This is a genomic window from Streptomyces sp. NBC_00287, from assembly GCF_036173105.1.
GTDB lineage: Bacteria > Actinomycetota > Actinomycetes > Streptomycetales > Streptomycetaceae > Streptomyces.
On sequence record NZ_CP108053.1, the window covers coordinates 3,188,408 to 3,244,620 of the forward strand.

The window sequence follows — 56,213 nt, forward strand, 5'->3', positions numbered from 1 at the left end:
ACTCCCCCGGCGCGATCTGCTGGTCCGACGGCACGCGGGCGAGCGGCTCGGTGATGGCGGCGGGCGCACAGGGGTACGCGTACGACGCACTGCGCCGCACGGCGGGGCTGTCCCGCACGGTATGGCAGGACGAGACCTACGCGGCGCTGCTGGAACAAGCGGCCGGGGACCTGCGGGACCGCTTCCAACGGGACTTCTGGATGCCGGAGCACTCCTTCCCCGCGCTGGCTCTCGACGGCGAGGGCCGCCAGGTGGACGCGCTGGCCTCGGACGCCGGGCATCTGCTCTGGTCGGGCCTGCTGGACAAGGAGTACGGCGAGCTGGTGGGCCGCCGCCTGCTGGAACAGGACTTCTTCTCGGGCTGGGGCGTCCGTACCCTCGCCGCGGGCCAACCGGCCTACCACCCCCTCTCCTACCACCGAGGCTCGGTCTGGCCGCACGACAACGCCCTCATCACCCTGGGCCTCTCCCGCTACGGCCTCCACGACGAGGCCCGAACGGTGGCCCATGCCCTGGTGGACGCGGCAACGGCAACAGGCCACCGCCTCCCGGAGGTGCTGGCGGGCTACGGCCGGGACACCCACCCGGAACCGGTCCCGTACCCCCACGCCTGCGTACGCGAGTCCCGCTCGGCTACGGCACCGCTGGCGCTGCTGACGGCGGTGGGCGGGGCGTGAAGGGGTAGTTGGGCGGGCGTTTGCCGGGTGTTTGCAGAGCGGTGGGCGGATTGGCTGAACAGTGGCGGGAACGGGCCCGTACGAACCTACGGCGGGCCCAACGCCCCGCCACCAGGGACCGCACGGAAGGACCACCGGGTGCCTGTCTTCACGCGCCTACGCCAGCTACAGGGCACACGGACAATTGAGCGGACTCCATCTGAACCGATAGACGGCGAGGGCACGGAGGACGACAGCGCAGCCGCAGCCACCCATGGCGAACCCGCAGCCGCCGACGGCGAACCCGCCCCACAGGGGCCACCCGCACCCGACAACGAAGGCGGTACGGGTGGTGCGGGTGGGAACCAAAAAGAGGCCGAAGGCGAAGCCGAGGCCGAGAAACCGCGCCCCATCCTCCGCTGGACACTCACCACCCTCTCCGCCGCCCTCGTCCTCACCACCCTCCTCCTCCCCAACAGCCTCCACGCCCTCCAACTCAACCGCTTCACCCGCATCCCCGCGGAAGCGATAGTCGGCGCCGCAGTCCTCCTCGCCCTCCCCCGCCGCCCCCGCATCATCACCGCAGCCATCACCGGCACAGCCCTCGGCGCCCTCACCATCCTCAACTTCCTGGACATGGGCTTCCGCGAATACCTGGGCCGAGGCTTCAACCTGGTCCTCGACTGGTCCCTCCTGGACGACGCCCAGGGATACATGAAGGACTCGATGGGCGCCGCCACCACCCTCACCGCGACCATCGGCGCCGTACTGCTCGCCGTACTCCTCCTCGTACTCACCGCCCTGGCCACAGTCAGAATCGGCAACATCCTGGCCGCCCACAAACAACAGGCCACCAAGGCCACCCTCATAGCCGGCACGGTCTGGATCACCTGCTCCACCCTCGGCCTCCAACTCGCAGGCCTGCCTATAGCCTCAGACCGAGCGGCCTCCGCACTGGCGATCCAGGCAAAGCGAGTCCAGAGCACCCTCAGAGACGAAGCGGCCTTCGCGAAGGAAGCAAAGGCGGACACCTTCGGCGCGACACCGGCCGACCAACTGCTCCCCGACCTCCGCGGCAAGGACGTCATCTTCACGTTCATAGAGAGCTACGGCAGAAGCGCAATCGAGGACCCGATCATCGCCCCGGGCGTGACGAGCACCCTCGACGCAAGCACCAAGTCCCTGGAAGCAGCGGGCTACAAGGCGAAAAGCGGCTGGCTGACCTCGGCTACCTACGGCGGCAGCAGCTGGCTCGGCCACTCCACCTTCCTCTCCGGCCTGTGGATCGACAACCAGCAGCGCTATCGCACGGTCACCTCCGGCGACCACCTGACCCTCACCAAGGCGTTCCAGAAGACGGGCGCCTGGGACACGGTGGGCATCATGCCGGGCATCCAGAAGGGCTGGCCGGAGGCCGGCTTCTACGGGCTCGACAAGGTCTACGACGCCTTCCATCTCGGCTACCAGGGCCCGAAGTTCAGCTGGTCGACGATGCCGGACCAGTACACGCTGGAAGCCTTCCAACGCATGGTCCACGGCAAGAAGCGCGACAAGCCCTTGATGTCGGAGATCATCCTGACCTCCAGCCACCAACCCTGGGCCCCCATCCCGAAGATGGTCGACTGGGACGACCTGGGCGACGGCTCACTCTTCGACGCCATCCAGAAGGAGGGTAAGAAGCCGCAGGACATCCTCGCGGACTCCACCAAGTCCCGTGAGGAGTACGGCAAGTCGATCGAGTACTCGGTGACGTCCCTGACCGAGTGGCTGGAACGCTACGGCACCAAGGACACGGTCCTGGTCTTCCTCGGCGACCACCAGCCGATCGCCCGAGTCAGCGGCAACAAGGCCGGCCGGGACGTCCCGATCTCCATCGTGGCCAAGGACCCGAAGGTCCTGGACAAGATCACCACCTGGAACTGGACGAACGGCCTCCAGCCGTCCCCCGAGGCCCCCGTCTGGAAAATGGACACCTTCCGAGACCGCTTCCTGAAGGCGTACGGCTCAACACCGCACCCCACAAAGGACTAACCGCCAGAGGTGTCCAGCTCCGCGTCCTCACTGATGCCCGCACAGTCGTACGGATCCTTCAGCCAACCGTCCGGAAGAACAACCCGGTTGTTCCCCGACGTACGCCCACGAGGCCCGTCCGCCCCGACCGGCCAGGCCTGATCCAGGTCCAACTCGTCGAGACCGGAGCGGAGTTCGGCCAGCGAAGACGTAATGGCAAGCCGCTTGCGCATCTCGGAGCCGACGGCGAAGCCCTTCAGATACCAGGCGACATGCTTACGGAAGTCGATGACCCCACGCGCCTCGTCACCAATCCACTCACCGAGGAGGGTGGCGTGCAGGACCATGACGTCGGCGACCTCGCGCAGAGCGGGCCGTGCGATGTCCTGATCGCGCCCCTCGAAGGCCGCCACCAGATCCGCGAAGAGCCACGGCCGACCGAGGCACCCCCGCCCGACCACAACCCCGTCGCACCCGGTCTCCCGCACCATCCGCACCGCGTCCTCGGCCGACCAGATGTCACCGTTGCCGAGCACGGGAATCTCCGGCACATGCTCCTTGAGCCGCGCGATGGCGTCCCAGTCGGCGGTGCCGCCGTAGTGCTGGGCGGCGGTACGGCCGTGCAGCGCAATCGCCGTGACGCCCTCCTCGACGGCGATCCGCCCGGCATCGAGGAAGGTGATGTGATCGTCGTCGATGCCCTTGCGCATTTTCATGGTCACCGGCAGATCACCGGCGCCCGAGACCGCCTCGCGCAGGATCGCCCGCAGCAGGTGTCGCTTGTACGGCAGCGCGGACCCGCCACCCTTCCGCGTCACCTTCGGCACCGGGCACCCGAAGTTCAGGTCGATGTGATCGGCGAGGTCCTCTTCCGCGATCATGCGGACGGCCTTGCCGACGGTCGCGGGGTCGACGCCGTACAGCTGGATGGACCGGGGCTTCTCACTCTCGTCGAAGTGAATGAGCTGCATGGTCTTGTCATTGCGCTCGACCAGCGCCCGAGTGGTGATCATCTCGCTGACGAACAGCCCCTTGCCACCACTGAACTCCCGGCACAGGGTGCGGAAGGGCGCGTTGGTGATCCCGGCCATGGGGGCCAGGACGACGGGCGGCTGAACGGTGTGCGGGCCGATCTGCAGGGGCGAGGCGGTCATGGACATCCCTCCATTGTGCCGTGCGGCGAGCGGACCCACATCATTAGTTAGACGCACTATCGATATCGGTGTACGGTGAAACGCATGCCCGAGCTCAGCCACCGCCGACGCATGCTGGTCCTCGCGATCTGCTGTATGAGCCTGCTGATCGTGAGCCTCGACAACACCGTCCTCAACGTGGCCCTGCCCGCCATGCAGCAGGACCTGCACGCGAGCACGGCGGGCCTGCAGTGGACGATCGACGCGTACACGCTGGTCCTCGCCTCGCTCCTGATGCTCGCGGGCTCCACGGCCGACCGCATCGGCCGCAAACGCGTCTTCATGGTCGGCCTGGTCGTCTTCACGATCGGCTCGGCGCTGTGCTCCATGGCGCCGAACCTGGACGCGCTGATCGCCTTCCGCATGGTGCAGGCGGTGGGCGGTTCGATGCTCAACCCGGTCGCCATGTCGATCATCACGAACACCTTCACGGACTCCAGGGAACGGGCCCGGGCGATCGGGGTGTGGGGTGCGGTGGTCGGTATCTCGATGGCGGCCGGCCCCCTGGTGGGCGGCCTGCTGGTGGACTCGATCGGCTGGCGCTCGATCTTCTGGGTAAACCTGCCGGTGGGCGTGGCGGCGCTGCTCCTGACCCTGCGGTACGTGCCGGAGTCCCGGGCACCCAAGGCCCGCCGTACGGACCCGGTCGGACAGGTACTGGTGATCGTGCTGTTCGGATCACTGACGTACGCGATCATCGAGGCACCGAATTCACTGCCCGAGATCGTGCCGTACGCGCTACTGGCGGTGCTGGCCCTGGCAGGCCTGCTCCGCTACGAACCCCGCCGCACCGAACCCCTGATCGACCTGCGCTTCTTCCGCTCGGCCCCCTTCAGCGGCGCCACGGTGATCGCGATCAGCGCCTTCGCGGCGCTGGGCGGCTTCCTGTTCCTGTCGACGCTGTACCTACAGAACGTCCGGGGCCTCAGCGCCCTCCACGCCGGCCTGTGGATGCTCCCGATGGCCGTACCGACGTTCCTGTGCGCCCCGCTGTCCGGCCGCCTGGTGGGCAACAGGGGCCCACGCATCCCCCTCCTGATCGCAGGCGTGGCCATGACGACCAGCGCCGCACTGTTCGCCCTCTTCGACGCCGAGACCTCGAACACCACCCTCTTCCTCGGCTACGCCCTCTTCGGCATCGGCTTCGGCTTCGTCAACGCCCCCATCACGAATACGGCGGTGTCCGGGATGCCGAGGGCGCAGGCCGGGGTGGCAGCGGCCGTGGCCTCGACCAGCCGCCAACTCGGCCAGACGCTGGGCGTAGCGGTGGTCGGGGCGGTGCTGGCGGCGGGCGTGGGAACGTCGTCGTACCGGAATGCGTTCGTGTCGGCCGCGGTTCCGGGTTGGTGGATCCTCACGGGATGCGGCCTCACGGTCCTACTCCTCGGCGCGCTGACGACCGGCCCTTGGGCAAGGCGTACGGCGGAACGCACGGCGGAGCGCCTGGAGACGGCGGAGGTACGCCAGAACACGACCCTGACCTCTGGATCGCGGAGTTGAGAGGAAGAGAACGCCGAGATCGACGCCCTGTGCGACGAGGGCCGCTTCTACGGCTGATCGTCATCTCCGGAACAGCCCGAACTTGCGCCGCTGAGAACCTGCCTCGGGCTCCTCGGGGGGCGCCTCGGGCTCGCGTACCTCTACGAGTTCCGCCACCGAGACGCGAAAGTCGGCGGAGACATATTCGTGACTGCTATGCAATCTGAAGAGGACGCGGAGAGCCCCGTCCGGCACACGGTAGATCTCCCGTATATGACTGCTCGCGTATCCGAAGCGGTCGTGCGTCCGGGCCACTTCCAGAGCCACGGCCCATGCCTCGTCGGCGTCATCACCTGCGGGGATGGTCTTCGCGACACGGTACTCGGTGCCGCCGCTGCCCAAGTCCGACTGCTCGACGAGCACGAACCATCCTGTGGCCGTCATCAACACCCCTCCCACGTCATCACCGTTGGCGCCCGGAGCCTACTGGCTCCCTGCCTCCCGACCTTCACCTGCGGTGGCACCAGAATTAGGTCAAGACCACCGCTGGCAGCTCGTCGCGACGCATGCTGTCCCGGAAGGCTCTGTGCCGGATCACCACTGCCGAGCTGGTGCGTGAGTGGAATTGCCTGCGTGCCGGGGGGACCCCGGCTGAGCGCAGACGCCCAGGAGGCGTTGGTCGGGGTGAAGCGCGTCGATCGGGCCCACGAAACGACGGGGCGGTGCGGCGCCGTCTCTTGCCGAGAAGGCACCACGGTCGGTATGCGCCGCCGCTCCTCCGTCCACGGCCAGCTCGTCGAGCTGGAGACGAAGGGCGCCATCGTCCGCGAGCCGGGTCAGCCCGCGGCATACGGCTCGCGCGCTGATGATGGCGCCCAGGCTCGCGTGCTATCCGAGCGGCACCCTTGCGAAGGACTCCCACTCGTACATGTAGTGGTCGCGGTGGATGACGATCAGCTCCGCACTGGCGATGCGGGCGTGCGCGGGTGTGAAGTCGCTCCCGGCAAGTGTCTGCGCGATGGGCTCCGAAGGGCCGTCGCTGGAGCTGTAGGCCACGGAGACGTGAGGGGTAAACCCCTCCGCCTTCTCCGGCACGTCACCCAGGACGTCACCGATGGAGGCACAGATGGCGTCCCGCACGGCCCGAACCGGAGCGTCTGGCTGAACGTGCAGAAGCACAGCCTCAGGGTCCAGGACCTCAGGCCCGATCTTGAGATCGAAGGCCGGGACGGCGGCAAGCCGCGTAGTGGCAACGTCGACGATGGCCTGAACGTCTTGCTCCTTCACCTCGCCCACGAAACCGATGCCCTGCATGGTCAGGTGCAGCCACTGGTCAGGGATCGGGGTGAGGATGTCGCCCTGCGGTGCCAGCGCGGCCCGGTACTCGGCAGCGAGCCGGTGCACATCACCCTGGCCCTCGAAGGTCAAATGCCAGGTGTAGAAGCGCCGTCCCACGCTCCAGCCGGGGCGCCACCACCAGTGGTTCCGCATGATCTCGGTGTGAGTCGTCATATCCCGAGATCAAATCAGGCAGAACCTTCCCCTGGCGAGAGTGCGAGGTGCCGTGGAGCGGAGTCCACGCAGAACCCTTCGATCGCGGCTCGCAGCCCTACGGCCGCAGTTCCCTGGGCGCTCGGTCGGCCAATCCGGCCGGACAACTCATTCAGCCGACTGGTGACGGGCGCCAGGCGATGGTCCGGCGGGAGCGCGAGGACCGGTGCGAGGGCTTCCAGGGCGCCTTCAGCTTCGCCGTCGGCGAGGTGCGCCGCAGCCTGACTGATGTGAATCTGTGCCTCGGTGCCGTACGCCCTGACCCGCTGCACGGACATCAGACAGAGGGCCTGGTCGGCTGACCGCAGTGCGTCCGCCGGGTGGCCGATACGCAGTTGCACTGCGGCGGCGTAGTTCTGCTGCCGAGCTGGCTGGCAGGCGAAGATGCCGCCGACTTCGTCTTCGCCGCTCACACCGTCGCGCGCATCCTCGGAGCGGGCGAGCGCAGCCAGGGCCTCGTCGTGCGCGCCCAGTTCCGACCAGGCGTCGGCTTCCTGGCACGCGAGCAGCACACCGACTGTGCCCGACGTTCGGAACGTGGCACCGCGCCGGGCAAAGCTGATGGCGTCCCTCAGACGTCCGTCCCAGAACGCCACCTTCGAGCGGGTGGACAGCACCCACGCACGCAGGTCGCTATGGCCCGCGAGCTCAGCGCACAGCCACGCCGTTCGCCCTTGGGTGTCCGCATCCCGCAGCTGACCCAAGTCCGAGGACATCCACGCGAGCAGTCCGCACAGATAGCCGGCGGCAACGTAGAGATCGGCGGCTTGGCGCGGGTATTGGTGCCCTTCGAGCAGCGCGAAGACACGGTCGCGGAGTGCTCGCGTACGAACGAAGAGGGCGACAGGGTCAGAGGTGAGGTAGTCCGAAGCCAGGCCTCGCATCTCCGCCATCAGCTGTTCCAGCGCGATGTCGCCGACGTTCGAGGCCTCCGCCCACTGCGCCCACGACGCCGACTCGTCGGCGGCGAGGCGTACGAGCTCGGTGCCCGACGGTTCGGCCGCCAGGGGAGGCGGCTGCGGTGTGGGCGCCGGTGAGGCCGGTTCGATGCGCGCTGACTGGCTGTTGATGATGCGGATATCGGCGTCCGACAGGGAACGGCGGTCGTCAAGGTCCAGGAGGTCGCGCATACGGCACGCGAATGCCTCGGCCATCGCATGCAGCACGGCGATGCTGGGTCGCCGCGAGGAAGGGCCCGGCCACTTCTCCCACTTGCCCACGAGGGAGGCGTCAGCGGCGACAGCTTCGCCGGGGTGCTGGATGCTGGCCTGAGTGATGCGGTCCGCCGTTTCCTGGAGAGTCCAGCCGTAGGCGTGACGCCAGGCTTCGCGCGGACGCATGCGGTACCGCGTACGCATCTCGATGGCGATGTCCGCGACCGAACAACCGGCGGCAGTCATGTCCTGGCGGAGGAGGTCTCGGTCGGCCTTCGAACCAGGCTTGTTGGGAGCGTTCATCGGCAAGTTCTCCCTGCACGGCGTCGTGGACTCACGGTAGTGGCCGTGTACCTCTCCTGAGTGAGCGTCAGCCTCAGCGGGACGGCAATGCTGCCCAACCGTGTGTCCAAGAAGCCGAGTTATGCCAGGTCACCGGCGCGCCTGCGGTCCAGAAAAGTTGGTCACCGGTGCCCGTGACGGCAACGGCCCGCCTTGGAACCGTAGGAGTCCTACAGATCAGACCCGGCGACCGCGACGAACGGCCCCGGGAGTGGTCAACGCTCAAACCAGCGAGGGAGCGTCGACATGACGAACCATAGGGCCCTCGGAGAGGCCTGCACAGCAGCAAGTCCCCCACCCAACGAGACGGTCCAGGAGTGGCTCGCCTACGCACACCCCAAGGTGCACCAGGAGTGGAGCAGCACCGCCGGGCTCGCCCTGATCCCGCTGGGACGCCTCTTCGACGCGGTACGCCTCTCCGAGCACCTCGTCCGCAGCGTTGCCGGTGTCAGCGGCCCCGCCACCGTGAACGACTGGCTCGGCCGGAGCCTCAACAGCGGCCCAGTCATCCATGACCCCTCGGGCCACCGCTACTACGCCCTCGTACCGTCCGGCACCGCCCCGGACTGGCGCGTGCCTGCCGCAGCTTGCCTCGGTGAGGGCACCTACCTGGGCGTGCCGCGCACCGATCTGACGGAGTGGGAGGAGCACGCCTGGTGCTCGTACTGGGCGGTGCCTTTGACCCGGCCGGGCCGGCTGTGCAGGACGACCGATGTGCTGGCGCTCGTGATGGCTGGTCACGACCCGGCGGACGACGACGGGGACAAGCCGTGACCGCGCCCGCCACGCAGGCCGCTCCCTTGTCGGCGGAGTGCTCGCTGGCTCAGCGCCCGGCGTACAGGGGCCTGCACAGCCAGTGCCACCAGACCAAGGACATCCCCCTCCCCCACGGGGGCGGCATCCTCCTGCAACGCCGCTGCGGCTGCTCCTGCCACCGGTGGAACGGACGCGCAGTGTGAACGCGATCTCCGGCCTCCTGCTGTACGTGGCCGCCGTGACCACTCCCGTCCTCGCCCTGGTGCTGGCGCGGACGCCGTCCTGACGCACCCCCATGGCGACCGCAGGGTCAGGGTCGCACCTGCACCCGCCCGTCATGCGGAAGCCCTAAAGCCTGCGCGGGGTGGGTCTCCCGTCCGCGTTCCAGTCACCCAGGAGGCAGCACCACATGACCGCTTCAGTGGAAACACCGGGCCGCACCGAGCCCGGCCGTGTGACGTTTCTTGAGCTGGAGATCACCAGCCGGTGCCAGCTCACGTGCGCGTCGCACTGTTACGCGGAAGCCGGCCCGACGCAAGGCCATGGCGCCATGAGTGGCGAGGACTGGCGGCGGATCATCGACGAGGCCGCGGCGATGGGTGTCGAGGCCGTGCAGTTCATTGGCGGCGAGCCCACCCTGCACCCGGAGTTCACTCAGCTACTCGGCCACGCCCTGAATGCGGGCCTGCGTGTTCAGGTGTTCAGCAACCTCTACCGGGTCCGCGCCGAGCACTGGGAGCTGTTCGCGCATCCCCGCGTGAGCCTGGGCACGTCGTACTACTCCAGCGACCCCGACGAGCACGACGAGATCACCGGCCGTAAGGGGTCCCACGACTCGACTCGGGCGAACATCGTCGAGGCCGTTCGCCGCGGGATCCCCCTCAAGGTCGGCATCATCCACATGCGGGACGGGCAGCGCACCGAAGAGGCCCGCTCGGAGATCGCCGCGCTCGGAGTGCAACGGGTGCACATCGACCGGGTGCGCGCCGTCGGCAACGCCGCAAAGGGGATGATCCCGTCCACGTCGGCGCTGTGCGGCCGGTGCGCGGACGGCAAGGCAGCCGTCCTGCCCGATGGACAGGTGGCCCCATGCGTGCTGGGCAGGTTCCTGCCCGCCGGGGACGTCAAGACGGGATCGTTGGCGGAGGTGTTCGCCGGACAGGAGTGGGCACGGGTCGCCGCGAGCATTCCGCGCGGACACCGGGGCGGATGTACGCCGGACGAGGACTCGTGCATGCCCTCGCCGGGTCAGGCGCCGTCCGTCGACCGGACGGTGACCGCCTGCAATCCTGATCTGGACGGGGACGACTGCTCGCCCGCCGAAACTCCCGCCTGCGCCCCTTCGGTCGAGGAATAGTGAAGGCCATGGACTGGCAACGTCACGCCGAAGCCCTCGCCGCCACAACAGTGCATCCGTCCTCGCGGTGGCGCGGACCGCTCGCCAGTACGCCCAGGCATCTGTTCGTGCCCCGCTGGTGGGGCCGTGCCCGCGACAGCAGCGACACTTGGACCCTGAGGGACGGCCCGGCCGACACCGGCGCATGGCTGAAGTCGGCGTACGCGAACACCACTCTGGTCACCAGGGTCGGCACCCTGCACGCCGACGAGGCCACCGGGCGCACTGCACAGGGGCGGCCCACCTCGTCGTCGACGCTGCCCGGGCTGGTGGTGACGCTGTACCGGCACGCCATGCTCGAAGAGCGCTCCCGCACGCTGGTGGTCACCGGTTCCGGCTACGGCACCGCGCTGGCCTGCGCCCGGCTCGGTGCCGCATACGTGACCAGCGTGGACGTCGAGCCGTATGTGGTGAAGGCCGCCGGTGAGCGCCTGGACGCGATCGGGCTTCATCCAACCCTCGCCGTCTGCGACATCACCGGGGAACTTCCCGGCGAGTTCGACCGGATCGTCTCCACCGTGGCGGTCGAGTCCGTTCCCACGTCCTGGCTGCGCGCCCTACGAGCCGGTGGACGCCTGGTGACCACGCTCGCCGGTACGGGGCTCCTCATCACCGCCAACAAGACCGACGACGGCGGGGCAGCGGGCCGCGTCGAGTGGGACCGCGCCGCGTTCATGGTCACCCGGCACGGCACGGACTACCCACCACAACGCGAAGAGCTGTTCGGGGCGATCAGGGACCGCGAGGGAGAGACGGTCAGCCACAGCCCCTATCCGGTCGTGGACGTCCGCAACGCCTGGGAACTGTGGAGCACCTTCACCGTGCACAATCCGCGCGTCGAGCACTGGTACGAGGAGAAGGAAGGGCGCCGTACGGCGTGGATGGCGCACCCCGACGGCTCGTGGGCGCGTGCCACTGCCACCGGCACGGAACCCGCCGAAGTCCACCAGGCCGGCGCCCAGCGCCTGTGGGACGAACTCGACCGCATCCGCCACTGGTGGCTGGCGGACGGCTACCTCAACACCTACGGAGCCAACCTCACGGTCACTCCCCACGGGGTGACCACGCTCTCCCGCGGCGGATGGACAGCATCCCTGGGCCGGCCACCCAGGACCCCAGGCCACAGCTTGGACAACTCACCGTGAAGGACCCCCTGTTGATGTTGCCCATGCTGCACACTCCTCCTTGTTTCCCGGGACTCTGGAGGCGTCATGCCGCAGATCAATACGAGCAAGGTCACCCGCTGGGACCAGCACGGGCGTGAGCACGTCGTGCAGGTCCGGCGTACGGGAGTGCAGCGGACCGTCAGATGTGACACCTGCGGGTGGCGTATCTCGGCGCAGTTCCTGCCGTGGCTGAAGGCGGAGGAGCATCTGGCCGAGGCGCATCAGGCGACGGTGGACCCGTCCGTCGCCTGACGAGGCCCAACCCTTGTGGGAGCGCTCCCAGGCGCGGCAGGATGCAGCAGTGACCCCACTGCCCGCCGTACGCCCCTATCGCCCCGCAGATCGCCCCGCCGTCGACAACATCTGCGTCCGCACCGCCCACCAGGGCGGTGACAGCCGTCCCCACTACGCGGACCCCGGCATCTTCCCGGCCACCTTCGCCGCCCCGTACGTCGAGTTGGAGCCGGAGCTCGCCTTCGTGCTGGACGACGGTCAGGGGCAGGCCGTGGGATACATCCTCGGCACCGCCGACACCCCCCGCTTCGCCGCCGAATTCCGCAGGAAGTGGCTCCCGACGGTCGCCGACCGCTACCCGGCACCCGAGGGCCCGCCCACGACCCCCGACGAGACGATCGCCGAACTGCTCCACCACCCCGAGCGGATGGTCCTGCCCGAGCTGCTCGTCTACCCGGCCCATCTGCACATCGATCTGCTCCCCGAGTGGCAGGGCAAGGGTCATGGCCGGGCTCTGATGCGCACGTTCCTCCAGGCCCTGCACACCGGCGGGGTCCCGGCCGTCCACCTGGTCATGGCGACCGCCAACACCCGGGCCCGGACCTTCTACGACCGTATGGGCTTCCATGACATCGCGGTGCCGGAGCCCGGCTCGGCCACCTTCCTGGGCCGTACGACGAAGGTGAGCTGAGCCGTCAGGCCCGCAGTCCGCGTACCAGCAGATCCACGACCGCCTCGAACTCGCCCTGCACACCCGGCCGTTCCCACTCCTCGTGATAGCCCGGGTCGTGGAAGCAGGCCGTGGCCTGGAAGACGGCGCGGGCGGTGGTGAGCGGGTCGGCGGCGGTGAAGAGGCCGTCATCGACCCCGGCGCGGACGATCTCGGCGAGCTGGCCGGTGAGGTCGTCGAGGTGCTCGTCCACCGCCTCACTGTTCTCCGTGGTCAGCACGGTGTACGTGGCGAAGAGCTCGGGGTCGTCCCCGGCCTTGTGCCGCTTGGCGTCGAACAGGGCCAGCAGCCAGGCCCGCAGCCGGGCCTCCGGGTCCCGCTCGGTCCCGGCGACGATCCCGGCCAGCGCCTCGGACGTACGGTCCAGCCAGCGCTTGGTCACCGCCTCCCGCAGCGCCGCCTTGGTCCGGAAGTGCCGGTAGACGCTGCCGTGGCTGACGCCGAGCGCGCGGGCCACGTCCACCACCGTGGCTTTGGCCGGCCCGTGGCGGCGCAGCACCTCCTCGGTGGCTTCGAGGATGCGCTCGGCGGTCAGGGCTTCGGAGGTCGGTGCCATGGAGGAGACCGTACCTGGCGTTACTTCGTGCCGAGGTGGGACATCTGCGCTGCCGGGTAGCGGTCGCCCGCGGCGGCGTCGGCCGGCACCGCGCGCTCGATCGCGGCGAGGTCGGCCTCGTCGAGCGTGACGTCCAGGGCGCCGAGGGACTCCGCGAGCCGCTCCCGGGTCCGCGCGCCGATCAGCGGCACGATGTCCTCGCCCCGGGCCAGCACCCAGGCGATGGCGGTCTGCGCGACGGTCACGCCCTTCTGCTCGGCGATCTTGCGCAGGGCCTCGACGAGGTTCAGGTTGTGCTGGAGGTTCTCGCCCTGGAAGCGGGGTGACATGGCCCGGAAGTCGTTCGCGGCGAGCTGCCGGTCGCTGGTGAAGTGGCCGGAGATCAGGCCGCGGGACAGGACGCCGTACGCCGTGATGCCGATGCCCAGTTCGCGGGTGGTCGGCAGGATCTCGTCCTCGATGCCCCGGGAGATCAGCGAGTACTCGATCTGCAGGTCGGAGATCGGGGCGGTGGCGGCGGCGCGGCGGATGGTCTCGGCGCCGACCTCGCTCAGGCCGATGTGGCGGACGTACCCCTTCTCGACGAGTTCGGCGATGGCGCCGACGGTCTCCTCGATCGGTACGGACGGGTCCAGCCGGGCGATCCGGTAGACGTCGATGTGGTCGACGCCCAGGCGCTGGAGGGAGTACGCGGCGAAGTTCTTCACGGCCGCGGGCCGCCCGTCGTAGCCGCTCCAGCCGCCGTCCGGGTCGCGCAGCGCGCCGAACTTCACGCTGACCAGCGCCTGTTCGCGCCGCTCGGCGGGTGCGGCGCGCAGGGCCTCGCCGATCAGCATCTCGTTGTGCCCCATGGCGTAGAAGTCGCCGGTGTCGAGCAGGGTCACGCCGGCCTCCAGCGCGGCGTGGACGGTCGCGATGGACTCGGCCCGGTCGGCGTCGCCGTACAGCGCGGACATGCCCATGCAGCCGAGGCCGAGGGCGGAGACCTGGGGGCCGGTGGTTCCGAGGGTGCGTGTCTGTGTGGTCATGGATTCAGCATGGCATGACAGCTGACAGATTTCAATATCTGTCATCCGATATCTGTCAGCCGTCAGCCCACCACAGCCCCCCAGACTGGTCCAGACCTATTGACTAAAGGTCTGGACCGCGCAACTGTCATGTCTACGACACCTCACCGCACCCCCACCGGGAGGCCTCGCATGTTCCGCCGTACCCTCAGCCTGCTGGCCGCGGCACTCGCGACCGCTTGTTTCACCCAACTGCCGAGCGCCACGCCCGCCTCCGCCGCCGACACCTGCGCCGTGAAGTCGAAGCCCGCCGGAAAGGTCCTCCAGGGCTACTGGGAGAACTGGGACGGCGCCGCCAATGGCGTCCACCCGCCCTTCGGCTGGACCCCGATCACCGACTCCCGGATCGCCGCGCACGGCTACAACGTGATCAACGCGGCCTTCCCGGTCATCCGCTCCGACGGCACCGCGCTGTGGGAGGACGGCATGGACACGGGCGTGAAGGTGGCGACGCCCGCGGAGATGTGCGCGGCGAAGGCGTCGGGCCGGACGATCCTGCTCTCGATCGGCGGCGCGACGGCCGGCATCGATCTGAACTCCACCGCCGTGGCGGACCGTTTCGTGGCGACCATCGTGCCGATCCTGAAGAAGTACAACTTCGACGGCATCGACATAGACATCGAGACGGGCCTGATCGGCAGCGGGAACATCACCCAACTCTCCACGTCCCAGGCCAACTTGATCCGCATCATCGACGGGGTGCTGGCGCAGATGCCGTCGAACTTCGGCCTGACGATGGCCCCGGAGACGGCCTATGTCACCGGCGGCAGCGTGGTCTACGGCTCGATCTGGGGCGCGTATCTGCCGATCATCAAGAAGTACGCCGACAACGGCCGCCTGTGGTGGCTGAACATGCAGTACTACAACGGCAGCATGTACGGCTGCTCCGGCGACTCCTACTCCGCCGGCACCGTCGCCGGCTTCGTGGCCCAGACGGACTGCCTCAACAAGGGCCTGGTCATTCAAGGTACGACGATCAGGGTGCCGTACGACAAGCAAGTACCCGGCCTGCCCGCACAGTCGGGGGCGGGCGGCGGCTATATGTCACCGTCCCTGGTGGCCCAGGCCTGGCGTCACTACGGCAGCTCGCTCAAGGGCCTGATGACCTGGTCGATCAACTGGGACGGCTCCAAGAACTGGACGTTCGGCGACAACGTCAAGGCGCTCCAGGGCCGTTGACCGAGTTCACAGCCGGAACCCCGAGCACATCGAGCATCGCCCGTGTCGCCGGACTCGGATTGAACCGGCTCCACGCGAGCACCTCGATACGGCGCGGCCCGTCCACCACCGGGACCAGCGCCAGCTCGGGGTCGTCGGCGGCCAGCGGCCGAATGAAGGCCGAGGGCAGCAGGGCCACCCCCAGCCCGCGTGCGATCAGCCGGGTGATCAGCTCGATCACCCCGACCTCGTACGCCACGTCCCGTGCCGACCCGGCCGCGGTGAACGCCCGGTCGGACTGGGCCCGCGCGGGCGTGCCCGGCATGAAGTCCACGAACGTCTCCCCCGCGATCTCCGGCAGCGTGACCCGTGCGGCCCCCGCGAGCCGGTGCCCGGCAGGCACCACCAGCACATGCTCGTCGTGATCGAGGACCAGCGTCTCCACCTCGGTGGGCCGCTGATCCTCGGGCAGTCCGAGAAAGGCGATGTCCAGCTCACCGTCCCGGATCGCCGCCACCAGATCGTCGCTGCGCCCGGAGCGCAGCATGACCCGCACCTCCGGATGCAGCCCGCGATACCGCTGCAGCAGCTCCGGTACGTCGACCGCGGCGGCCGTCACGATCACACCGACGGCGAGCCGACCGCGTACGACCCCCGCCGCAGCGGCGGCATCCGCGGCCGCGCGCTCGGCCGCCGCCAGGCACTCGCGGGCCCGCGCGACGAACGCCTCCCCGGCGCTCGTCAACTCCACCCGCCGACTGGACCGGGCGAACAGTCTGACCCCCAACTCCCGTTCCAGACCGGCGATCCGGTGGCTCAGTGACGACTGCACCACCGAGCAGCGCTCGGCAGCGCGCGTGAAGTTACGGGTTTCGGCGACGGCCACGACGTAACGCATCTGCTGGAGATCCACTCATTCATCGTTTCGCTTCATGGCTGTCATGACAAGCATGCTTTGGAGTCATGGCCGCGGCCCGCCGAGACTGCACGGCATGCAGACCTCATCCGCGCAACGGGCGGCGACCGTCGCCCTGACCGCACTCGCTCCCGCGTCCTGGGGCACCACGTACGCCGTGACCACGGAGCTGCTGCCGCCCGGGCATCCGCTGTTCGCCGCGCTGCTGCGCGCCCTGCCCGCCGGGCTGCTCGCGCTGGCGTTCACCCGTGTGCTGCCGCGCGGCGACTGGTGGTGGAAGGCCGCCGTCCTCGGCACCCTCAACATCGGCGCGCTGTTCCCGCTGCTGTTCGTGGCCGCCGAACGGCTCCCCGGCGGTGTCGCCGGCACCCTCAGCGCGGTCCAGCCGCTGCTGGTCGCCGGGTTGGCCATCGCGGTGCTGCACGACCGGCCGACGGCCTGGATCTGGACGTGGGGTGTGCTCGGCGTGGTCGGTGTCGGGCTCGTGGTGCTCGGACCCGCGGCCCGGCTGGACGCGGTCGGTGTGCTCGCCGGTCTCGGCGGTACGGCGGGTATGGCGGCCGGGGTCGTCCTCACCAAGCGCTGGGGGCGGCCCTCGGGGGTCGGTCCGATGACGCTGGCCGGGTGGCAACTGACGGTCGGCGGGCTGGTATTGCTGCCGCTCACCGTCGCGTTCGAGGGTGCGCCGCCGTCGATCGACACGTCGGCCGTCGCCGGTTATCTGTGGCTCGGCAGCATGGGCGGGCTGATCTCGTTCACGCTGTGGTTCCGCGGCATCGGGAAGCTGCCGGTCGGCGCGTCCGCCCCGCTGGTGCTGCTGTCCCCGCTGGTCGCGACCGTCGTAGGCCTCGGGCTCGGCGAGACCCTGAACCCACTCCAGGCCCTCGGCTTCGCCCTGGCCCTTGCGGCTCTGCTCGCCGTGCAGTTCCCCGCCCCGAACCTGACCCGCAGAAGGAGAACGGCTTCCATGACATCAACGGATTCCAAGTCATCAGGCACGCCAGACCTGACCATCGCCGTCCTCGGCGCCACCGGCATGGTCGGCAGCCGGGTCATCACCGAGGCCACCGCACGCGGACACCAGGTGCGCGCGCTGTCCCGCAAGCCCGCCGACGAGGTCCCGAACGTGACGCCGTACGCGGTCGACGCGAGCGACACGGACGCCTTGCGCGAGGCCCTCGCGGGCGCCGACGCCGTCGTGATCGCCCTCCGGACGGAGCCGGTCGACCAGGACTTCCTCGTCGGTGCGACCCGTGCGGTGCTGACCACCGGGATACGCGCCGTCGTGGTCGGCGGCGCGGGCGTGCTGCGCAGCCCCGGGGACCCCGCGCTGCTGGTCGCGGACAACTCGGTGTACGTGCCGGAGGAGGTGAAGCCGGTAGCCGCGGCCGGGGTGGCGCAGTTGCGGGCCTGTGAGGAAGACGCGGGCCACTGGACCTATCTCGCGCCGCCCGCCCAACTGGCCCCCGGCGAGCGCACCGGCCGCTACCGGCGAGGCACCGACACCCTGCTCACCGCCCACGACGGCCGCTCCTGGATCAGCGCCGAGGACCTGGCGGTCGCCGTACTCGACGAACTGGAAGCCCCCGGCGCCGACCACCTGATCACCGTCGTCCACCACTAGCGGGCGGTGAACGCGAGCTTTGCGCCCAGCGCCACGAAGGACCCCGCGAAACTCCGTCGCAGCCAGGTCATCACGCGGGGCCGTGAGACGACCTGGCTGCGCACGGAGGCGGCGAGGACGCCGTAGAGCGCGAAGACGACAAAGGTCGCCAGCATGAACACCCCGCTGAGCGCCAGCATCCGCGGGACGGCACGCGGCCCGTCCGGGTCGACGAACTGGGGCAGGAAGGCGAAGAAGAACATCGTCAGTTTGGGGTTGAGCAGATTGATCAGCACCCCCCGCACGATCATCCGCCCCGCCGAGACGGGCGCCGCCGTGCGCTCCACGGTGATCGCCTCCTTGTCCCGCAGCGTGGCCCAGGCCATGTACAGGAGATAGGCGACACCGGCGTACTTCAGGATCTGGAAGGCCGTGGCGCTGGCGTGCAGCAGGGCGGCGACCCCGGTGATCGTGGCCACCATGTGCGGCACGATCCCGAGGGCGCAGGCGAAGGCGGCCACGACACTGGCCCGCCGCCCGTGCGAGAGCCCCGCCGCGAGGGTGTAGACGACGCCGGTACCGGGAGTGGCGACCACGACCAGGGTGGTCAGCAAGAACGCGATGCTCATGCCGCCACCCTGGCCCGGCCGCCGGACCGGTTACAGGACCAATCGAGCGGCCGGTTACCGGACCACTGCCGCCAGATCCACCACCTGGTACCGCTGCGGGAAGGAACCGGTGGAGGTCGCCGCGCCGGTGAGCAGGTCGATCCGGAAGGCGCGTGCACCCGTCACCGCGTAACCGGTGTTGGTGCCGCTGATGTCGAACCCGGAGTCGGACGGCAGATCGACACCCAGCTGCCCGGTCGGCGCGAGATTGCCCGCGTTGGCCGGGGACTGGACGGAGACGCGGTCCTGGGCGGTGTCGAGGTCGAAGAGGGTGGTGGCCGTCGCCGCGCTCAGGTCGTTGTTCGTGTACGCCGCTGCCGTCACGCCCGTCGCCGTCGTGCCGGTCGTCGCGGGCGGCACCGGCGGGTTGGTGAGCGTGCCGTCGACCGCAGTGCCGCCGGCGGCGGGCGCGCCCGCGGGGTCGTCGATGTTGTGCCGGAGGTTCTGGCCGGTGTCGCTGATCACGCGGAGCCGGTTGGCGGCCGGGTTGAAGTCGACGCCGAAGGAGCTGCCCTGAAGGGCGACGCCGAGCTGCGAGACCTTGGTCGCCCTGGCGCCGATCTCACGGATCGTGTAGATCCCGCCCCGGTCGCCGACGCCGTACAGCTTGCCGTTCTGGACGCGGTAGTCGATGCCGACGAGCTCGGTGTCGCCCTTGAGCCCGCCGACCTTGCCGAGCGGCAGGACGCTGCCGGGCCGGTCGAGACGGAAGCTGACGAGGCGCTGGTCGGCGGTGAGACCCACCGCGCGGAGCCGCTCGCCCGCGGCGCGGGAGACCCCGGCGGCGGAACCGGCCTGCGTGGAGAGACCCGACCCGGCCCGCTCCCCGCCGTCGCTCGCCGCGACATACCCGATGGAACCGACGGCCAGGGCCAGGACGGCCGAGCCGATGACTGCTTGCTTGCGCATGGTGCCCCCGTAAAGGACGCGTGGCCCCCTGTGGGCCGCGCACAACCTCCCCTTCGGAGCCGGATGCGCCCGGGATGGGCGAAACCCCGGTTCCGTTACGTCTGTTACGGAACCGGGGTTTTCGTATGCCCTTGGTGACTAGGCGCCGATCAGACGCGCGGCCAGGTAGCCCTCGATCTGGTCGAGAGACACCCGCTCCTGCTTCATCGAGTCGCGCTCGCGGACGGTGACCGCGTTGTCGTCCAGGGTGTCGAAGTCGACCGTCACGCAGTACGGCGTACCGATCTCGTCCTGGCGGCGGTAGCGGCGGCCGATGGCGCCGGCGTCGTCGAACTCGATGTTCCAGTTCTGCCGCAGCGCCTGGGCGAGGCCCTTGGCCTTCGGGGAGAGCTCGGCGTTGCGGGAGAGCGGGAGCACCGCGACCTTCACCGGCGCCAGGCGGTGGTCCAGGCGCAGCACCGTGCGCTTCTCCAGCTTACCCTTGGCGTTCGGAGCCTCGTCCTCGATGTACGCGTCCAGCAGGAACGCCAGCATCGCGCGGCCGACACCGGCGGCCGGCTCGATGACGTACGGCGTCCAGCGCTCGCCGGCCTCCTGGTCGAAGTAGGAGAGGTCCTGGCCGGAGGCCTTGGAGTGCGCGCCGAGGTCGTAGTCGGTGCGGTTGGCGACACCCTCCAGCTCGCCCCACTCATTGCCGCCGAACTGGAAGCGGTACTCGATGTCAGCGGTGCGCTTGGAGTAGTGGGAGAGCTTCTCCTTCGGGTGCTCGAACCACCGCATGTTCTCCTCGCGCAGGCCCAGGCCGGTGTACCAGTTCCAGCGCTGCTCCATCCAGTACTCCTGCCACTTCTCGTCCTCGCCCGGCTTGACGAAGAACTCCATCTCCATCTGCTCGAACTCACGGGTGCGGAAGATGAAGTTGCCGGGCGTGATCTCGTTGCGGAAGGACTTGCCCATCTGCGCGATGCCGAACGGCGGCTTCTTGCGCGAGGCGATGTGCACCTGGGCGAAGTTGGTGAAGATGCCCTGGGCGGTCTCCGGGCGGAGGTATGCGACCGAGCCGCTGTCCTGGGTCGGGCCGAGGTGGGTGGAGAGAAGCCCCGAGAACTGCTTCGGCTCGGTGAACTGGCCCTTGTTGCCGCAGTTGGGGCAGTTGATGTCCGCGAGGCCGTTCTCCGGGAGGCGCTTGTGCTTGGCCTCGTAGGCCTCCTCCAGGTGGTCGGCGCGGTACCGCTTGTGACAGGAGGTGCACTCCGTCAGCGGGTCCGTGAAGGTGGCGACATGGCCGGAGGCGACCCAGACCTCGGGGGCCAGGATCACGGACGAGTCGATACCGACGACGTCCTCGCGCGACGTCACCATGTAGCGCCACCACTGGCGCTTGAGGTTCTCCTTGAGCTCGACACCCAGCGGCCCGTAGTCCCAGGCGGCCTTCTGACCGCCGTAGATCTCACTACAAGGGAAAACGAAGCCACGGCGCTTGCTCAGGCTGACGATGGTGTCGATCTTGTCGGCGGCCACGGTGCTCTCTTCATTACGAATGGACGGCAGCGAATGCCTCAGCGTACCGGCGGGTGCTCCCCCTCAATCAAATCGGTTGCCCTCTGTGGACAGGTGCTCACGCTTGTTGACAATGGTTTCCATCTTTGGTGAAAATGAGAGTCATGAACGTACGACGACAGCACATATCCGGGATCGCGGTCGCGGCGGCCACCGCCCTCGCTCTCGGAACTCTCTCCGCCTGCTCCTCCGACAGCGCGGCCGCAGGCAATACGGAGAAGTTCGACGTCGTTGCGTCGTTCTACCCGATGGCCTTCCTCGCCGAGCAGATCGGCGGCGACCACGTCAGCGTCACCAGCCTCACCGAGCCCGGCCAGGAGCCGCACGACCTGGAGATCAGCGCCAAGCAGACCGCGCAGCTCCAGGAGTCCGACGCGGCCCTCTACCTCAAGGGCCTGCAGCCCTCCGTCGACGAGGCGATCTCCCAGTCCGACGTCAAGACGAAGATCGACGCCGCCACGCTGACCTCCCTCGAGGACCACGGCAGCCTGGAGGACAGCCACGGGCACGAGGGCGAGGAGGGCCACTCCGAGGAGCAGGAGCACGCCCTCGACCCGCACATCTGGCTCGACCCCGTGAAGTACGGCGAGGTCGCCGAGGGCGTCGCCAAGGCCTTCGAGAAGGCCGACCCGGACCACGCCGCGGACTACAAGAAGAACGCCGACGCGCTGGTCAAGAAGCTCGACGACCTCAACACACAGTTCGAGGACGGCCTGAAGAACACGGACACCAAGGTCTTCTTCACCAACCACGCGGCCTTCGGCTACCTCGCCGAGCGCTACGGCCTGACCATGGAGGCCATCTCCGGCCTCGACCCGGAGAGCGAGCCCAGCCCGGCCCGGATCAAGGAGCTCCAGGAGGAGGCCAAGGCCGACGGCGTCACCACCGTCTTCTACGAGACACTGGTCTCCGACGAGACCGCGCAGACCCTCGCCGACGACGCGGGCCTGAAGACGGACGTCCTCGACCCGCTCGAGGGCATCACCGACAAGTCCAAGGGCGACGACTACTTCGAGGTCATGGAGGCCAACCTGACGGCCCTCAAGACGGCCCTGGGAGCCAAGTGATCAACGTACGGAGGACGGCATGACCGAGCCCGTCATATCCCTGCGCGGCATCCGCGCCGAGCTGGGCTCGCGGCCCGTCCTGCGCGGAATCGACCTCACCGTGGCACGCGGTGAGGTCGTCGCGCTGCTCGGCGCCAACGGCTCCGGCAAGTCGACCGCCGTGCGCACGATCATCGGCCAGGTGCCGGTCAGCGCCGGCGAGATCGAGCTGTTCGGCACCCCGCGCCGCCGCTTCGGCGACTGGCACCGCCTCGGCTACGTCCCGCAGCGCACCACGGCCGCGGGCGGCGTCCCGGCCACGGTGACCGAGGTCGTCTCCTCCGGCCGCCTGTCCCGAGCCCGCTTCGGCCTGCTGCGCAAGGCGGACCGCGAGGCGGTGCGCCGGGCTCTGGAGCTGGTGGGCATGCAGGACCGTGCGAAGGACTCCGTGGACGCGCTGTCCGGGGGCCAGCACCATCGGGTGCTCATAGCCCGCGCCCTCGCCTCGGAGCCCGAGCTGCTGATCATGGACGAGCCGATGGCGGGCGTAGACCTGGCGAGCCAGGAGGTGCTCGCGCAGACGCTCACGGAGCAGGTCGCGGCCGGTACGACGGTCCTGCTCGTGCTGCACGAACTGGGCCCCCTGGAGCCCCTGATCGACCGCGCGATCGTCCTGCGCGACGGCTGTGTGCTGCACGACGGCCCGCCCCCGAAGGCCGTCGGCCAGCACGCGCTGCCCGGCCACGACCACGTACACCCGCACGCGGCCCACGACGCCGAACCGATCCGGACAGGCCTGCTGAGCTGATGGACTTCCTGAACTACGACTTCATGCAGCGGGCCCTGCTCGCCGCCGTCCTGGTCGGCATCACGGCCCCCGCGGTCGGCATCTACCTGGTCCAGCGCCGCCAGGCCCTGATGGGCGACGGCATCGGCCATGTCGCGATGACCGGCGTCGGCCTCGGCTTCCTGCTCTCCTGGTCCCCGGTGTGGATGGCGACCCTCGTCTCCGTACTCGGCGCGGTCCTCATGGAGCTGATCCGCTGGTACGGCAAGACCCGCGGCGACATCGCCCTCGCCATGCTCTTCTACGGCGGTATGGCCGGCGGCGTGATGTTCATCAACCTCGCGCCGACGGGCTCCAACGCGAACCTCACGTCGTACCTCTTCGGCTCCCTGTCCACGGTGAGCGAGTCGGACGTCACGGCGATCTGCATCCTGGCGGCCTTCGTGGTGCTGGTCACCGTCGGACTGCGCCGCCAGCTGTTCGCGGTGAGCCAGGACGAGGAGTTCGCGCGGGTCACGGGCCTGCCGGTGCGCGCCCTGAACCTGCTGACGGCGATCACCGCGGCCGTCACCGTCACCGTCGCGATGCGGGTCGTCGGCCTGCTGCTGGTGTCGGCGCTGATGGTGGTCCCGGTGGCCGCCGCCCAGCAGCTCAGCCGCAGCTTCGCCGCCACCTTCGCCATCGCGGTGGCCATCGGCGTGACCGTGACGATCAGCGGCACGGTCACCTCGTACTACCAGGACGTGCCGCCTGGCGCGACAATCGTGCTGCTGACCATCGGGGCGTTCATCCTGCTGACGGTGGTTGCCGCACCGCTCGCGCGGCACCGCGCGCGGGCACTCGCCGCCGCTCAGGATGCCGGGGACCCGGCGGAGTGTGTGATTCCGTCTACTCGGGGCAGCGGCGGAAAGGTCGGCGTCTGACCGCGCCGACCGTCCGGGCTGGCACAATGGCCCGGCAGGCAGACCTGAGGAGGCACCCCGTGACGACCGCTGGACCGCCCGTGAAGGGCCGTTCCACCCGGCAGCGGGCCGCCGTGGCGGCGGCCCTGGACGAGGTCGACGAGTTCCGCAGCGCGCAGGACTTGCACGACATGCTCAAGCACAAGGGCGACTCGGTCGGGCTGACCACGGTCTACCGCACGCTCCAGTCCCTCGCCGAGGCCGGCGAGGTCGACGTCCTGCGCACCTCCGACGGCGAGTCCGTCTACCGCCGCTGCTCGACCGGCGAACACCACCACCACCTGGTCTGCCGCGTCTGCGGCAAGGCGGTCGAGGTGGAGGGCCCCGCAGTGGAGAAGTGGGCCGACACCATCGCCGCGGAGCACGGCTATGTGAACGTGGCACACACGGTGGAGATCTTCGGCACCTGCGCGGAGTGCGCCGCGCGGTGAACCGGTGAGGTCTGGGGGCGGCAGCCCCCAGACCCCGTTGTTCAGTCCTGCTTGCCCTTCATGGCCAGCAGCTCCTCGTTCGGGATCGCCCCGCCGAACCGCCGGTCCCGGGACGCGAATTCCACGCACGCGCGCCACAGGTCACGTCGGTCGAAGTCCGGCCACAGGACGTCCTGGAAGACCATCTCGGCGTACGCGCTCTGCCAAAGAAGGTAGTTGGAGGTGCGCTGCTCACCGCTGGGGCGCAGGAACAGGTCCACGTCCGGCATGTCCGGGTAGTACAGGTACTTGGCGAAGGTCTTCTCGTTGACCTTCGACGGGTCGAGGCGCCCGGCCCGTACGTCCTCCGCCAGCGCCTGCGCCGCGTCCGCGATCTCGGCCCGGCCGCCGTAGTTCATGCAGAAGTACAGGGTCAGCTTGTCGTTGCCCTTGGTCTGCTCCTGGGAGATCTCCAGCTCCTTGGCGACCGACTTCCACAGCTTGGGCATCCGGCCGACCCAGCGCACCCGCACCCCCAGCTCGTCGAGCTGATCCCGGGTCTTGCGGATGAAGTCGCGGTTGAAGTTCATCAGGAAGCGCACCTCGTCGGGCGAGCGCTTCCAGTTCTCGGTGGAGAAGGCGTACAGCGAGATCGCCCCGACGCCCATCTCGATCGCGCCCTGGAGCACGTCCAGCACCCGCTCCGCGCCGACCTTGTGCCCTTCGGTCCGCGGCAGCCCGCGCTCCTTGGCCCAGCGCCCGTTCCCGTCCATGACGATCGCCACATGGCGGGGGACCAGCTCCCCGGGGAGCTTCGGCGCACGGGCCCCGGACGGATGCGGCTGTGGCGCCTTGTACTCCCGACGCTGCCGCCCCAGGATCCCGCGTACGACCATGTGCCCCTCGTCTCCCTTACTTTTCGACGTACCGAAGCGAACGCAGCCCGCGCTCCAGATGCCAGTGCAGGTACGCGGAGACCAGTCCGCTGCCCTCCCGGACGTGCCGTGGCTCGCAGGCGTCCGCAGTGTCCCAGTCTCCCGTAAGCAGCGCGGCGAGCAGCTCCAGGGTCTGCGGCGAGGGTACGACGCTACCGGCCACCCGGCAGTCGGCGCATACGGAGCCCCCCGAGGCCACCGAGAAGAAGCGATTCGGTCCCGGCATCCCGCACTTCGCACAGTCGCTGAAGCTCGGGGCGTAGCCGTTGACGGCGAGGGAGCGGAGCAGGAACGCGTCGAGAACAAGGTGCGGGGCGTGCTCACCACGGGCGAGCGTCCGCAGCGCCCCGACGAGCAGCAGATACTGCTGCACGGCCGGCTCGCCCTCGTGGTCGGTGAACCGCTCGGCGGTCTCCAGCATGGCCGTCCCGGCGGTGTACCGCGCATAGTCAGTCACGATGCCACCGCCGTACGGCGCGATGGTCTCGCTCTGCGTACACAGCGGCAGCCCACGCCCGATCAGCTCACTGCCCCGCGCGAAGAACTGCACGTCGACATGGGAGAACGGCTCGAGCCGGGCCCCGAACTTGGACTTGGTCCGCCGCACACCCCGGGCAACGGCCCGTACCCTTCCATGCCCTCGCGTGAGCAAGGTAATGATCCTGTCCGCCTCGCCCAGCTTCTGGGTGCGCAGGACGATGCCGTCGTCGCGGAACAGACTCATGCGGCCATTCTCGCGTACGCCAAGGGTCAGCGGGCGCGGTCGGCGTGGGCGGCTCTCTCGGCGGGGGTGGCCTTGCGTACCGCCTCCGGTGCGGCGTCCCACTCGCGGCCGCCGCCGCACGGTCTGAGCTGGACGTAGGGGCCCTCATGGCCCATCACGACGCCGATCCTTCCGGACCGGGTGTCCACGACAAATGAACCGACGGGTGGCTTCACCGCAGTCATTTCCTTCCCCGCTGCCCGCGCTGCTTCCGACCCGTTGGTTCCCCCGACCTCCCCGATTTCACTCTTCGCATCCTTCCGGCGACGCTCCGCGTCTACACTCCGGAAGGATCAGTCGGCGCTGCTGGCCTCCCACAGGTCCTCGAAGCGCTCGATGCGTTCCGAGACATGGTCCGGCGTCATCTTCAGCGTGGTCTTGGTGGGCGTGGCCCGGACATCGGGCTCGATCTCGTAGCAGAGCTCGCCGTCGAAGATGATGAAGTCGTTCACCGAGGTCACCGGCGCGCTGTCCAGCTCGGACTGGTCGACGATCCGCGCGTCGATGCCGTACCTGCGTTGTCTCTCGCAGAGTTTGCGCAGGGCTTCGGTGATCTCCTCCGGAGAGTCGACGAGGAAGAGCCGCCGTATCTCCACACCCCGCTTGCGGATGGCGTCGCCCTGCGCGACCAGATACCGCTTGCCGGGGCCACTGGACCAGAAGTCCCGGTCGACGGAGGTGCTGGTGGCGTAGAGCGTCTTCTTGGTGCACGCGGTCAGGTCGATCAGCCACTCGTGGTTCTCGCCGGGGCAGTCCGCGGTGCCGTTGCTGAGGTTCTCCATCAGCAGGGCGAGGCTCGCGATCTCCTCCTGCGCGAACCGCTTCACGATCTCCGAGCCGTGCTCGCCGACCTGGGTGTACTTGCGGGCCAGCCGGGTCACCCCGTCGGAGCGCAGCACGGACCGGTCGACCTGGCTGAACAGTTCGGTCGCCGCGTTGATCTTGGCGAAGCTCTCGTCGACCGCCGACCGCATCTCCCGGTGATGGTCGGCGAGAGAGTCCCGCATCCCGCGGATCCGGCGCTTCTGGGCCTCCTCCACGGCCTCGAGACGCTCACCGAAGTCCACCAGGTACTGCATGATCAGCACGGCGCTGCCGACCACCACGGGCATCGTCCACTGCCACTGCTCGCTCGCGTCCGGGCTCAGGACGTTGGTCAGGAAGAACGTTCCTGTCGCCAATAAGACAGTGACCAGCGTCTTGCGGAACAGTTTCGACCGGCGTTCTTCCTGTGGCGGCGGTGCTGTCCTTACTTCTCCTGTCGTCGCTCCGTTCATGTCTTTCCCCCGTCGGGTGTCTCGTTCGGGCCGCCCCTCAGCGCGTACTCAGCGCCTGGTGCAGCAACGGAATGGTCTGGAGGGCCAGTTGATCGCGGATCCGCTGGACGAGGCTCTGCCACTGGCGGGTGAACCCCGGATCTCGTTCCAGCTCGTCCCAGAGCGGACCCAGCACGCGGTCCACATGGGCGCGCGGCATCCACAGATGCAGCAGATGATCGACGGCGGGACGCAGCGCGAGCACCGCCGAGGGCCCGTCCGCCGCGCCGAGCCGGCTGTTGTCCAGCATGTGCACGACGGTCGTGAGCAGCCAGTCGTGCAGCGCGAGGTCCTCGCACAGTCCGGCCGCCGCGGCGGCCGGCGTGTCCTCGGGCAGCCGTAGCTCCATGGTCCGCAGCCCGTCCTCGGCGAGGGTGAACCGGGTCAGCGCCGGGCCTTCGCCGGCCGGGGCCCGGTGCGCGGTCCATCGCAGGTGCGTACGGCGGGACTTGAAGGGCGCCTTGTGGTCGAGGAGAGGGTGGCGCAGCAGCCCGGCGAGCAGCCCCTCCGCGATCATCCCGAGGTCCAGCTCCCCGCGTCCGGCGCCGCGCAGCACACCCTGGGCGGTGGCCTGCGTGGGCAGCTTGCCGAACGGTTCGACGAGGCCGGGCCGGACCAGGTACTGCCCCCAGGGGCGCCGCAGATCGGGACCGGTGGCCGGGACGCTGAAGTACGCGGTCGCCTGGAGGACGCGGCCCTCGGTGAGCGCGGCGCGGGCGGCCACCGTGCCGACGGCCCGGACGCGGGCGCCGTTGGCGGTGGGCAGCCGGCAGTCGACGCCGGTCAGCACCTCGGGCGAGAGGACGTAGAGGTTGGGCCGCTCGGAGACGCGGACGTCTTCGTCGGCGCGCAGCCTGAGCAGTTGGGCGGCGGCCCGGCCGTCCAGCGCCTGGAAGGACGGCAGCAGACAGGTGCGCACCTCGCCGCAGACGAGGACCGGACGCGCGGACTGTCCGGGGGCCGCCATCTCAGGCCCCTTCGATGGAGGACTCGGCGGGCTCCTCGTAGAAGACGTAGGAGGCGCGCTGGGCGACCGCGGCCGGTACCTCGGCCTGCTCGCCGCGGGAGCGCTTGTCGATCTGCTCCAGGGCCCGGGCGTCCACGTCTATCTGGTCCAGGATCACCCGGACCGCGTCCTCGACGGCGAGGAAGCGGTTGGGCATCAAGGTGCAGGTGCGGTAGGCGCTGAACGGGTCGGCGTCCGGGTTGAGTTGGAGCAGCGGCGGCAGCCGGTCCCAGTCGTGCGGGAAATCGCCGCCGTCCCAGGGTTTCGGGGTCAGCACCGGTTCGCCGAGGTGGCGCAGGAGGCCGAGGCGGGCGAGCTGCCATACGGCGGCCAGGAAGGGGCAGGACCACTGCCTGCGGCCGTCCTGGTCGGTCCACAACTCGACGTCCATGAAGACGGAGTGATTGCGGGCGGCCGTCTCCTGGGGCGGCTGCCAGGCGGTGACCTCGGCGAGGGCGGCGCCCCGGCCGGGGCTGCGCTGGCCGTTGGCGAGCCAGCCGGTGCGGCTGACGGGCGGGCGGGAGCCGTAGGAGCCGGGCGGCGGCGATTCGACGAGGCGGTGCATGACGGACTCGGCGAGTTCGACCCGGTCGGCGACCGCGCAGCCGGACTCGCGGGCCAGGTAGTCGATGGTGAGCCCGGCCTCCTCGGCCTCCTTGAGGATCAGCGGGACGAGTTCGGCCGGGGTGGAGAAGCGGCTGAAGTAGTCGTCGATGAGGAAGCAGGTGCTGATCCGCGGGCGGCCTGAACCGGCGCGGCGGGCCGCGGAGGCGCGGGCGGCCTCCACCCAGATCCGCACCTCGGCGAAGTGCTCGCCAAGACGCTTGGGCCCGGCCTCGAAGTCCTCCATGTAGAGGTGGCCGAGCTCCAGGGAGAGATGGGACAGCGGTACGGCCTGGGTGCGTGGCTCGGCGCTGGTCTCCTGGAAGACGACATCGGTCATGCCTGCTCCCAGTACTTGTCGTCGGTGAGCCGGCCGGCCAGGTCGCTGAGCGCCTTCCAGGTCTCCATGTTGGCGATCTGGCTGTCGAGCACGTCCTCGTCGGTGATCAGCTGCTCGCGCCACTGGAGCACGGGTTCGAGGGGTACGGCGCCCAGGACCTGGCTGTAGCCGATGCCGTGGGAGGAGGCGAGCTGCTTTAGGTCGCGGTCGCATTCGCGCATCCACGCCGACTGGGTGGCGGAAACCTGCGACCACAGGGCGGACTTGGGATCGGGTACGGCGGCCCGTACAAAGCGGATGGCGCCGCGCAGGGCGTCCTCGTCATGGCCGCGGGCGACCCCGCCGGCGACGATCCCGCGCTTGCCGAAGACCAGCCCCGCGGCGGCTGCCACATGCTGGCGGGTCCAGCGGTGGAAGATCAGCCAGCGCGCGTCGACCCCGCGCATCTCGGGCAGCGAGGTGGCCTCCAGGACCATGTCGACGGCGTACGAACGGCCCGCGCTGAGGTCGACGACGATCAGGTCGAACTCGGAGTTGAGCCGCAGCAGCAGATCCACGCAGCGGCGGAGGTTGTCGTCGTCGGTGGCGAACTCGCCGCCGCTGAGGTCGCCGGGCATCAGTACCAGTCGGCCCGAGCCGGGCGGCCGGTTGCGCAGGACACGGTGCTCGGTGTCCGCCCAGACGTCGACGCGGACGGGTTCGCCGACCTCGCCCACCAGATAGGAGTGCAGTCCGCGGTCCTCGGCGGCCTGGCGGGCGTCGGGCACGTCGAAGACGGCGGAGGCGGTGGGCGAACCGAAGTCGAAGTCCAGGTAGCAGACGTCGTCCCCGGCCAGCGCCCGGTGATAGGCCAGGTTGGCGCTGGTCACCGAGCGGCCGGTGCCTCCCTTGTCGGAGGCCGCGAAGATCAGCACCGGGTCACACTCCCTGGGCCGCGGCTTCGCGCGCCCGGCCGAGGGCGTCGAGCTGTCCGAGGACGTCGAGGACCAACGAGTAGGCGGTGCCAGGCTGTTCGTCGACGAGAATGCGGGCGCGGCGCAGCTTGACCTCGATATTGCGCAGCTGCATGCCGTGCCGGCCGTCGTCCTTGGGGGCGGGCTCCATCTGTTCGTTGCCGAGCAGATGGGCGGCCTCGGAGAGCAACGCCTTGGCCAGCTCGATCAGTTCGAGGCTGCGGATCGGGGGCTGTTGGTACATCTGGTGGGCCTGCACCATCACCTCGGCGACCCGCTCGGTGATGCTCCAGGACACCGGCACCCGCCGCTTCTGGATGTCGGCCTCGGGGTAGGCGGCGTGCACGTTGTCCCACAGGCCGACGCCCTCGCCCTCGCGGATCCGGCGGCGCCACATGTGGTCGAAGATGCTCTCGGCGAGTCCGAGCAGCCGGTCGTGCGAGGCCAGGTTCCGCGAGAGCGTGCACAGTTGGACGGTCCGCTTCAGCAGCTGCGCCGAGAAGTCGCTCATGGACCAGGTCATTTGCGGGCCGAGCCGCTCGCTGCCCTGCAGGGGCAGGGCGACGCCGACGTTGTGCAGGGCGTGGACCATGGGGTCGTCCATCGTCATACGGCTGGTGATACGGCCGCGTTCGGCGAGGCGCTCCATGATGGTGACGGTGCGGTTGAGGTCGTCGTCGGTGGCCCGGCGCCGCATCAGGTCGTGTACGAGGATGGCGGCGACGGAGAGGGAGAAGTACTCGGACTCCAGCTTCTGTCCCGTCGTACGCCAGGGAATGTCCTCCAGGGGCCAGCGGTCGGCGTCGAAGCGGGCGATGCGGGACCAGTACTGCTGGGTCAGTTCCCAGCGCAGTCGGAGCGCTTCGGCGAGCCTTTGCTGCTCGGTGTTGAGCAGGCCCAGGGTGAGGGTGCGGTCGGAGAACAGGTCCTGGATGCCGTCGAGGGCGACGACGGTGAAGTACAGATACGGCACCGCGTTGGCGGCGCCCTCGGGCTGCGGGCCGATGGGTTCGTCGGTCTCGACCTCGGGGGCGTCCTTCACCAGGCTCCAGGCCCAGCCACACTCGAAGAGCTGGCTCTCGTCCTTCAGACCCTCCTGGACATCGATACCGAGCTGGAGGCTCTCGACGATCGCGGCCCGCAGCGGGCGGAAGCGGTCCTGGAACTTCTTCAGCACCTGCCGCTTCGACAGCCGTCCCTGGCCGAGGAGTTCACACAGGGTCTCGCCCTGGGAGGTCTCGGTGTCGAAGACGTTGACGGTGAAGGAGCGCAGCAGGCTGACCATGGCCGCGGTGAGGCGGTTGCTGGTGGCGGAGCGCAGCTCGGCGATGGTCTCCTTGGTGTCGGTGCGCCGGGTCTTGTTCTCGTAGATCTTGAGGAAGCCGAGGGTGGCCAGGCACAGGGTGATGGACATCGAGAAGGAGTCGACCACGCCGAGTTGGCGCTGTTCGTCGGTGAGTTCCTTGGTCTTGTCGCGGGCGCCGAAGTAGTAACCCCCGGCGAAGGTGGGCCTCTTGTCCTCGCCGGTGTGGTTGCGCATGAACTCGGCCGCGGCCGTGACAAGGTTGGCCGGAATGTCCAGCCGCCCGCCGGCCTTCTTCAGCACCTGCTGGACATCGTCCTGGGTGGTGTCCGGATCGTCCAGCCGGAACGCGGGAATCTCGGTGGCCGGATAGAAGAGGCAGAGCAGCCGCTCCGCGTCGGCGACGCTGCTCTCTCCGCCGTACTGGCCCCAGTTCCACTCCCCGGCCTCGAACGAGTGGCGACCCAGCGCCTGCCAGATGTCCAGCAGGTGCTGACGTGGCTTGATCTGCATCCCATGCCCCTCACACAGGCCGCACTGCCATCAATGGAGGAAAATCCCTCTTCTGTTGTGCCCGGCGATTCAGCCGTGACTCATGAATCGGTCGAAAACCGGCAACTATCGGCCAGCCACCGGCGGAATACGGGAATCCGAATTTCGTCGGCCATAGGCGACGATCATTCCGGAATATCCGTCGCGCACGGCGGCCGAGGATTTCAGGCGCACGGTGGTGCATTCGTCCGTGAATCGCTCCAGACTCGTGTACACCTCCGCCTCCCCCACATCGCAGGCAGGGAAGAAATGCTCACCGGCGTGATAGCCCTTGGAATGCTCCATGAAGGCGGCCGCGAAGGGCGCGCCGGGGGCCAGGGCGCGCAGGAAGCACTCGACGCCCCGGTCGAACTCCTCGCGGGAGGAGGTCATCGACTCGGCGACGAAGAACATGGTCCCCATCGACCACCTGCCCTCGTGCCGCACCAGGTCGAAGAGGTCGCCCTCCACCACCCCGACGACGTCACGGAAACGGGCCCGCGGGTCCATGTCCAGGGCGCCGTAGGCATCGTTCTTGCACAGCACGCGCCAGAACTGGTCCCAGTTGCCGTCGTAGGAGTCCACCTGGGACTTGAGGTAGCGGACGTTGGCGGACGAGCGCTCGAAGAGCGTGATCTCGTCGCACCAGGGCAGCATGGCGAGCGCGGGGTAGAGATTCGCGCCTGCGCCGACATCGATGCCCGAAACAGGTCGGACGCCTCGCTTCGGGAAATGATCGCCGAAATGATCCCGGACGATGGAAAGGATCTCCGCGTCCTCTGCCTGTAAGTCGCGGTAGTTGTGATCAACGTAGGCGATCGGGTCGAATGCTGCCCAGCTCACATCCGCATTCAACTGGGCATCCCCCGAAGATCTCAAGGTCATTCATCAACGGTACCAACGCCGGGGGCATCACGGACCCCCTTGCGGCAATGTGACTAAACGCGGACCTCGGTGGGGCGCACCGGGGGCGCACGGTGGCGAATGGATTCCCGCGACCTGATGCGGCCTTGAACGGCCGAATCACCCCCCGCAAGATGGTCGGAACTCTGCCGAACACACCCGAAAGGCAGACACCTCGCGTCTCGCTCGTACCACCCGTACGGGTGGCAGCGCGTAATTGACCCGGACCCGCAGGGGGGCGGTATGGCGGCTCTTCCAGAGGAACGTTTCCCTTCGCACGCCGGCCGCACCGGCCATGCGTTCTTCCGCGACCGGGGGTTCATCGACCGGCCCCTGACGATGAGAGGCGTCACCGAGGCCGACCTGCCCGAACTCGTCCGCGTCGACCGTGAGGCGTTCCCCGAGGAGCCCTATCCCTACTTCGTACTGCGCCAGTTGTACGACGTCCATGGCGACCGGCTGCTGGTCCTGGACGACGGCGAGCGGCTGCACGGTTATGTCCTCTTCCCGACCACCTCGGACGGCTACCAGGGCTGGATCATGAGCCTGGGCGTCACCCGGGACCAGCGGGGCCGGGGCCTCGGCCGGCGTCTGATGCTGGAGGTGCTGCGCCGGCTGCGCACCGAGGGCGTGCGCGAGGTCGGTCTCACGGTCGAGCCGACGAACGCCGCCGCGATCATGCTGTACCGGTCGATCGGGTTCTCGTCCGAGGAGGCGGTGCGCAAGGACTACTTCGGCCCTGGTGAGGACCGATTGGTGATGACGCTGAGCCTGTGACCCGGAGGGGTCACCCCGAGCCTGGGGATGGGGGTAAACCCCCGGGAAGATCGGGCTGTTACCCGGATGTGACGCACTGTCATGATCGGCCAGTCTGCTGGGTATGAAGCAGATCACGAGAAGTGCAGCCCTGATCGCCGCGACCGGCGTCGTCCTCGGTCTCGCGGTGCCCGCCGGCGCGTTCGACGGCGGCGGCGGCCGTTCCGAGGCGCTGGAGTGGAGCGCGTGCGAGGGCGACGGGCTCGATCCGCGCCAGCAGTGCGCCACCGTCTCCGTGCCCATGGACTACTCCGACCCCGGCGGCCGGCAGATCGACATCGTCATCTCCCGTATCCCCAGCGAGAATCCCGAGGCCCGCCGGGGCGCCCTGCTGCTGATCCCCGGCGGGCCCGGCGGCGACAGCCTCGGCGACCCCTCGGGCAAGGGGCAGAAGCTGCCGCAGGAGGTGCGGGACGCCTACGACCTGATCGGGTTCGCCCCCCGCGGGATGGCCCCGTCCACCGCCGTCAGCTGCGACGTGGAGTACGGCGACCTGGCCGCCTCCAAGCTGCGCCCCTGGCCCGCCGCCGACGGCTCCGTCACCGAGAACATGGCCACCGCCCGGCGCGTGTCCGACGCCTGCGCCGAGAACGGCGGCGAGCTGATCCGGCACATCAGCAGCGCCAACGAGGCCCGTGACCTCGACCGTGTCCGGGCCGCGCTCGGCGAGCGGAAGCTGTCCGCGTGGGGGGTGTCGTACGGCACCTACGTCGGCGCCATCTACGCCGAGCTGTTCCCGCACCGGACGGACCGGTTCGTGCTGGACAGCAACGACAACCCCGATCACGTCCAGGTCGTGCGCGCCTGGCTGGCCGCGTTCGAGCAGGGCGTCGAGGACGTCTTCCCGGAGTTCGCCAAGTGGGCGTCCAGGCCCGGCAATCCGGACCGGGTGGCCCGTACTCCGGAAGAGGTGCGCTCGCGGTTCCTGGCCCTGGCCGCCCGGCTCGACCGCGAGCCGCTGCCCCGGCCCGGCGCCAACCCGCCCGTGCTGAACGGCAACGAACTGCGCCAGGCCATGCTCTCGGCGATGTACGACCCGGACGACTTCCCCGGCCTCGCCCAGCTGATCCGGGCCGCGGAGAAGGGCAAGGTGCCGCCCGCGCCGGCGTCCCCGCCCGAGGAGGTGCTGCAGAACTACCTCGGGGTCGGCGCCGGGAGCATCTGCAACGACTCCGCGTGGCCGACGGACGCCGCCGTGTACCAGAAGGGCGTCACCGAGAGCCGGGCCAAGTACCCGCTGACGGCGGGCATGCCGCGCAACGCGATGCTCTGCGCGGCCTGGCCCTTCCCGCCCAAGGAGGCACCGGTGCGGATCACCGACCGGGGTCCGTCCAACATCCTGCTCATACAGAACGAGCGCGACCCGGCCACCCCGCTCAGCGGCGCCCTGAAGATGCGCGAGGCGCTCGGCAAGCGGGCGGTCATGGTGGTCAACGACGCCACCGGCCACGACGCCTATCTCGCCAACGGCACCGAGTGCGGCGACGACTTGGCCTCCCGCTTCCTGGCGACGGGTGAGCGACCGGGGCGGGACGTCTACTGCGACTGACCCTGCGGGCAGCGATACCGGCGGGCCAGCGCGTGATAGGCCTCCTTCGGCTCCCAGTGCCAGTCCGAACGGGGGTCGTCGGGGCGGTCCTTGATCGCCTTGGTGATGCTGTAGCTCGCCAGGTCGAGGTCGTGGCGGGGGCTGTCGGGGCGGTGCGGGGCGTCCGGGGTGACGAACTCGAAGGCCATCGCCGCGTACAGCCCCATCGACTCGAAGACATCGACCAGGCCGACCAGGTAGTCGGCCTGGGTGCGCTCACTGCGGACCAGGTCGCCCTTGATCTCCGGCGGTGTCTTGTCGTGGTCGATGATGTTCCAGCCCATGCCGCCCGCCTCGGGCGCACCGAGGTAGGCGCAGGTGCCGAACTCGGTGATGGCAAGGGGCTTGCCCCAGCGCAGGTAGCGCCTCAACTCCCGCACGTGGTCGGACGGGTTGGGGTGGGCGGAGTAGTAGTCGATGCCGACGATGTCGAAGAGGCTCCAGTCGACCTCGTCGTCCTGGGCGGCGGCATAGCTGAGGCGCCCCCGGAAGACGGAGCGGCCGACCGCCGCGGCCCTGGCGGTGAAGCGGTCGAGGCGGCGCTGCATCTTCTCCCAGTCGACGTTGCCGCTCAGGAGGTTCTCGATGCGTTCCATGACGTTGTCGCCCGGCACGATCCCGGGCACGAACAGCCAGAACTCGCAGCCCACACTGAAGTCGACGCCCGCACCCTGGCGCCGCAGCGCCTCCGCGTGCCGCCCGGTCTCGGCGATGTGGTCGAGGATGTCCCGCTCGGGGGCGTCCCCGAGGGTGGGCTGGAGCCAGACGCGCAGTCCGCGCTCCGCGGCCTCGGTGGCGGTGGATTTGAGACGCTCGACGCCGTCGCCGGTGACCTCGACGGTGTCGGCGTGCAGTCCGTCCCTGATGGCCTTCAGGTCGGCGCGCATCCGGGCGGTGCTGAAGGCGGTGCCCGGGGTCTCCCCCGCGCCGACGGTGTAGACGACGCCCCGGTGCCGCAGCCCTCTGCTCCGGTCGGTCGCCCGGGCTCCGCTCACCGGAAGCAGCACCCCCGCGGCGCCGACGGCGGCGACCCCGGCGAGGAAACGCGCCCTGCTGATCCCCTTGTTGGTGTTCTCCATGCCGCCACTGTGCCGAGCGGGGGACCGCTCCGGCTGTCGGCCGATGGTCTACGGCGGGGCAACCAAGGTATGCGTCCCGGCGTCGGTCACTGAAGAGATCGTTGTGCCGCAATACGACCGAAGGAGACCTTGCCCGTGAGTTTCACCCCGAGCCGCCGCACGGTACTGACGACCGCGGCCGCCGCCCTGGCCGCAACCGCGACAGCCACCCCGGCCATCGCGGCTCCCTCCGGCGCCACCGCCCGTCTGCGCGCCCTGGAGGAGGAACACGGCGGCCGGCTGGGCGTGTTCGCCCACAACCTGGCCACCAGGCGCACGATCCGCCACCGCGCCGACGAACTGTTCCCGATGTGCTCGCTGTTCAAGACGCTCGCGGCAGCCGCCGTCCTGCGCGACCTGGACCGCGACGGCGAAGTGCTCGCCCGCCGTATCCACTACACCGAGGCGGACCTCGTGCAGCCCGCCTCCGACACGATCCTGGAGCATCTGTCCGACGGCATGACGATCGCCGAGCTCTCGGAGATCGCCATCACCCACAGCGACAACACCGCGGCCAACCTCCTGCTGCGCGAACTCGGCGGCCCCACCGCGATCACCCGCTTCGCCCGCTCCCTCGGCGACCGCGTCACCCGCCTGGACCGCTGGGAGCCGGAACTCAACACCGCCGAACCCTGGCGCGTCACGGACACCACCAGCCCCGCCGCGATCGGCCGCACCTACGGCCGCCTGGTCCTCGGCACCGCCCTGAACCACCGCGACCGCGAGCAGCTCACCGCATGGCTCCTGCGCAACACGACCTCCACCGCCCGCTTCCGCGCGGGCCTCCCCCCGACCTGGACCCTGGGCGACAAGACGGGCTCGGGTTCCTACGGCACCGCCAACGACGCGGGCATCGCCTGGACCGAGACCGGAACCCCCGTCATCCTCGCCGTCCTGACCACCAAGCCCGACCAGAACGCCCCCTGGGACAACACCCTGATCGCGAAGACGGCATCGCTCCTGGCCGAGACCCTCAGCTGAACCGCCGGACGTACCGCCGCTGCCACGGCGTCTCCACCGCATGCCGGTCGTAGTGGCGGCGGACGTACGCGACGGCCTCCTCGGGCGGTACGCCGTCCAGGACCGCCACGCAGGCCAGCGCCGTCCCCGTACGGCCGCGTCCGCCGCCGCAGGCGATTTCGACGCGCTCGCCGGCGGCCCGCCGCCAGGCCTCGGCCAGCAGTGCGCGGGCCGCGTCGCGGTCGGCCGGGAGCCGGAAGTCGGGCCAGCGGATCCAGCCGGACTCCCAGGGGACGTCGGGCGGCTGCCGGCCCAGAAGGTAGACGCCGTACGAGGGGACCGGCGCGTCCGGGGCGAGCGGGTGGCGCAGGGCGCGGCCCCGGACCAGGCGTCCCGAGGGGAGCCGGAGTACGCCGGGGGCTCGCTCGTCCCACTGTTCCTCGGCTGTCATGGACGTATTCGAACCCGGTCCCGGGGACCGGGCAACCGAATCCGTGCGGGTGGTGGTCTGGAGGGCGAGGGAGGGTGCTTGATGCAGGTCGAACTAGAAGACCGGTTCCAGGAGTTCGTCAGAGCCCGGTGGTCCCATCTCGTACGGACCGCCTATCTGCTCACCGGCGACGCGCACCACGCCGAGGACCTGACGCAGACGGCGCTGGCGAAGGCGTACCGGTCGTGGCGGCGCGTGGCGCGCAGCGACAACCCGGAGGCGTACGTCCGGCGGATGCTGGTCAGCTGCAACAGCGACCGCTTCCGCAAACGGCGGGTGCCCGAGTCGCTGACCGCGGCGCCGCCGGAGAGGGCGGGCCGCGACGAGGCCTACGCCTGGGCCGACGAGCGCAGTGCCCTGCTGTCGGCGCTCGCCCAACTGCCGCCCCGGCAGCGGGCGGTGGTCGTGCTGCGGTACTGGGAGGACCTGTCCGAGGCGGAGGTCGCGGACGCGCTCGGCTGCGCGCCGGGCACGGTGAAGAGCCAGGCGTCCAAGGGGCTGGCGAAGCTGCGTACCTATCCGGGGCTCGCGCGGATGGTGGGCGGGCACGTGTCGACGGGGGGATCCACAGGTGAGTGACGAGCAGGACGCGCGGGACGAGCAGGAGTTCGAGGAGCAGGTGCGGGAGCTGCTGGCGCAGGACGCGTACACCATCCGCCCCTCGGCGGCGCCGTATCCGGAGATCCGCCGCAAGGGCGTGGTCGAGCGGCGGCGCCGGGTGGCGGCGGCCGGGGCGGTGCTGGTGACGCTGGCCGCGATGCCGGTGGGGGCGTACGCGGTGGCCGGGGGCGGCGGGGGCGGGAGTACGGCGGCCTCGCCGACGCCCACGGTCAGCGCCACGCACGACCCGACGCCGACCCCGACACCGACCCCGTCAGGGCCCGCACGCCCCGCCACCGACGGCCAGCTCCTCGACGGGATCACCTTCGAGCAGGCGGCGGACGCGGTCGACCAGTGCATCGCCTACGACGCGCAGCACACCCTCGGGCCGGACGACACCGACCTCGGCCCGGCGGACAGCTACCGCATCATCCTGGCGATGAAGAGCACCGGCGACTCCAACGCACCCGGTGACGGCATGTATGTCGTCGCGGTGAAGAAGGACGACCCGCAGCAGACCCGGATGATCTGCAACATCCGCGAGGGCGAGGCCCAGGGCCTGAACGTCGGCGGGGGCGGGGATGTACCGGACGCCCCGCCGGTCGTCGCGGACATCAACGGCGGCAAGCTGTACCAGCAGTCGTTCCTGGACAAGGGCAACTGGAAACTCCCCTTCCGCTGGGGCGTGATCGGCACCTTCGAGCCCTCGGTCGCGAAGGTCACCGTCTCCTACGGCGGCGCGACCAGCCAGGCGGCCCTGGACCACGGCTGGTTCGTGGCCTCCGGCGTCCTGAACGAGCAGGTCACCGTCGCACCCCGGGTCAAGGGCTACGACGCCGGCGGCAAGCTCGTCTACGACTCCGACCAGGACCGGACGTACGAGAAGACGCTGCCGTAAGCAACAACGCCTGAGGGGGTGCCGTACAGGGGTCGGCACCCCCTCAGGCGTCCGCTGCCTCCCGCAGCGCCTTCTCCAGCAGCGCCCCCGCCGCCCAGCGCATGACGTCCTTCGCCTCCTCCGCGTCGAGTCCGCAGGCGTCCCTGGTGGTGACCAGGGCCTCCATGCCGTAGACGAGGGTCACGGCCATCGTCAGCCTGCGGTGCAGCTCGGGCGGGAGGGTGTCGTCGAGGGGTTCCAAGGCGGTGCGGGTGAGGTCGAGGCGGGTGCGGTTGCGGGTGGGGACGTCCCCGGCGCTCGCGTCCCAGCGCTCCAGCGCCGCCCGCAGCAGCGCCCGCCACAGGGCCTCGTCGGCGAACTGCAGCTCGGCGGTCCGGGTCACCATCGCGTCCAGCCGCTCGGCCGGGTCCTCGGGCAGATCGGCGAGCAGCTCCGGGGCGCGCGTCACCGTGCGGGTCTCCAGCAACAGGTCCTGCGGGCTGGAGAAGTATCGATACGCCGTGGCCACGGACACCTGGGCGGCCTCCGCCGCGTCGGCGATGGTGACCGGTCTTCCCTCACGCACCAGGGTCACGGCCGCTTCTATGAGGGCGCGCCGGGTGCGCAGTTTCTGGTTGCGGCGGCCGTCGACGACGCCCTGATCGGCACGCACATGCTGGCCGAGGAGCACGGGGACCCGGCGGACGCGGTCTCCGTCTTCACCGACGACATCGAGCACGACGTCGTCGGCTTCCCGGGGGACCCGATCCACGGGATCCCGGCCGCTCTCGACCGCTACCACCAGCTGGTGAAGGACCTCCGCGTCGAGAAGGCCGAGCGCACGCACAGCTACTACGCCGAGGCCGCCGCGACGGTCGAGGATCTGGTCACCGCCGTGGTCACTGGTCGGTTCCTGGGCATCCCCGGCAACAACCGCCGGATCACCTTCCGGATGCTGCACGTCTTCGAGTTCACGGACGGCAAGATCTCACGGGAGAACGTCTGGCTGGACGGCGGCGCCATCGTCGCCCAGCTCACGGCCCAGGACTGACCGCAGGGGCGGTTCGCGCCTCGATCCCGTGGAAGTGGACCGCCATCGCGCGCTGCGCGCCCTCGATGTCCCGGGCGCGCAGCGCGTCGACGATGTCGCGGTGCCGGCGGACGGTGACCTCGGGGGCCGGCTGGTCGGGGCGGCCGAGTTCGCCGGAGACCCGCCTGAAGACGGTCCAGAAGGCGCCGAGGAGCTGCGGCACGAGGGCGTTGCCGAGTGAGGCGTAGAGCAACTCGTGGAATTCGCGGTCGAGTTCGTCGAAGGGCAGGCCCGCGCGTCCCGCCGCGTCCATCCGGGCCACCACCCCTTCGAGACGGTCCAGTTCCGCCTCGGTGAGCGTGGTCGCCACCCGGCGGATCAGGCCCTCCTCCAGCACCTCGCGGACCTGGAGGATCTCGGCGAGCGCCCCGGTGTCGTGGGCGTGCCGGGCGAGCGCGCGGAAGGTCAGTCCGTCGACCAGCGGGGTCATCGAGGCGTGCCCGACATAGGTGCCGTAGCCGTGCCGGATCTCCACGATGTCCAGCGCCTGGAGCGCCTTGAGCGCCTCTCGGACGGAGTTGCGGCTCACCTTGAGGTCCGCCATCAGCTCCGCCTCGGTGGGCAGCGGAGCGCCGGGCGCGAGCCGGCGGTCGAGGATCAGCTGGACCACCTGGCGCCGTATGCGACTGTTCCCGGTCTCCCCGGCCATGCGCGGCATCGTACGCGCCTAGGACGTCCCACGTCCCACCTCTGTGCCAAGCAGGCCAACTCCCGGCATTTCGCGCCGCCATTGGTCCGACCTGTGGCGGAATAGGCCATTCGTGTGTGATGCCTTGACCGCCCCCATCACCGCTCCTATGGTCGCGGCTGACTGTCAGGACGTAGGACGTCGTATCTCCCCGTCGGATCTCACCGTCGTATCTCCCCTCCCCCCACCCCCTTCCTTCTGGAGGAACCGTGCGCGACGTGACCCACGACGTGCCGGCGCTCGGTCGCCGGACCTTCCTGAAGCACACCGGCGCGCTGGGTGCGGCCGCCGCCGTCTCCGCGTCCCTGTCGGCCTGTTCGGCCGGGCCCGAGTCCACCAACGACACCGGCGGCGGGGCGGGCGGCGCGAACCGGACCCTGACCGCGGTGATCGGCTACGGCAATGACGGCAGCTGGGATCCCACGCAGACGGCGTCGGCGTTCTGCATGGCCGCCAACAACCACATCTACGAGGGCCTGCTGGACACCGATCCGATCTCCCGCGAGCCGTATGCCGCTCTCGCCACCCAGGTGCCGGCCGATCCGAACGCCACCACCTGGCGGTTCGCCCTGCGCGAGGGCGCGACTTTCCACGACGGTAAGCCGGTCACCGCCGACGACGTGGTGTTCGTCTTCGACCGGATCCTCGACCCGAAGACCCAGACCCTCGCCAAGGGCTTCTTCGCGAGCTGGCTCAAGGAAGTCCGCAAGGTCGACGCGCAAAGCGTCGAGCTGGTGCTCAAGTTCCCTTTCCCGGACGGCCTTTCGCGGCTCACTCTCGCCAAGGTCATGCCGAAGCACGTCTTCTCGCAGCCGGGCGGCTGGGAGGAGGCCATCAAGGGCAAGGCGATCGGCTCCGGGCCGTACCGGCAGACCGCGCACCACCCGAAGTCCAACACCACCTTCGAGGCGTTCGCCGAGTACAACGGCCCGCGCAGGCCCGCCTTCAAGAAGATGAACTGGCTGACCATCGTGGACGCGGCCCCGCGCGTGGCCCGTATCTCGGGCTCCAGCGCCGGGGCGCAGATCTCCGACAACATCCCCTACGCCAACATCGGCCAGCTCGAGGGCGGCGGGCTCACGGTCGCGGGCGGGGCCGGGATGAACAACCTGTTCCTGATGTTCAACACCCGGCACAAGCCCTTCGACGACGTCCGCGTACGACAGGCCCTGCACTACGCGATCGACACCGAGAAGATGGTGCAGGTGGCGCTCAAGGGGCACGGAAAGCCGTCGAGTTCCTTCCTGAACGAGGCCAACCCCGCCTACCGGCGCGCCAAGACGGTCTACGACTACGACCCCGACCGGGCGAAGGCGCTGCTGAAGGAGGCCGGGGTCAGCGGGCTGAAGATCGACATCCTGGCGGTGAACGTCAGCTGGATCGTGGACTGTCTGCCGACCATCAAGTCCTCCTGGGACGCGATCGGCGTGAAGACGACCCTCAACCCGCAGGAGACGACGGCCGTGTTCACCAAGATGGACCAGAAGCAGGACTACCAGGTCGTCGCCGCCGCCTCGAACCCCAACCAGTTCGGCCTCGACGCCGATCTGATCATGCATTACAACTACGGCCCCACCAACCTGTGGATGGGATACACCCGTTGGGCCACCGACCCGGTCGCGAGGCAGCTCTTCAAGGACATGGACCGGGCGACCCAGGAGCCGGACCCGGACCGGAAGAAGACGATGATCCAGGACTACATCGATGTCGTCGCCGAGCAGGCCGTGCTCTACCCGGTCGTCCACAACGAGCTGATGACGGCCTGGGACGCGCAGCTGCTCTCCGGCATAAGGGCACAGCCGTACCCCGGGATCAACCTGCTCCAGGCGAAGTGGGCCTAGCGGCATGACCGCGGTCGTACGGATCCTGCTCCGCCGCATCCTCCTGCTCGTCCCGCTGATGCTCGGCATCGTGCTGTTCGTGTTCCTGGTGATGCGCTTCTCGGACGTCGACCCGGCGTCCGCCTTCTTCCAGGGGGCGAACCCCACCCCCGAGCAACTCCACCAGTTCCGTGAGGAGAACGGCCTGCTGGATCCGCTGCCCGTGCGCTACCTCGCCTTCGTGGGCGATCTGCTGCAGGGCGACATGGGCACCAGCGCGCTCACCCGCGGCGAGGTGATCGACCAGGTGATGACCGCGCTGCCGCTCACCATGCAGCTCACCTTCCTCGGGCTCGGCATCGCGATGGTGCTGGCGCTGCTCGGCGGAGTCACCGCGGCCATCTACCGCGACCGGCTGCCGGACCAGATCATCCGGGTGGTCTCGCTGACCGGCGTGGCCGCGCCCGGCTTCTGGCTGGCGCTGCTGATGATCCAGTACCTGGCGGTGGACCTGGGCTGGTTCCCGACCGGCGGCTACATCAACCCCGCGGACTCCTTCACCGGCTGGCTGAAGACGATGACGCTGCCCGCCCTGGCCCTCTCGCTGCCGGTGGCGGCCCAGCTCACCCGCATTGTGCGGACGTCGGTCGTGGAGGAGCTGGACAAGGACTACGTCCGCACGGCGATCGGCAGCGGACTGCCGCCGCGGGTGGTCGTGGGCCGGAACGTGCTCAGGAACGCCCTGGTCAATCCGCTCACCGTGCTGGGCCTCAGGGTCGGCTATCTGCTGGGCGGCGCGGTCGTCATCGAGACGATCTTCTCGCTGCCCGGCATGGGCAAGCTGATGATCGACGCCGTGAAGAACGGCGACCCGGCGGTCGTCCAGGGCGTCGTACTGACCACGGCGTTCGGCTTTGTGATCGTCAACCTCGTGATCGACGTCCTCTACCTGCTGGTCAACCCGCGACTGAGGGATGCGGCCGCATGATCATGACGCGCAAGAGCCTCACCGAGGCCCTCTCCCGCCCCGGCATCCGGCTGCGCGGCCGGCGGCGGCTGCCGCTGATGTCGAAGCTGGCCGTCTGCTTCCTGGCCCTGGTGGTCTTCGTCGCCCTGTTCGCGCCGCTGCTGGCCCCGCACGATCCGCTCGACCAGCAGCCACCCGTCGACGGCACCGGACACCCCTCGACCGAGTACTGGATGGGCCAGGACAGCCTGGGCCGGGACATCCTCAGCCGGCTGATGTACGGCGCCCGTTGGTCCCTCGCCATCGGCCTCGGCGCCACCGCGCTGGCCCTGGTCGCGGGCGCGCTGATCGGGGCGGTCGCGGCGACCTCCCGCAAGGCGGTCGACGAGACGCTGATGCGCTGTCTGGACGTGGTGATGGCGTTCCCCGGCATCGCCCTCGCGGCCGTCCTGGTCGCGGTGTTCGGCGGCGGGATCACCGTCCTGATCTGCGCCATCGCCTTCCTGTTCACCCCGCCGGTGGCCCGTGTGGTCCGGGCCAACGTCCTCGACCAGTACGGCGAGGACTATGTGACCGCGGAACGGGTGATCGGCGCCCGGACCCCGCACATCGTGTGGCGGCACGTGGCCATCAACTGCGCGGCGCCCGTCCTGGTCTTCTGCACGGTGCAGGTCGCCGAGGCCATCGTCTTCGAGGCGTCGCTGTCCTTCATCGGCGCCGGGGTGCGGCCGCCCGACCCGTCCTGGGGCAGTGTCATCGCGGACGGCAAGAACATGGTGCTGACCGGGGGTTGGTGGGCGACGGTCTTCCCGGGCCTGGTGATCCTGTTCACCGTGCTCTCGCTGAACATCCTCTCCGAGGGCGTCTCGGACGCATGGGCGGCACCGGCGGCCCGGGAGGTGGAGGTCCACGAGGAGCCGGACCGGATCGAGGCGCCGGAGCCCGGCAGCGGGGCCGTGGTACAGCTGCCCGGACTTGCCGAGGCCGCCCGGCGGCTGCGCTCCAGGGCCCGACCCCTGCCCATGGGCGCCCAGCCGGTGCTGGCCGTGGAGCACCTCGCCATCGGCTTCGAGGGCCGCCACCGGGGCGTGGACATCGTCGACGGCATCAGCTTCGAGGTGCAGCCCGGCGAGGTGCTGGGCCTGGTCGGCGAGTCGGGCTGCGGCAAGTCGCTCACCGCACTGACCATCATGGGCCTGCAGCCCAAGGGCGCCCGCGTGAGCGGCCAGGTCCGCTTCAACCAGCGGGAGTTGCTGGCCGAGCCGATGCGGGCGCGGCGCAAACTGCTCGGGCACGAGATGGCGATGGTCTACCAGGACGCCCTGTCCTCGCTGAACCCGGCGATGACCATCCGCGCCCAGCTCAAACAGGTCGTACGGCGCGGAGGCCGCCGTACCCCCGCCGAACTGCTCACCCTCGTCGGCCTCGACCCCGAACGCACCCTGCGCAGCTACCCGCACGAGCTCTCCGGCGGCCAGCGTCAGCGCGTGCTGATCGCCATGGCCCTGTCCCGCGAGCCGAAGCTGATCGTCGCCGACGAGCCGACGACCGCGCTGGACGTCACCGTGCAGGCGCAGATCATGGCGCTGCTGCTGCGGCTGCGCGAGGAGCTGGGCTTCGCGTTGATCCTCGTCTCGCACGACCTGGCCCTGATCGCGGACGTCACTGACCGGGTGGTGGTGATGTACGGCGGACAGGTCGTCGAGACCGGGGTGACCGCCGACCTGGTGGAGGCACCGGCCCACCACTACACGCGCGGGCTGCTCGGCAGCGTGCTGTCGCTGGAGGGGGCCGCCGAGCGAATGACGCAGATCAAGGGCGTCGTCCCGTCCCCCGCCGACTTCCCCGAGGGCTGCCGGTTCGCCGACCGCTGCCCCCGGGCGACCGACCTGTGCCGCACGACCCCGCCCGATCTGCTGGGCACCCCCACCCATACGGCGGCCTGCCACCACCCGGCGGTCGAGCTGGTGACCACGGAGGTCGTGAATTGAAGTCGATCGTCGAACTGACCGACACCCACGTCGTCCACAAGGCCCGCAGCGGCGGCCTGTTCACCCGGGACCGCGTGTACGCCCTGACCGGCGCCGACCTCGCGGTGGCCCCCGGCGAGACCGTCGGCGTGGTCGGCGAGTCGGGGTGCGGGAAGTCGACGCTGGCGAAAGTGCTGGTGGGGGTGGAACGGCCGACCTACGGCACGGTGACCTTCCGGGGCCGAGACCTGTGGACCATGCCGCCGGGCGAGCGGCGCGAGACGGTCGGCCGCAGCACCGGAATGATCTTCCAGGACCCCTCGACGGCCCTCAACCGGCGGCTGACCGTCCGGCGGATCCTGCGCGACCCGATGGACGTCCACGAGCAGGGCACACGACGTGAACGCGACGACCACGTACGGGAGTTGATGACCCTCGTCGGCCTCCCCCGGGCCCTCGCCGACGCCCTTCCGGGGCAGCTCTCCGGCGGCCAGCGGCAGCGCGTCGCCATCGCCCGCGCCCTGGCCCTCGACCCCGATCTGGTGGTCGCGGACGAACCGACCAGCGCCCTGGACGTGTCGGTCCGCGCCCAGATCCTCAATCTCCTGCTGGACCTCAAGGAGCGCCTGGGCCTGGCCCTGGTCTTCGTCTCGCACGACATCCAGACGGTACGGCGGATGAGCGACCGCGTGATCACCATGTACCTCGGCCGGATCGTGGAGGAGGCCCCGGCCGACCGGGTGACGGACGGCTCCTGTCACCCGTACACCCGCGCCCTGTTCTCGGCGACCCCCGGGCTGCTGCATCCGGTCGACCCGATCCCGCTGGTCGGACCGGTCCCCTCGGCCACCCGGCCGCCCAGCGGCTGCCCCTTCCGGACGCGGTGCTGGAAGGCGACAGAAGTGTGCGCACAGGAGATGCCGGAATTTTCCGACGCGTCCACGCCGGGGCACCGATACCGCTGCCACCATCCTGTCGAGGAGGACCGGTCGACCCGCGACCTGGCACAGTCCGCAAGGGAGCCATCATGAACCCGCTCACCGGTGTCATCCCGCCCGTCTGCACGCCTCTGACACCGGAACGCGAGGTCGATGTCCACTCGCTGCTCAGGCTGGTCGACCATCTGGTGGACGGCGGAGTACGGGGGCTGTTCGTGCTCGGCTCGACCTCAGAGGCCGCGTATCTGACGGACCGGCAGCGGCGTCTTGTGGTGGAGACGGTGACCCTGCATGTGGGCGGCCGGCTGCCGGTGCTGGCCGGGGTGATCGACATGACGACGCCCCGGGTGCTGGACCACGTGGCCAAGGCGGTGGGGGCCGGGGCGGACGCGGTGGTGGCGACGGCCCCGTTCTACGCGGCCACCCACCCGGCCGAGATCGCCCGCCACTATCGGCTGATCGCCGCCGAGAGCCCGGTCCCCGTCCTCGCCTACGACATCCCGGCCGCCGTGCGCACCAAGCTCCCCGCCGATCTGGTCCTGGAGCTGGCCGCCGAGGGCGTACTGGCCGGGCTGAAGGACTCGAGCGGCGATCTGGCCGCCTTCCGTGAGGTCGTCACCGGCGTCCGGGCCCACCCCGACATCACCGACTTCAGCGTGCTGACCGGCTCCGAGCTGGTCGTCGACGCGGCGCTGGCGCTGGGCGCGGACGGCGCGGTGCCCGGTCTCGCCAATGTCGACCCGCACGGCTACGTCCACCTGGACCGGCTGTGCCGGAGCGGCGACTGGCACCGGGCCCGGGCCGAACAGGAGCGGCTGTGCGCCCTGTTCGGCATGGTCCGGGTCGGCGATCCCGCCCGGATGGGCGGCAGTTCCTCGGCGCTGGGCGCCTTCAAGGCGGCCCTGCATCTGCGCGGGATCATCGACTGCCCGGCGACGGCCGAACCCCAGGTGCCGCTCGCGCAGGAAGAGGTCGAGCGGGTCGGCAAGTTCCTGGCGGCGGCCGGTCTGCTCTGAGGTGAACGCCGAATGGACTGCGTACAACCATTCGGTTTCACCGCGGGTCTTGAGGTGGTGCGCGGGCCGACCTGACGGCTCGTCGCACCACCGCACTCTGAGCAGGAGGCCCTGTGCGCAAGCGCACACTTCGTATGACGGTGGCCACCGCCGTGGCGATGGCGGCATCGGCCGCCCTCGCACCCGTGGCGCAGGCCGACCCGGCCGCCGTAGCCGCCACCGGCCTGGCGAAGGCCGACTTCAACGGCGACGGCGTCGCCGACACCGCCACGGCCGCACCCCATGCCACCGTGAGCGGCCACAAGGGCGCCGGATACATCGCAGTGACCTACGGCAGCCGCACCCTGGCGCTGAAGGAGCAGTCCCGCAAGGTCCACCACCAGAACAGCAGCGGGGTGCCGGGCAGCGCGGAGGCCGACGACCAGTTCGGCTCCGCCATGACGGCCGCCGACCTCGACGGCGACGGCTACACCGACCTCGTCGTCGGATCGCGCGGCGAGGACTCCGGAACCCTCTACGGCTCGGGCACGCTGACCGTGCTGTGGGGCGGCAAGGGCGGCCTCACCGGCGGCACCGTCGTCAAGGGCGCCGACGGCGAGTCCCTCGGCCAGGCCCTGACCGCAGGCGACTTCGACGGGGACGGTCACCCGGACCTGGCCACCGGCACCAGGGTCGCCCACGGCCCGTTCGGCCGGACCACCGGGCCGGCCCGCACCGAGACGATGGACGTCCGGGTCGACGGCGCGGAGGAGGAGCTCTGGAACGCCCCCACCCTGGCCACGGGGGACGTCAACGGCGACGGCATCAGTGATGTCGTGGCCGTCGTCTCGCACGGCGAGGGGGAGCTGCCGTACCACGGCCCCCGCCTGGCGGAGTACTTCGCGGGCAGCCGCGACGGACTGACGGCCGCGCGGATACTGAAGGACCCGAAGACCGGTCAGCCCCTGGACGGCGGCGCCGACGTCGCCGTGGGCGACCTCGACCGGGACGGCTACGCCGACATCGTGCTCGGCCGCAGCGGCGAGGAGGACATGGACGGCACCGAGGAGGTCACCCGCCTGGGCGGCGCCGTCGAGATCGTGCGCGGGACCGCCTCCGGCCCGGACACCACGAGCCCGCGCACCCTGTTCCACCAGGACAGCGCGGGTGTCCCGGGCACCGCCGAGTACGGGGACGACTTCGGCCGCGCCGTCTCCCTCGGCGACGTGAACGGCGACGGCCGTCTCGACCTCGCGATCGGCGCCCGCGGGGAAGGCCTCGGCACCCTGGCCGGCGCGGGTTCGGTGACCGTCCTGCTGGGCGGCGGCACGGGGCTCACCACGACGGGCGCGAAGTCCCTCACCCAGGACACCGCCTCGGTGCCCGGCACCGCCGAGAGGGCCGATGCCTTCGGCGCCGCCGTGCACCTGGCCGACACCACCGGCGACGGTCGTGCGGAGCTGTTCGCCGGAGCGCCGGGGGAGAACTCCTGGGCCGGTGCGGTCTGGGCGCTCAAGGGCACCGCCACCCAGGTGACCGGCACCGGCTCGGCCTCCTTCGGCCCGTCGGCACTGGGGATGACCTCCTCGCAGGGCGGCCTGGGCACGGCCTTCGACCGCTGACGTCCCGCGGCTGCCGGGCTGCTCTAGAGGGTGTTCACCGGCAGCCGGCGGAACTCGATCGACTCGTACGGCCCGCTCACGCCCGTCTCGTACAGGACTCCGACCGTGCCCGGGTCGACTCTCACGAGGTCCGAGTAGGCGGCCCGCTGCTGAGACAGCGTCAGCACCTTGGTGAAGCTCGTCCCGCCGTTGGTGCTGCGCCAGACCGCCATGGCCTGCCGGGAGGTGGGCACGGACGGGCCCGAGAACAGCAGGGGCGCGCCGAATCCGGGGAGCTGGAGGATGCTCGCCTGCACGACGGGCACCTCGTTGAGGGTGGGCTGGACGGCGTACGGCCGGAACAGGCTCCGGCCGCCGTCCCCCGACCAGCTGTCGAGGCGGTGGCCGATGCTGGTGCCGTGCTGGTCGCGGGCGTTGAAGTAGAGCCTGCCGTCGGGCAGTTCGGCGGCCGTGGTCTCGTTGGCGTTGTGCCGGCCGTCGTAGTCGTCGTCCACGAAACCCGTGCGCCAGGTGGTGCCGCCGTCGTCGCTGTAGATGGCGTGGCCGCCGTAGTACTTGGGCTCCTGGCCCGAGTCGGCGGAGCCGGGCGGCGGGGCCGCGGAGTGGTTGGAGGGGACCACGAGACGGCCCGCGTGGGCGCCGTACCGGATGGCGACGGCGTGCCCGGGTCCGGTGGCGTACCAGCGCCAGTTCGGCTGCTTCACCTGGTCGGTGATCTCCCGCGGCCGGCCGAAGCGCAGGCCGTCGTCCCAGCTCTTCTGGACGAAGACCCGGCGGCTCTGCTCCGGTGTCACCTCGCCCCGCATGATCTGCCCCTCGGTCACGGCCCCGCTGTTGTAGGAGGTGACCAGCACGATCGCGCCCGTACGCGGATCCACCACCGGCGCCGGATTGCCCCGGGTGTCGCCGTCCCCGGCGGCCACCACGGTCAGCGGGCCCCAGGTGCAGCCGCCGTCGGCGGATCGTCTGAGGACGACGTCGATGTTCCCGGTGTCGCCCGCGCTGTCGTGCCGGCCCTCGGCGAAGGCCAGCAGCGTGCCCCGGCGGGTGGCGACCGTCGCCGGGATGCGGTACGTGTCGTAGCCGCCCTGCCCCGAGACATACGGGACGGAGGACGTGCATTCGGCGACCGCCGAGGCCCGGCCGGTCGCGGTGAGCGGGGTGAGGAGTACTGCGGTGACAAGAAGTGTGCGGCTCAGGAGGGCCATCGAGCTCCCTTGACGGAGTGTCAGTTGACCTGTCCGTCACATGGTTCCCGGAGTCACCAGACCCGACTCGTACGCCACGATGACCAGCTGTGCCCGGTCGCGCGCCCCCAGCTTGCCCATGATGCGGCTGACGTGGGTCTTCGCCGTGAGCGGGCTGAGCCCCAACGCGTCCGCGATCTCGGTGTTGTTGAGCCCCCGTGCGACCAGCGTGAGCACCCCGCGCTCCCGCTCGGAGAGGCACTCGGGACCGCCCACGGCAGGGGTTGAGGGGCTGCGCAGAAATCGCGCGATCAGCCGTGCCGTGGGGCCCGGTGACAGCAGCGCCTCACCGGCGGCGACCGTGCGGATGGCGTCGAGGAGTTCGGCCGGACGGGTGTCCTTCACCAGGAAACCGGAGGCCCCGGCCCGCAGCGCCTCCACGATGTGCTCGTCGGTGTCGTACGTCGTCAGCACCAGTACCCGCACCCCGGCGAGGTCCTCGTCGGCCGCGATCAGCCGGGTGGCCTCGATGCCGTCGAGGTCGGGCATGCGGATGTCCATCACGACGAGGTCGGCGCGTTCGGTGCGGGCCAGTTCCAGCGCCTCGCGGCCGGTGCCGGCCTGTCCCACGACCTCCATGTCCGGCGCGGACTCGACGAGCATGGCGAACGCGGCCCGGACCAGGGTCTGGTCGTCGGCGAGCAGGACGCGGATGGTCACGTGGCTCCTCCCAGCGGAAGTACGGCGGTCACCTGGAAGCCGCCCCGGTCGCACGGCCCGGCGTCGAGTGTGCCGCCCACGCTGCGGGCGCGCTCGCGCATTCCGACCAGACCGAAGCCGGGCGGCTTGCCGGGGGTCGGCCCGGTGCCGTCGTCGGTGACGGCGAGATGCAGGGCGCCGTCCCGCTCGTGCAGGTCGACCCGGACTGCCGGTTCGGGTCCCGCGTGCCGTACGGCGTTGGTGAGCGCCTCCTGGACGATGCGGTAGGCGGCGGCGCCGACGGCCGGGGGCGCCTGCCGGATCCGTACCGTCTGCTCGACCTTCGCGCCCGCCAGCCGGGCGGCCTCCACCAGGTCGGGCAGACCGTCGAGTCCGGGCAGCGGGCCGCGCGCGTCGGCCGGGCCGGGCTCGCGCAGCACCTCCAGCGTGGTGCGCAGTTCACCGCGGGCGCTGCGGCAGGTCTCGGCGATGTCGTCGAGGGCCTTGGCGACCGTCTCCCGGTCCAGGCGCTCGGGGTCGGCGGCCAGCACATGCGCGGCGACCGAGGTCTGCACACCGATCAGGGTGATGCTGTGGGCGAGCAGATCGTGCAGATCGCGGGCGATGCGCAGACGTTCCTCGGCGACCCGGCGGCGGGCCTCCTCCTCGCGGGTGCGCTCGGCACGTTCGGCGCGTTCGACGATGGCGGCGACGTACTGGCGGTAGTAGCGGGTGGCGATGCCGACGAAGATGACGGCGACGACCCAGCCGTAGATGCGCAGCAGTTCGGCGGCCTGTTTGTTCTCGCCCGCGGTGAGCATCACGGTCAGGGAGATGCCGAGGCCCGCGCCGCTGACCAGGAGTGTTCTGAGGGGGCGTTGGGTGACGGTGACCGTGTACAGCGCGATGAACGAGGCGGGGACGGGCGCGGTGTGGTTGTTGTCGAGGGCGTGGTAGGGCACGACGAGCGCCACCACCGCGGCGATCACCAGCAGCGGCCTGCGCCGCCGCCACACCAGCGGCACATGGGCACCGACCAGCAGCACCCAGCCGAGGCCGTCGGGCCGGCGGCCGTCGTCGGTGAACAGCGCCATGCAGACGGCCACAAGGGCCGCCGCCACCGCGAGCAGCGCGTCATTGCGGGTGCCGTGCGGGGCGGTCGTCGGTTCACGGTTGATCGCGGCCATGATCCGCTCGCCGATACGCGGACGGGCCGCCGGGTTGGGTTGCTGCACGGGGGTCATCTTCCGCCAGGAAGGCGCCCTCCGGGAGACAGCGAGGGAGCCGAAGGGCGCGCCGGTGTATAGAGAGCGAACGCGCGGAGGCCCGAAGGGCTGAGCACGATCGCTCTCTATACACCGGCTGAAAGCGCCCGTAGGCGACCGAGCCATCAAGGCGGAGGGGCGCCGGTCGGTCAGTGGGCTGCGGCGGTGATCCGCTCCGGTTCCTTCGGTGGTACGGGGTTCTCGGGCTCCTTGGACAGGGCGCCGGGCCACCACAGCTTGCGGCGCAGTGCGACGCTCGCGCTGGTCACCAGGTAGGTGCGGACCAGGAAGGTGTCGAGGAGCACGCCGACCGCGATGACGAAGCCGAGCTCGACGAGTTGCACCATCGGCATGCTGGTGAGCACCGCGAAGGTGGCGGCAAGGACCAGGCCCGCGGAGGCGATGACCCCGCCCGTGGTGCGCAGCGCGGTGAGCGCGGCGGGGACGGGTTCGGCGCCGTTCAGGGACTCCTCGCGCATACGGTGCATCAGGAAGATGCCGTAGTCGACGCCGAGGGCGACCAGGAACACGAAGGAGAGCAGTCCGAGCCCCGGATCCGTGCCCTCGAAGCCGAACACCGGCCCGAAGACGAGCCCGCCGATGCCGAGGGCGGCGGCCCATACGGCGACCACGGCCGCCACCAGGATCAGTGGCGCGACGATCGAGCGCAGCAGCGCGACCAGGATGAGGAACACGGACACCAGCACGATCGGTACGACGATCAGCCGGTCGCGGGCATTGGTGTCCTTCAGGTCGATCTGCTCGGCGCTCGGTCCGCCGACATAGGAGCCGTCGAGCCGGTCGCGCAGTTCCTCGATGGTCGCGGTCTCCCCCGCGGACTGCGGCGCCGAGGAGGCGAGCACGGAGATCTCGATCCAGCCCTCTCCGGTACGTCCGGGTTCGGCGCTGTCGACACCCTCGGTGCCGCGGATGTCGGTGAGGGTGGCCTCGGCGCGGTCGGCCGGGGTGATGACGGTGATGGCCTGGGTGGAGCGCTCGGGATAGGCCTGGTTGAGGGTCTCCATGGCGGCGACCGCGTCGGGCTTGCTGGTGAAGGAGTCCTCCTGCTTGAGATCGCCGGGCAGATTGAACGTGCCGAGTGCGAGCGCCCCGAGGAGCAGGGCGCCGCCGACGAGCACGGTCACCGGGCGGCGTCCGGCGGAGCTGCCCATCGCGGCGAACAGCGAGCGGCGCGCCTTGGGGGTGCTGCCGTACCGCGGGATCAGCGGCCAGAACACACGCCGCCCGAGCAGCACCAGGACGACGGGCAGCAGCGTCAGCATGGCGACGAGCGCGCACAGCACACCGACGGTGCCGAGCGGCCCCATGCCCCGGCTGGAGTTGAGATCGGCGGCGAGCAGACAGAGCAGTCCCGCGGCGACGGTCCCGGAGGAGGCGAGCACGGCGGGCCCGCAGCCCCGCAGCGCGGCGACCATGGCGTCGTACGGCCGCTCGATGCGGCGCAGTTCCTCGCGGTAGCGGGAGACGAGCAGCAGGGCGTAGTCGGTGCCCGCGCCGAAGACGAGGATCGTCATGATCCCGGAGCTCTGGCCGGACACGGAGGTGCCGAACCACTGGTTGAGCCCATAAGCGACGGCCATGGACAGGTAGTTGGCGACCCCGGCGACGACGAGAGGCACCAGCCAGAGGAACGGACTGCGATAGATGATGATCAGCAGCAGCGCCACGACGGCGACGGTGGTGTAGAGCAGCGGTCCGTCGAGCGAGTTGTAGACCTCGGAGGCATCGGTGGCCAGGGCCCCCTCACCGCCGACCTCCACACTCAGCCCGTCCGAGCCCTGCGCGACGTCCCGCACGTCGTTGACGAGTTCGTCCCGGGCTTCCTCATCGGTGCCGGGTTCGTTGCTGGCGACGGGATACATCAGCGTGGTCCCGTCCTTGGACGGAACCCCGGTGGGCTCGGTGACGAGCCGATGCGCGCCTTCTATCTCGGCGATCTGCTCGGCGGCGGTGGCCTTGTCGGCCTCCGTGAGTCCCCCGTCCCGGTGATAGACGACGACCATCTGCGTGGTCTCGCCGCCGGGCAGCCGGTCCTGGATCTTGGCGACCTGGGTGGAGTCGGCGCTGGCCGGCAAATAGTCGACGGCCCGGTCCCGCTGCACATCGGCAAGCTTCGAGGCGAACGGCGAGGCGATCGCCAGCACGACGATCCACAGCCCGAGCACGAGCCAGGGAATGCCCCGCCGTCGTCGTACGGATGTCCTTACGGCCCCCATCTGGCGGGCCTCCCTCCGGTCCGGTGTCTGGGTCGTCTCCAGACTCCCGGCGCGAAGGGGCGGGTTCGTCGGGCGGGAGGGCGAGTTGAACAGTACTTCCGGGGGCGGCGGAAGGCCTCTGTTACTCCCCGGGGAGTATTAGGACGGAGTACGGGCCGCCGCCAGCAGCCGCGTCACATCGTCCCCGCAGATCGTCAGCGCCGCGCCCACCGTGCTCAGGACTTCCCGCTCGGCGGGGGTGTACGGGCCGTCGGCCAGGGCGATGCGGGCGCCCTGGAGGAGGATCGATTCGCGGCCCGCGGGGGCCAGGTGCGGGGCAAGGGGGTCCAGGGCCTCGTGGAGCTCTATGGCCAGGCCCGCTCCGCAGGGTTCACCGAGCACTCGGCCGGTGTCGGCGGCCAGCGCCTCGACCAGGGCGTCGAGCTGCTCCTCGGTGCAGTCGTCGAAGCCGGCCGCGCGGACCGCACAGGCGGCGGTCTCCAGGGCCGTACGGGCGCAGGAGCCGCCCGCGGCGAGGACGGCGAGGGCGACGGTGTGGACGGCGTCGCGGAGCATCGCGGAGAAGCGGGTGGTGGTGGGGTGGTCCAGCACGTCGGTGCCGAAGTGACGGCGACAGGCCGCGCACTCCACCACCGGCCCGGTCTCGCCGCGCGCCAGCACCGGCACGCCCAGCAGCGTGAAGCGGCGGCGCCCGGTCAGCCGCTGGTAGTTGCGGTCACCCCCGCAGCCGGGACAGAAGAACTCCCCGTCGCCGACGGGCGTCCACGCGGTGCGCGTGCCCAGGATGCGGGCAGGCCTCGCGGCACGGCCGTTTCGTCCCCGTCCTGGCAGCACGTCGCACCTCCGCGTGACCCCGCGGCAACATCGCCGCGCTTGCGTGATGTTAGCCACATCCCAGAGCCCTAGTCAGCACCCAGGACGAGACCTTTCCGTGACCTGCACAAGGATTGGCTTGTATACGCCGGGCAAGGAAGACGTACCTAGGGGCGCGAGGAACTGCGCGACCAGCCACGACGAAAGCCGCAGCCGACCCACAACCCCCCGCGGCACCCCAGTAGTCGCCTGTTACCGAGCAGCCCGGTTAACGGCGGAGACGACGGCCTTCAGCGAGGCCCGAGTCGTATTCGCATCGATCCCGATCCCCCACAGCACCGTGCCATCAATCGCACACTCGATATACGACGCGGCCTGCGCAGACGCACCCTCGCTCATCGTGTGCTCCTGATAGTCCAGCAGCCGCACATCGATCCCGATGGACTGCAGGGCGTCGAAGAAGGCCGAGATCGGACCGTTGCCGGTACCCGTCAGCACCGTGTCCTGGCCA

At 70.0% G+C, this 56,213-nt stretch carries 55 protein-coding genes (2 of these 55 running past the window's edge); 26 read left to right on the plus strand and 29 right to left on the minus strand.

Annotated elements, in window-relative coordinates:
* Both OHT76_RS14505 and OHT76_RS14510 read left to right on the plus strand, forming a co-directional pair.
* Positions 1-677, plus strand: partial view of an amylo-alpha-1,6-glucosidase gene (locus OHT76_RS14505; RefSeq protein WP_328871234.1) — the final stretch only. 1,264 nt of this gene lie to the left of the window's left edge; the window shows 677 of its 1,941 coding nt (coding positions 1,265-1,941); the start codon falls outside the window, past its left edge; it ends in the stop codon at positions 675-677.
* Between the two features lie 138 nt (positions 678-815).
* Positions 816-2,687 carry a CDP-alcohol phosphatidyltransferase gene (locus OHT76_RS14510; protein WP_443049787.1) on the plus strand — a complete coding sequence of 624 codons (1,872 nt, stop codon included), beginning with the start codon at positions 816-818 and terminating at the stop codon, positions 2,685-2,687.
* On the opposite strand, the gene dusB is transcribed toward OHT76_RS14510, so the two are convergent.
* Positions 2,684-3,826: a tRNA dihydrouridine synthase DusB gene (gene dusB, locus OHT76_RS14515; RefSeq protein WP_328871235.1), complete on the minus strand. Its 1,143-nt coding sequence runs from the start codon at positions 3,824-3,826 to the stop codon at positions 2,684-2,686. The genes OHT76_RS14510 and dusB overlap by 4 nt on opposite strands.
* A 78-nt stretch (positions 3,827-3,904) precedes the next feature.
* Between dusB and OHT76_RS14520 the strand changes: the two genes are divergently transcribed.
* Positions 3,905-5,359 carry an MFS transporter gene (locus OHT76_RS14520; RefSeq protein ID WP_328871236.1) on the plus strand — a complete coding sequence of 485 codons (1,455 nt, stop codon included), beginning with the start codon at positions 3,905-3,907 and terminating at the stop codon, positions 5,357-5,359.
* A 60-nt stretch (positions 5,360-5,419) separates the two neighbouring features.
* On the opposite strand, the gene OHT76_RS14525 is transcribed toward OHT76_RS14520, so the two are convergent.
* The 3 genes from OHT76_RS14525 to OHT76_RS14535 form a co-directional block, all read right to left on the minus strand.
* Positions 5,420-5,782, minus strand: coding sequence for a hypothetical protein (locus tag OHT76_RS14525; RefSeq protein ID WP_328871237.1), 363 nt, complete (start codon positions 5,780-5,782; stop codon positions 5,420-5,422).
* 444 nt (positions 5,783-6,226) lie between these two features.
* Positions 6,227-6,850 carry a 2'-5' RNA ligase family protein gene (locus OHT76_RS14530; RefSeq protein WP_328871238.1) on the minus strand — a complete coding sequence of 208 codons (624 nt, stop codon included), beginning with the start codon at positions 6,848-6,850 and terminating at the stop codon, positions 6,227-6,229.
* 14 nt (positions 6,851-6,864) lie between these two features.
* Entirely contained in the window at positions 6,865-8,346 is a 1,482-nt protein-coding gene (locus OHT76_RS14535; RefSeq protein ID WP_328871239.1) for an XRE family transcriptional regulator, read from the minus strand.
* 285 nt (positions 8,347-8,631) lie between these two features.
* On the opposite strand from OHT76_RS14535, the gene OHT76_RS14540 reads away from it, so the two are divergent.
* The 5 genes from OHT76_RS14540 (at position 8,632) to OHT76_RS14560 (ending at position 12,628) form a co-directional block, all read left to right on the plus strand.
* A complete protein-coding gene (locus tag OHT76_RS14540) occupies positions 8,632-9,159 on the plus strand; it encodes a hypothetical protein (RefSeq protein WP_328871240.1) in 528 nt (175 codons plus the stop codon).
* A 391-nt stretch (positions 9,160-9,550) separates the two neighbouring features.
* Positions 9,551-10,498, plus strand: coding sequence for a radical SAM/SPASM domain-containing protein (locus OHT76_RS14545; RefSeq protein WP_328871241.1), 948 nt, complete (start codon positions 9,551-9,553; stop codon positions 10,496-10,498).
* Positions 10,499-10,506: 8 nt separating this feature from the next.
* Complete coding sequence (locus OHT76_RS14550) at positions 10,507-11,682, plus strand: protein-L-isoaspartate O-methyltransferase family protein (RefSeq protein WP_328871242.1); 1,176 nt, start codon at positions 10,507-10,509, stop codon at positions 11,680-11,682.
* Positions 11,683-11,748: 66 nt separating this feature from the next.
* Positions 11,749-11,955, plus strand: a complete 207-nt coding sequence (locus OHT76_RS14555) for a hypothetical protein (RefSeq protein WP_328871243.1) — start codon at positions 11,749-11,751, stop codon at positions 11,953-11,955.
* 49 nt (positions 11,956-12,004) lie between these two features.
* Positions 12,005-12,628: a GNAT family N-acetyltransferase gene (locus OHT76_RS14560; protein WP_328871244.1), complete on the plus strand. Its 624-nt coding sequence runs from the start codon at positions 12,005-12,007 to the stop codon at positions 12,626-12,628.
* 4 nt (positions 12,629-12,632) lie between these two features.
* On the opposite strand, the gene OHT76_RS14565 is transcribed toward OHT76_RS14560, so the two are convergent.
* Together OHT76_RS14565 and OHT76_RS14570 are read right to left on the minus strand one after the other, a co-directional pair.
* Positions 12,633-13,223, minus strand: a complete 591-nt coding sequence (locus OHT76_RS14565; RefSeq protein ID WP_328871245.1) for a TetR family transcriptional regulator — start codon at positions 13,221-13,223, stop codon at positions 12,633-12,635.
* Between the two features lie 20 nt (positions 13,224-13,243).
* Complete coding sequence (locus OHT76_RS14570) at positions 13,244-14,251, minus strand: aldo/keto reductase (RefSeq protein ID WP_328871246.1); 1,008 nt, start codon at positions 14,249-14,251, stop codon at positions 13,244-13,246.
* Positions 14,252-14,422: 171 nt separating this feature from the next.
* Between OHT76_RS14570 and OHT76_RS14575 the strand changes: the two genes are divergently transcribed.
* Positions 14,423-15,469: a chitinase gene (locus OHT76_RS14575; protein ID WP_328871247.1), complete on the plus strand. Its 1,047-nt coding sequence runs from the start codon at positions 14,423-14,425 to the stop codon at positions 15,467-15,469.
* Here OHT76_RS14575 and OHT76_RS14580 read toward each other — a convergent pair.
* Positions 15,447-16,361 (minus strand): LysR family transcriptional regulator, encoded by a 915-nt coding sequence (locus OHT76_RS14580; protein WP_328871248.1) that lies wholly within the window; start codon positions 16,359-16,361, stop codon positions 15,447-15,449. The two genes, OHT76_RS14575 and OHT76_RS14580, sit on opposite strands and share 23 nt — an antisense overlap.
* A 79-nt stretch (positions 16,362-16,440) precedes the next feature.
* Between OHT76_RS14580 and OHT76_RS44125 the strand changes: the two genes are divergently transcribed.
* Positions 16,441-17,988: an EamA family transporter gene (locus tag OHT76_RS44125; protein ID WP_443049788.1), complete on the plus strand. Its 1,548-nt coding sequence runs from the start codon at positions 16,441-16,443 to the stop codon at positions 17,986-17,988.
* Here the strand turns inward: OHT76_RS44125 and OHT76_RS14595 are convergent.
* The 3 genes from OHT76_RS14595 to OHT76_RS14605 all read right to left on the minus strand — a co-directional run bounded on the left by OHT76_RS14595 (position 17,985) and on the right by OHT76_RS14605 (position 21,065).
* A complete protein-coding gene (locus OHT76_RS14595; protein WP_328871249.1) occupies positions 17,985-18,596 on the minus strand; it encodes a LysE family translocator in 612 nt (203 codons plus the stop codon). The genes OHT76_RS44125 and OHT76_RS14595 overlap by 4 nt on opposite strands.
* A 54-nt stretch (positions 18,597-18,650) precedes the next feature.
* Positions 18,651-19,544: a DUF4394 domain-containing protein gene (locus OHT76_RS14600; protein ID WP_328871250.1), complete on the minus strand. Its 894-nt coding sequence runs from the start codon at positions 19,542-19,544 to the stop codon at positions 18,651-18,653.
* Between the two features lie 138 nt (positions 19,545-19,682).
* A complete protein-coding gene (locus tag OHT76_RS14605) occupies positions 19,683-21,065 on the minus strand; it encodes a glycine--tRNA ligase (protein ID WP_328871251.1) in 1,383 nt (460 codons plus the stop codon).
* Positions 21,066-21,208: 143 nt separating this feature from the next.
* Between OHT76_RS14605 and OHT76_RS14610 the strand changes: the two genes are divergently transcribed.
* The 4 genes from OHT76_RS14610 to OHT76_RS14625 are packed head-to-tail and all read left to right on the plus strand — an operon-like array spanning position 21,209 to position 24,330.
* Positions 21,209-22,171 (plus strand): metal ABC transporter substrate-binding protein, encoded by a 963-nt coding sequence (locus OHT76_RS14610; protein WP_328871252.1) that lies wholly within the window; start codon positions 21,209-21,211, stop codon positions 22,169-22,171.
* A gap of 19 nt (positions 22,172-22,190) precedes the next feature.
* Complete coding sequence (locus tag OHT76_RS14615; protein WP_328871253.1) at positions 22,191-22,958, plus strand: metal ABC transporter ATP-binding protein; 768 nt, start codon at positions 22,191-22,193, stop codon at positions 22,956-22,958.
* The gene (locus OHT76_RS14620; protein WP_328871254.1) at positions 22,958-23,860 is read left to right on the plus strand and encodes a metal ABC transporter permease; all 903 of its coding nucleotides are present in this window, start codon (positions 22,958-22,960) and stop codon (positions 23,858-23,860) included. The genes OHT76_RS14615 and OHT76_RS14620 overlap by 1 nt, the downstream gene beginning before the upstream one ends.
* A gap of 59 nt (positions 23,861-23,919) precedes the next feature.
* Positions 23,920-24,330, plus strand: coding sequence for a Fur family transcriptional regulator (locus OHT76_RS14625; protein WP_328871255.1), 411 nt, complete (start codon positions 23,920-23,922; stop codon positions 24,328-24,330).
* A gap of 41 nt (positions 24,331-24,371) precedes the next feature.
* On the opposite strand, the gene OHT76_RS14630 is transcribed toward OHT76_RS14625, so the two are convergent.
* The 9 genes from OHT76_RS14630 to OHT76_RS14670 form a co-directional block, all read right to left on the minus strand.
* Positions 24,372-25,205 carry an isoprenyl transferase gene (locus tag OHT76_RS14630; protein WP_328871256.1) on the minus strand — a complete coding sequence of 278 codons (834 nt, stop codon included), beginning with the start codon at positions 25,203-25,205 and terminating at the stop codon, positions 24,372-24,374.
* Between the two features lie 16 nt (positions 25,206-25,221).
* Complete coding sequence (gene recO, locus OHT76_RS14635) at positions 25,222-25,968, minus strand: DNA repair protein RecO (protein WP_328871257.1); 747 nt, start codon at positions 25,966-25,968, stop codon at positions 25,222-25,224.
* A gap of 26 nt (positions 25,969-25,994) precedes the next feature.
* Positions 25,995-26,183, minus strand: coding sequence for a hypothetical protein (locus OHT76_RS14640; RefSeq protein ID WP_328871258.1), 189 nt, complete (start codon positions 26,181-26,183; stop codon positions 25,995-25,997).
* A gap of 117 nt (positions 26,184-26,300) precedes the next feature.
* A complete protein-coding gene (locus OHT76_RS14645; protein ID WP_328871259.1) occupies positions 26,301-27,188 on the minus strand; it encodes a DUF6879 family protein in 888 nt (295 codons plus the stop codon).
* A 133-nt stretch (positions 27,189-27,321) separates the two neighbouring features.
* Positions 27,322-28,290 carry an SCO2521 family protein gene (locus tag OHT76_RS14650; RefSeq protein WP_328871260.1) on the minus strand — a complete coding sequence of 323 codons (969 nt, stop codon included), beginning with the start codon at positions 28,288-28,290 and terminating at the stop codon, positions 27,322-27,324.
* Between the two features lies 1 nt (position 28,291).
* Entirely contained in the window at positions 28,292-29,272 is a 981-nt protein-coding gene (locus OHT76_RS14655) for an SCO2522 family protein (protein WP_328871261.1), read from the minus strand.
* The gene (locus OHT76_RS14660; protein ID WP_328871262.1) at positions 29,269-30,186 is read right to left on the minus strand and encodes an SCO2523 family variant P-loop protein; all 918 of its coding nucleotides are present in this window, start codon (positions 30,184-30,186) and stop codon (positions 29,269-29,271) included. The genes OHT76_RS14655 and OHT76_RS14660 overlap by 4 nt, the downstream gene beginning before the upstream one ends.
* Before the next feature lie 4 nt (positions 30,187-30,190).
* Positions 30,191-32,041, minus strand: coding sequence for an SCO2524 family protein (locus tag OHT76_RS14665; RefSeq protein WP_328871263.1), 1,851 nt, complete (start codon positions 32,039-32,041; stop codon positions 30,191-30,193).
* Between the two features lie 105 nt (positions 32,042-32,146).
* Entirely contained in the window at positions 32,147-32,944 is a 798-nt protein-coding gene (locus tag OHT76_RS14670) for an SCO2525 family SAM-dependent methyltransferase (RefSeq protein WP_328871264.1), read from the minus strand.
* Positions 32,945-33,205: 261 nt separating this feature from the next.
* Between OHT76_RS14670 and OHT76_RS14675 the strand changes: the two genes are divergently transcribed.
* Both OHT76_RS14675 and OHT76_RS14680 read left to right on the plus strand, forming a co-directional pair.
* Positions 33,206-33,739: a GNAT family N-acetyltransferase gene (locus OHT76_RS14675; protein ID WP_328871265.1), complete on the plus strand. Its 534-nt coding sequence runs from the start codon at positions 33,206-33,208 to the stop codon at positions 33,737-33,739.
* A 103-nt stretch (positions 33,740-33,842) separates the two neighbouring features.
* On the plus strand, positions 33,843-35,327 hold the full coding sequence (locus tag OHT76_RS14680) for an alpha/beta hydrolase (RefSeq protein WP_328871266.1): 1,485 nt from the start codon (positions 33,843-33,845) through the stop codon (positions 35,325-35,327).
* On the opposite strand, the gene OHT76_RS14685 is transcribed toward OHT76_RS14680, so the two are convergent.
* Positions 35,315-36,445 (minus strand): abortive phage infection protein, encoded by a 1,131-nt coding sequence (locus OHT76_RS14685; protein WP_328871267.1) that lies wholly within the window; start codon positions 36,443-36,445, stop codon positions 35,315-35,317. The genes OHT76_RS14680 and OHT76_RS14685 overlap by 13 nt on opposite strands.
* A gap of 135 nt (positions 36,446-36,580) precedes the next feature.
* Between OHT76_RS14685 and bla the strand changes: the two genes are divergently transcribed.
* Positions 36,581-37,465 (plus strand): class A beta-lactamase, encoded by an 885-nt coding sequence (bla, locus tag OHT76_RS14690; RefSeq protein WP_328871268.1) that lies wholly within the window; start codon positions 36,581-36,583, stop codon positions 37,463-37,465.
* Here bla and OHT76_RS14695 read toward each other — a convergent pair.
* On the minus strand, positions 37,458-37,895 hold the full coding sequence (locus OHT76_RS14695) for a protein-tyrosine phosphatase family protein (RefSeq protein ID WP_328871269.1): 438 nt from the start codon (positions 37,893-37,895) through the stop codon (positions 37,458-37,460). The genes bla and OHT76_RS14695 overlap by 8 nt on opposite strands.
* Before the next feature lie 81 nt (positions 37,896-37,976).
* Between OHT76_RS14695 and OHT76_RS14700 the strand changes: the two genes are divergently transcribed.
* Both OHT76_RS14700 and OHT76_RS14705 read left to right on the plus strand, forming a co-directional pair.
* Entirely contained in the window at positions 37,977-38,513 is a 537-nt protein-coding gene (locus OHT76_RS14700; protein ID WP_328871270.1) for a SigE family RNA polymerase sigma factor, read from the plus strand.
* Complete coding sequence (locus OHT76_RS14705; RefSeq protein ID WP_328871271.1) at positions 38,506-39,432, plus strand: hypothetical protein; 927 nt, start codon at positions 38,506-38,508, stop codon at positions 39,430-39,432. Before OHT76_RS14700 ends, OHT76_RS14705 begins: the two co-directional genes overlap by 8 nt.
* A gap of 43 nt (positions 39,433-39,475) precedes the next feature.
* Here OHT76_RS14705 and OHT76_RS14710 read toward each other — a convergent pair whose 3' ends face one another.
* The gene (locus tag OHT76_RS14710; RefSeq protein WP_328871272.1) at positions 39,476-40,084 is read right to left on the minus strand and encodes a TetR/AcrR family transcriptional regulator; all 609 of its coding nucleotides are present in this window, start codon (positions 40,082-40,084) and stop codon (positions 39,476-39,478) included.
* On the opposite strand from OHT76_RS14710, the gene OHT76_RS14715 reads away from it, so the two are divergent.
* Complete coding sequence (locus OHT76_RS14715) at positions 40,085-40,462, plus strand: ester cyclase (protein WP_328871273.1); 378 nt, start codon at positions 40,085-40,087, stop codon at positions 40,460-40,462. It begins immediately after the preceding gene.
* Here the strand turns inward: OHT76_RS14715 and OHT76_RS14720 are convergent.
* Entirely contained in the window at positions 40,446-41,159 is a 714-nt protein-coding gene (locus OHT76_RS14720) for a FadR/GntR family transcriptional regulator (protein ID WP_328871274.1), read from the minus strand. The genes OHT76_RS14715 and OHT76_RS14720 overlap by 17 nt on opposite strands.
* A 239-nt stretch (positions 41,160-41,398) precedes the next feature.
* Here OHT76_RS14720 and OHT76_RS14725 point away from each other — a divergent pair, with 239 nt between their 5' ends.
* The 6 genes from OHT76_RS14725 to OHT76_RS14750 all read left to right on the plus strand — a co-directional run bounded on the left by OHT76_RS14725 (position 41,399) and on the right by OHT76_RS14750 (position 49,501).
* Positions 41,399-43,030, plus strand: a complete 1,632-nt coding sequence (locus OHT76_RS14725) for an ABC transporter substrate-binding protein (protein WP_328871275.1) — start codon at positions 41,399-41,401, stop codon at positions 43,028-43,030.
* Positions 43,031-43,034: 4 nt separating this feature from the next.
* Positions 43,035-43,997 (plus strand): ABC transporter permease, encoded by a 963-nt coding sequence (locus OHT76_RS14730; protein ID WP_328871276.1) that lies wholly within the window; start codon positions 43,035-43,037, stop codon positions 43,995-43,997.
* Complete coding sequence (locus tag OHT76_RS14735; protein WP_328871277.1) at positions 43,994-45,967, plus strand: dipeptide/oligopeptide/nickel ABC transporter permease/ATP-binding protein; 1,974 nt, start codon at positions 43,994-43,996, stop codon at positions 45,965-45,967. Before OHT76_RS14730 ends, OHT76_RS14735 begins: the two co-directional genes overlap by 4 nt.
* Positions 45,964-46,977: an ABC transporter ATP-binding protein gene (locus OHT76_RS14740; protein ID WP_328871278.1), complete on the plus strand. Its 1,014-nt coding sequence runs from the start codon at positions 45,964-45,966 to the stop codon at positions 46,975-46,977. Before OHT76_RS14735 ends, OHT76_RS14740 begins: the two co-directional genes overlap by 4 nt.
* Positions 46,974-47,900: a dihydrodipicolinate synthase family protein gene (locus tag OHT76_RS14745; protein ID WP_328871279.1), complete on the plus strand. Its 927-nt coding sequence runs from the start codon at positions 46,974-46,976 to the stop codon at positions 47,898-47,900. The genes OHT76_RS14740 and OHT76_RS14745 overlap by 4 nt, the downstream gene beginning before the upstream one ends.
* Positions 47,901-48,013: 113 nt before the next feature.
* On the plus strand, positions 48,014-49,501 hold the full coding sequence (locus OHT76_RS14750) for an FG-GAP and VCBS repeat-containing protein (protein WP_328871280.1): 1,488 nt from the start codon (positions 48,014-48,016) through the stop codon (positions 49,499-49,501).
* 23 nt (positions 49,502-49,524) lie between these two features.
* On the opposite strand, the gene OHT76_RS14755 is transcribed toward OHT76_RS14750, so the two are convergent.
* From OHT76_RS14755 to leuA, 6 genes are all read right to left on the minus strand, one after another.
* On the minus strand, positions 49,525-50,709 hold the full coding sequence (locus OHT76_RS14755; protein WP_328871281.1) for a sialidase family protein: 1,185 nt from the start codon (positions 50,707-50,709) through the stop codon (positions 49,525-49,527).
* Between the two features lie 36 nt (positions 50,710-50,745).
* A complete protein-coding gene (locus OHT76_RS14760) occupies positions 50,746-51,408 on the minus strand; it encodes a response regulator transcription factor (protein ID WP_328871282.1) in 663 nt (220 codons plus the stop codon).
* Positions 51,405-52,631 (minus strand): sensor histidine kinase, encoded by a 1,227-nt coding sequence (locus OHT76_RS14765; protein ID WP_328871283.1) that lies wholly within the window; start codon positions 52,629-52,631, stop codon positions 51,405-51,407. The genes OHT76_RS14760 and OHT76_RS14765 overlap by 4 nt, the downstream gene beginning before the upstream one ends.
* A 170-nt stretch (positions 52,632-52,801) precedes the next feature.
* Positions 52,802-54,889, minus strand: coding sequence for an MMPL family transporter (locus OHT76_RS14770; RefSeq protein ID WP_328871284.1), 2,088 nt, complete (start codon positions 54,887-54,889; stop codon positions 52,802-52,804).
* Positions 54,890-55,027: 138 nt separating this feature from the next.
* Positions 55,028-55,723, minus strand: coding sequence for a tellurite resistance TerB family protein (locus OHT76_RS14775; protein ID WP_328871285.1), 696 nt, complete (start codon positions 55,721-55,723; stop codon positions 55,028-55,030).
* Between the two features lie 231 nt (positions 55,724-55,954).
* A protein-coding gene (gene leuA / locus OHT76_RS14780; protein ID WP_328871286.1) for a 2-isopropylmalate synthase crosses the window boundary here: on the minus strand, positions 55,955-56,213 show its 3' end. It continues 1,463 nt past the right edge of the window; the window shows 259 of its 1,722 coding nt (coding positions 1,464-1,722); its start codon lies off the right edge, out of view; the stop codon is at positions 55,955-55,957.

Excerpts from the sequence above, each read along its gene's own strand:
- dusB (WP_328871235.1), bottom strand. The coding sequence starts at position 3,826 with ATGTCCATGACCGCCTCGCCCCTGCAGATCGGCCCGCACACCGTTCAG.
- OHT76_RS14520 (WP_328871236.1), top strand. The coding sequence starts at position 3,905 with ATGCCCGAGCTCAGCCACCGCCGACGCATGCTGGTCCTCGCGATCTGC.
- OHT76_RS14525 (WP_328871237.1), bottom strand. The coding sequence starts at position 5,782 with ATGACGGCCACAGGATGGTTCGTGCTCGTCGAGCAGTCGGACTTGGGC.
- OHT76_RS14530 (WP_328871238.1), bottom strand. The coding sequence starts at position 6,850 with ATGACGACTCACACCGAGATCATGCGGAACCACTGGTGGTGGCGCCCC.
- OHT76_RS14535 (WP_328871239.1), bottom strand. The coding sequence starts at position 8,346 with ATGAACGCTCCCAACAAGCCTGGTTCGAAGGCCGACCGAGACCTCCTC.
- OHT76_RS14540 (WP_328871240.1), top strand. The coding sequence starts at position 8,632 with ATGACGAACCATAGGGCCCTCGGAGAGGCCTGCACAGCAGCAAGTCCC.
- OHT76_RS14545 (WP_328871241.1), top strand. The coding sequence starts at position 9,551 with ATGACCGCTTCAGTGGAAACACCGGGCCGCACCGAGCCCGGCCGTGTG.
- OHT76_RS14550 (WP_328871242.1), top strand. The coding sequence starts at position 10,507 with ATGGACTGGCAACGTCACGCCGAAGCCCTCGCCGCCACAACAGTGCAT.
- OHT76_RS14555 (WP_328871243.1), top strand. The coding sequence starts at position 11,749 with ATGCCGCAGATCAATACGAGCAAGGTCACCCGCTGGGACCAGCACGGG.
- OHT76_RS14565 (WP_328871245.1), bottom strand. The coding sequence starts at position 13,223 with ATGGCACCGACCTCCGAAGCCCTGACCGCCGAGCGCATCCTCGAAGCC.
- OHT76_RS14570 (WP_328871246.1), bottom strand. The coding sequence starts at position 14,251 with ATGACCACACAGACACGCACCCTCGGAACCACCGGCCCCCAGGTCTCC.
- OHT76_RS14575 (WP_328871247.1), top strand. The coding sequence starts at position 14,423 with ATGTTCCGCCGTACCCTCAGCCTGCTGGCCGCGGCACTCGCGACCGCT.
- OHT76_RS44125 (WP_443049788.1), top strand. The coding sequence starts at position 16,441 with ATGCAGACCTCATCCGCGCAACGGGCGGCGACCGTCGCCCTGACCGCA.
- OHT76_RS14595 (WP_328871249.1), bottom strand. The coding sequence starts at position 18,596 with ATGAGCATCGCGTTCTTGCTGACCACCCTGGTCGTGGTCGCCACTCCC.
- OHT76_RS14600 (WP_328871250.1), bottom strand. The coding sequence starts at position 19,544 with ATGCGCAAGCAAGCAGTCATCGGCTCGGCCGTCCTGGCCCTGGCCGTC.
- OHT76_RS14610 (WP_328871252.1), top strand. The coding sequence starts at position 21,209 with ATGAACGTACGACGACAGCACATATCCGGGATCGCGGTCGCGGCGGCC.
- OHT76_RS14615 (WP_328871253.1), top strand. The coding sequence starts at position 22,191 with ATGACCGAGCCCGTCATATCCCTGCGCGGCATCCGCGCCGAGCTGGGC.
- OHT76_RS14620 (WP_328871254.1), top strand. The coding sequence starts at position 22,958 with ATGGACTTCCTGAACTACGACTTCATGCAGCGGGCCCTGCTCGCCGCC.
- OHT76_RS14630 (WP_328871256.1), bottom strand. The coding sequence starts at position 25,205 with ATGGTCGTACGCGGGATCCTGGGGCGGCAGCGTCGGGAGTACAAGGCG.
- recO (WP_328871257.1), bottom strand. The coding sequence starts at position 25,968 with ATGAGTCTGTTCCGCGACGACGGCATCGTCCTGCGCACCCAGAAGCTG.
- OHT76_RS14650 (WP_328871260.1), bottom strand. The coding sequence starts at position 28,290 with ATGGCGGCCCCCGGACAGTCCGCGCGTCCGGTCCTCGTCTGCGGCGAG.
- OHT76_RS14655 (WP_328871261.1), bottom strand. The coding sequence starts at position 29,272 with ATGACCGATGTCGTCTTCCAGGAGACCAGCGCCGAGCCACGCACCCAG.
- OHT76_RS14665 (WP_328871263.1), bottom strand. The coding sequence starts at position 32,041 with ATGCAGATCAAGCCACGTCAGCACCTGCTGGACATCTGGCAGGCGCTG.
- OHT76_RS14670 (WP_328871264.1), bottom strand. The coding sequence starts at position 32,944 with ATGACCTTGAGATCTTCGGGGGATGCCCAGTTGAATGCGGATGTGAGC.
- OHT76_RS14675 (WP_328871265.1), top strand. The coding sequence starts at position 33,206 with ATGGCGGCTCTTCCAGAGGAACGTTTCCCTTCGCACGCCGGCCGCACC.
- OHT76_RS14680 (WP_328871266.1), top strand. The coding sequence starts at position 33,843 with ATGAAGCAGATCACGAGAAGTGCAGCCCTGATCGCCGCGACCGGCGTC.
- OHT76_RS14685 (WP_328871267.1), bottom strand. The coding sequence starts at position 36,445 with ATGGAGAACACCAACAAGGGGATCAGCAGGGCGCGTTTCCTCGCCGGG.
- OHT76_RS14695 (WP_328871269.1), bottom strand. The coding sequence starts at position 37,895 with ATGACAGCCGAGGAACAGTGGGACGAGCGAGCCCCCGGCGTACTCCGG.
- OHT76_RS14700 (WP_328871270.1), top strand. The coding sequence starts at position 37,977 with ATGCAGGTCGAACTAGAAGACCGGTTCCAGGAGTTCGTCAGAGCCCGG.
- OHT76_RS14715 (WP_328871273.1), top strand. The coding sequence starts at position 40,085 with ATGCTGGCCGAGGAGCACGGGGACCCGGCGGACGCGGTCTCCGTCTTC.
- OHT76_RS14720 (WP_328871274.1), bottom strand. The coding sequence starts at position 41,159 with ATGCCGCGCATGGCCGGGGAGACCGGGAACAGTCGCATACGGCGCCAG.
- OHT76_RS14730 (WP_328871276.1), top strand. The coding sequence starts at position 43,035 with ATGACCGCGGTCGTACGGATCCTGCTCCGCCGCATCCTCCTGCTCGTC.
- OHT76_RS14735 (WP_328871277.1), top strand. The coding sequence starts at position 43,994 with ATGATCATGACGCGCAAGAGCCTCACCGAGGCCCTCTCCCGCCCCGGC.
- OHT76_RS14745 (WP_328871279.1), top strand. The coding sequence starts at position 46,974 with ATGAACCCGCTCACCGGTGTCATCCCGCCCGTCTGCACGCCTCTGACA.
- OHT76_RS14755 (WP_328871281.1), bottom strand. The coding sequence starts at position 50,709 with ATGGCCCTCCTGAGCCGCACACTTCTTGTCACCGCAGTACTCCTCACC.
- OHT76_RS14765 (WP_328871283.1), bottom strand. The coding sequence starts at position 52,631 with ATGACCCCCGTGCAGCAACCCAACCCGGCGGCCCGTCCGCGTATCGGC.
- OHT76_RS14770 (WP_328871284.1), bottom strand. The coding sequence starts at position 54,889 with ATGGGGGCCGTAAGGACATCCGTACGACGACGGCGGGGCATTCCCTGG.